Source organism: Geothrix rubra (genome assembly GCF_030268065.1).
In the GTDB taxonomy this organism is placed as follows: Bacteria; Acidobacteriota; Holophagae; order Holophagales; family Holophagaceae; genus Geothrix; species Geothrix rubra.
This window is the reverse complement of record NZ_BSDD01000005.1, coordinates 223,278-280,948: the sequence shown is the minus strand read 5'-3', so window position 1 is coordinate 280,948 and position 57,671 is coordinate 223,278. Positions and strand designations below refer to the sequence as shown.

Annotated in this window: 43 protein-coding genes (2 of these 43 cut by a window edge); 29 read left to right on the top strand and 14 right to left on the bottom strand. The window is 72.0% G+C overall.

All coding sequences use genetic code 11. The features are described 5' to 3' along the window. The 5 genes from QSJ33_RS13590 to QSJ33_RS13570 form a co-directional block, all read right to left on the bottom strand. Positions 1-335, bottom strand: partial view of an alpha/beta fold hydrolase gene (locus QSJ33_RS13590; protein ID WP_285727081.1) — the 5' end (the start) only. Its footprint begins 520 nt before the window's first position; 335 of the gene's 855 nt are visible here — the first part of the coding sequence; the start codon lies at positions 333-335; its stop codon lies beyond the left edge, outside the window. 215 nt (positions 336-550) lie between these two features. After that, positions 551-1,648 carry an aldo/keto reductase gene (locus QSJ33_RS13585; protein ID WP_285727079.1) on the bottom strand — a complete coding sequence of 366 codons (1,098 nt, stop codon included), beginning with the start codon at positions 1,646-1,648 and terminating at the stop codon, positions 551-553. A 31-nt stretch (positions 1,649-1,679) separates the two neighbouring features. Next, entirely contained in the window at positions 1,680-2,096 is a 417-nt protein-coding gene (locus QSJ33_RS13580; RefSeq protein WP_285727077.1) for a nucleoside 2-deoxyribosyltransferase, read from the bottom strand. A 2-nt stretch (positions 2,097-2,098) separates the two neighbouring features. Continuing rightward, positions 2,099-4,174 carry a S46 family peptidase gene (locus QSJ33_RS13575; RefSeq protein ID WP_285727075.1) on the bottom strand — a complete coding sequence of 692 codons (2,076 nt, stop codon included), beginning with the start codon at positions 4,172-4,174 and terminating at the stop codon, positions 2,099-2,101. A gap of 126 nt (positions 4,175-4,300) precedes the next feature. Next, positions 4,301-6,388 (bottom strand): S46 family peptidase, encoded by a 2,088-nt coding sequence (locus QSJ33_RS13570; RefSeq protein WP_285727072.1) that lies wholly within the window; start codon positions 6,386-6,388, stop codon positions 4,301-4,303. A 161-nt stretch (positions 6,389-6,549) separates the two neighbouring features. Between QSJ33_RS13570 and QSJ33_RS13565 the strand changes: the two genes are divergently transcribed. From QSJ33_RS13565 to QSJ33_RS13545, 5 genes are all read left to right on the top strand, one after another. Continuing rightward, positions 6,550-6,909 carry a hypothetical protein gene (locus QSJ33_RS13565; RefSeq protein ID WP_285727069.1) on the top strand — a complete coding sequence of 120 codons (360 nt, stop codon included), beginning with the start codon at positions 6,550-6,552 and terminating at the stop codon, positions 6,907-6,909. Positions 6,910-6,977: 68 nt separating this feature from the next. Next, entirely contained in the window at positions 6,978-8,159 is a 1,182-nt protein-coding gene (locus QSJ33_RS13560; RefSeq protein ID WP_285727067.1) for a TolC family protein, read from the top strand. After that, positions 8,156-9,268, top strand: a complete 1,113-nt coding sequence (locus QSJ33_RS13555) for an efflux RND transporter periplasmic adaptor subunit (protein WP_285727065.1) — start codon at positions 8,156-8,158, stop codon at positions 9,266-9,268. Before QSJ33_RS13560 ends, QSJ33_RS13555 begins: the two co-directional genes overlap by 4 nt. Further along, positions 9,261-12,338 (top strand): efflux RND transporter permease subunit, encoded by a 3,078-nt coding sequence (locus QSJ33_RS13550; protein WP_285727063.1) that lies wholly within the window; start codon positions 9,261-9,263, stop codon positions 12,336-12,338. The genes QSJ33_RS13555 and QSJ33_RS13550 overlap by 8 nt, the downstream gene beginning before the upstream one ends. 103 nt (positions 12,339-12,441) lie before the next feature. Next, a complete protein-coding gene (locus QSJ33_RS13545) occupies positions 12,442-13,269 on the top strand; it encodes a transporter (protein WP_285727060.1) in 828 nt (275 codons plus the stop codon). A gap of 6 nt (positions 13,270-13,275) precedes the next feature. Here the strand turns inward: QSJ33_RS13545 and QSJ33_RS13540 are convergent, their stop codons facing one another. Then, positions 13,276-15,684 (bottom strand): TonB-dependent receptor, encoded by a 2,409-nt coding sequence (locus tag QSJ33_RS13540; protein ID WP_285727058.1) that lies wholly within the window; start codon positions 15,682-15,684, stop codon positions 13,276-13,278. 149 nt (positions 15,685-15,833) lie between these two features. Between QSJ33_RS13540 and QSJ33_RS13535 the strand changes: the two genes are divergently transcribed. The 4 genes from QSJ33_RS13535 (at position 15,834) to QSJ33_RS13520 (ending at position 20,579) form a co-directional block, all read left to right on the top strand. After that, a complete protein-coding gene (locus QSJ33_RS13535) occupies positions 15,834-17,060 on the top strand; it encodes an efflux RND transporter periplasmic adaptor subunit (RefSeq protein ID WP_285727056.1) in 1,227 nt (408 codons plus the stop codon). A 2-nt stretch (positions 17,061-17,062) separates the two neighbouring features. Continuing rightward, positions 17,063-18,289: an ABC transporter permease gene (locus tag QSJ33_RS13530; protein WP_285727054.1), complete on the top strand. Its 1,227-nt coding sequence runs from the start codon at positions 17,063-17,065 to the stop codon at positions 18,287-18,289. 3 nt (positions 18,290-18,292) lie between these two features. Then, positions 18,293-19,585, top strand: a complete 1,293-nt coding sequence (locus tag QSJ33_RS13525; protein ID WP_285727052.1) for an ABC transporter permease — start codon at positions 18,293-18,295, stop codon at positions 19,583-19,585. A gap of 253 nt (positions 19,586-19,838) precedes the next feature. Then, positions 19,839-20,579: a hypothetical protein gene (locus QSJ33_RS13520; protein WP_285727049.1), complete on the top strand. Its 741-nt coding sequence runs from the start codon at positions 19,839-19,841 to the stop codon at positions 20,577-20,579. 7 nt (positions 20,580-20,586) lie between these two features. Here the strand turns inward: QSJ33_RS13520 and QSJ33_RS13515 are convergent, their stop codons facing one another. Continuing rightward, on the bottom strand, positions 20,587-20,985 hold the full coding sequence (locus QSJ33_RS13515) for an OsmC family protein (RefSeq protein WP_285727047.1): 399 nt from the start codon (positions 20,983-20,985) through the stop codon (positions 20,587-20,589). 156 nt (positions 20,986-21,141) lie between these two features. Between QSJ33_RS13515 and QSJ33_RS13510 the strand changes: the two genes are divergently transcribed. After that, positions 21,142-21,900, top strand: coding sequence for a carbonic anhydrase (locus QSJ33_RS13510; RefSeq protein ID WP_285727045.1), 759 nt, complete (start codon positions 21,142-21,144; stop codon positions 21,898-21,900). 34 nt (positions 21,901-21,934) lie between these two features. Further along, positions 21,935-23,344 carry a pyridoxal phosphate-dependent decarboxylase family protein gene (locus QSJ33_RS13505; RefSeq protein WP_285727043.1) on the top strand — a complete coding sequence of 470 codons (1,410 nt, stop codon included), beginning with the start codon at positions 21,935-21,937 and terminating at the stop codon, positions 23,342-23,344. 283 nt (positions 23,345-23,627) lie between these two features. Here the strand turns inward: QSJ33_RS13505 and QSJ33_RS13500 are convergent, their stop codons facing one another. Further along, positions 23,628-25,043 carry a M20 family metallopeptidase gene (locus QSJ33_RS13500; RefSeq protein ID WP_285727041.1) on the bottom strand — a complete coding sequence of 472 codons (1,416 nt, stop codon included), beginning with the start codon at positions 25,041-25,043 and terminating at the stop codon, positions 23,628-23,630. Positions 25,044-25,606: 563 nt separating this feature from the next. On the opposite strand from QSJ33_RS13500, the gene proC reads away from it, so the two are divergent. The 4 genes from proC (at position 25,607) to QSJ33_RS13480 (ending at position 31,394) form a co-directional block, all read left to right on the top strand. Beyond that, entirely contained in the window at positions 25,607-26,428 is an 822-nt protein-coding gene (proC, locus tag QSJ33_RS13495) for a pyrroline-5-carboxylate reductase (protein WP_285727039.1), read from the top strand. Between the two features lie 327 nt (positions 26,429-26,755). Next, entirely contained in the window at positions 26,756-28,069 is a 1,314-nt protein-coding gene (locus QSJ33_RS13490) for an aminotransferase class I/II-fold pyridoxal phosphate-dependent enzyme (protein WP_285727037.1), read from the top strand. A 125-nt stretch (positions 28,070-28,194) separates the two neighbouring features. Beyond that, complete coding sequence (locus tag QSJ33_RS13485; RefSeq protein ID WP_285727035.1) at positions 28,195-31,002, top strand: M20/M25/M40 family metallo-hydrolase; 2,808 nt, start codon at positions 28,195-28,197, stop codon at positions 31,000-31,002. 128 nt (positions 31,003-31,130) lie between these two features. Beyond that, positions 31,131-31,394 carry a hypothetical protein gene (locus QSJ33_RS13480; protein WP_285727033.1) on the top strand — a complete coding sequence of 88 codons (264 nt, stop codon included), beginning with the start codon at positions 31,131-31,133 and terminating at the stop codon, positions 31,392-31,394. Positions 31,395-31,671: 277 nt separating this feature from the next. Here the strand turns inward: QSJ33_RS13480 and QSJ33_RS13475 are convergent, their stop codons facing one another. Further along, a complete protein-coding gene (locus QSJ33_RS13475; protein ID WP_285727031.1) occupies positions 31,672-33,546 on the bottom strand; it encodes an aldolase/citrate lyase/malate synthase family protein in 1,875 nt (624 codons plus the stop codon). Between the two features lie 195 nt (positions 33,547-33,741). Between QSJ33_RS13475 and QSJ33_RS13470 the strand changes: the two genes are divergently transcribed. Next, positions 33,742-35,286: a methyl-accepting chemotaxis protein gene (locus tag QSJ33_RS13470; RefSeq protein ID WP_285727029.1), complete on the top strand. Its 1,545-nt coding sequence runs from the start codon at positions 33,742-33,744 to the stop codon at positions 35,284-35,286. Positions 35,287-35,293: 7 nt separating this feature from the next. Here QSJ33_RS13470 and QSJ33_RS13465 read toward each other — a convergent pair whose 3' ends face one another. From QSJ33_RS13465 to QSJ33_RS13455, 3 genes are read right to left on the bottom strand one after another with little or no spacing between them, the layout of a single operon-like run. Next, positions 35,294-36,442, bottom strand: a complete 1,149-nt coding sequence (locus tag QSJ33_RS13465) for a glycerate kinase (RefSeq protein WP_285727027.1) — start codon at positions 36,440-36,442, stop codon at positions 35,294-35,296. A 24-nt stretch (positions 36,443-36,466) separates the two neighbouring features. Next, positions 36,467-37,234 (bottom strand): hypothetical protein, encoded by a 768-nt coding sequence (locus tag QSJ33_RS13460; protein ID WP_285727025.1) that lies wholly within the window; start codon positions 37,232-37,234, stop codon positions 36,467-36,469. Between the two features lie 48 nt (positions 37,235-37,282). After that, complete coding sequence (locus QSJ33_RS13455) at positions 37,283-37,732, bottom strand: DUF1003 domain-containing protein (protein ID WP_285727023.1); 450 nt, start codon at positions 37,730-37,732, stop codon at positions 37,283-37,285. 78 nt (positions 37,733-37,810) lie between these two features. On the opposite strand from QSJ33_RS13455, the gene QSJ33_RS13450 reads away from it, so the two are divergent. After that, a complete protein-coding gene (locus QSJ33_RS13450) occupies positions 37,811-38,599 on the top strand; it encodes a hypothetical protein (protein ID WP_285727021.1) in 789 nt (262 codons plus the stop codon). A gap of 6 nt (positions 38,600-38,605) precedes the next feature. Here QSJ33_RS13450 and QSJ33_RS13445 read toward each other — a convergent pair whose 3' ends face one another. Together QSJ33_RS13445 and QSJ33_RS13440 are read right to left on the bottom strand one after the other, a co-directional pair. Then, a complete protein-coding gene (locus tag QSJ33_RS13445; RefSeq protein WP_285727019.1) occupies positions 38,606-39,178 on the bottom strand; it encodes a DUF4097 family beta strand repeat-containing protein in 573 nt (190 codons plus the stop codon). Positions 39,179-39,221: 43 nt separating this feature from the next. After that, complete coding sequence (locus QSJ33_RS13440) at positions 39,222-40,508, bottom strand: 4Fe-4S dicluster domain-containing protein (RefSeq protein ID WP_285727017.1); 1,287 nt, start codon at positions 40,506-40,508, stop codon at positions 39,222-39,224. A gap of 65 nt (positions 40,509-40,573) precedes the next feature. Here QSJ33_RS13440 and xseA point away from each other — a divergent pair, with 65 nt between their 5' ends. From xseA to QSJ33_RS13380, 12 genes are all read left to right on the top strand, one after another. Beyond that, positions 40,574-41,899 carry an exodeoxyribonuclease VII large subunit gene (gene xseA, locus QSJ33_RS13435; RefSeq protein ID WP_285727015.1) on the top strand — a complete coding sequence of 442 codons (1,326 nt, stop codon included), beginning with the start codon at positions 40,574-40,576 and terminating at the stop codon, positions 41,897-41,899. Between the two features lie 122 nt (positions 41,900-42,021). Next, entirely contained in the window at positions 42,022-44,619 is a 2,598-nt protein-coding gene (locus tag QSJ33_RS13430; RefSeq protein ID WP_285727013.1) for a response regulator, read from the top strand. 41 nt (positions 44,620-44,660) lie between these two features. After that, a complete protein-coding gene (locus QSJ33_RS13425; RefSeq protein WP_285727012.1) occupies positions 44,661-47,435 on the top strand; it encodes a serine/threonine-protein kinase in 2,775 nt (924 codons plus the stop codon). A 19-nt stretch (positions 47,436-47,454) separates the two neighbouring features. After that, complete coding sequence (locus tag QSJ33_RS13420; protein WP_285727009.1) at positions 47,455-48,126, top strand: winged helix-turn-helix domain-containing protein; 672 nt, start codon at positions 47,455-47,457, stop codon at positions 48,124-48,126. Next, positions 48,119-49,462 carry a heavy metal sensor histidine kinase gene (locus QSJ33_RS13415; RefSeq protein WP_285727007.1) on the top strand — a complete coding sequence of 448 codons (1,344 nt, stop codon included), beginning with the start codon at positions 48,119-48,121 and terminating at the stop codon, positions 49,460-49,462. The genes QSJ33_RS13420 and QSJ33_RS13415 overlap by 8 nt, the downstream gene beginning before the upstream one ends. A 56-nt stretch (positions 49,463-49,518) precedes the next feature. Next, on the top strand, positions 49,519-50,850 hold the full coding sequence (locus QSJ33_RS13410) for a TolC family protein (protein WP_285727004.1): 1,332 nt from the start codon (positions 49,519-49,521) through the stop codon (positions 50,848-50,850). After that, complete coding sequence (locus QSJ33_RS13405; RefSeq protein ID WP_285727002.1) at positions 50,847-51,887, top strand: efflux RND transporter periplasmic adaptor subunit; 1,041 nt, start codon at positions 50,847-50,849, stop codon at positions 51,885-51,887. Before QSJ33_RS13410 ends, QSJ33_RS13405 begins: the two co-directional genes overlap by 4 nt. Next, a complete protein-coding gene (locus QSJ33_RS13400) occupies positions 51,887-55,000 on the top strand; it encodes an efflux RND transporter permease subunit (protein WP_285727000.1) in 3,114 nt (1,037 codons plus the stop codon). The genes QSJ33_RS13405 and QSJ33_RS13400 overlap by 1 nt, the downstream gene beginning before the upstream one ends. Before the next feature lie 112 nt (positions 55,001-55,112). Beyond that, a complete protein-coding gene (locus QSJ33_RS13395) occupies positions 55,113-55,607 on the top strand; it encodes a hypothetical protein (protein ID WP_285726998.1) in 495 nt (164 codons plus the stop codon). Beyond that, positions 55,604-56,962, top strand: coding sequence for a GAF domain-containing protein (locus QSJ33_RS13390; protein WP_285726996.1), 1,359 nt, complete (start codon positions 55,604-55,606; stop codon positions 56,960-56,962). Before QSJ33_RS13395 ends, QSJ33_RS13390 begins: the two co-directional genes overlap by 4 nt. A gap of 145 nt (positions 56,963-57,107) precedes the next feature. After that, positions 57,108-57,650: a hypothetical protein gene (locus QSJ33_RS13385; protein ID WP_285726994.1), complete on the top strand. Its 543-nt coding sequence runs from the start codon at positions 57,108-57,110 to the stop codon at positions 57,648-57,650. Positions 57,651-57,664: 14 nt separating this feature from the next. Further along, positions 57,665-57,671: the 5' end (the start) of a hypothetical protein gene (locus QSJ33_RS13380; protein ID WP_285726992.1), read on the top strand. 1,028 nt of this gene lie beyond the right edge of the window; the window shows 7 of its 1,035 coding nt (coding positions 1-7); it begins with the start codon at positions 57,665-57,667; its stop codon lies off the right edge, out of view.

Here is a 57,671-nt window from a genome sequence, read left to right as displayed (position 1 = left end):
TCCGCGCGTGGGATTTTCAGGTAATCGAGCAGCGCCGCCACATCGTCGGCGAGGTTCTCGTAGGTGATGTCGCGTGGGATGTCCGCCGTGCGCCCATGGCCCTGCATTTCAACAGCAATCACTTTCCGGGTTTTGGAGAGCTCATCGATCCACCCGGTCCAGTTATTGGTGATCGTCATGAACGCGCCGTGGAGCAGGACCACAGGATCGCCGCTCCCGTGGACCTCGTAGTACATCTTGAGTCCGTTCACCGGGGCGTAGCCCGTCGTGGGTTGAGGCTGCGCCACCAAGGCAGCTGGCAGAAGCATCGTCAGGAGAAAAGCCATCGTCTTCATGTTGGACCCTTTCGTTCGATGGGGTTGAACACGCCTCGCAGCCTAACTTCAAATGAGACGAACCACTGTGATGTGAAATCACCCATCGGCTCATCAAAGGTTGTCGGCAAGCATCTTCAACCCGACCCGCTAGCCTGTCCACCGATTCGCCTTAATCGGTGTTCATCAGCCTTTATCGGTGTTCCTCGGTGTTCCGATTTTTGGCGTTGGCCCCCTCAGGCCCTGGGATTCGCCGGGGCATCCCGCTTGAACCACGAGGCCTGGCCGTACACGGGCTTTGCCTTCTGTTCCAGCGCTTCGAGCTGTGAAGCGTTCAGCGGCAAAAACGCCTTCGCGATGCGGACGTTCTCTTCGAGCTGGGCGATGTTGTCCACGCCGAGGATGACGGTGCTCACGGGGTGGGACAGGGTGTAGGCCAGGGCTTCCTGGATGGTGAGGGTGCCGGGGCGGGTGTAGGTGGCGCTGCGCGGGCCGGGGGGCGGGGGCTGGACGCCGGCGAGGAGGCGGCCCCGGGCGGGGATCTTCATGCCGATGATGCCCATCCCCTTCTCCACGGCCAGGGGCAGCAGCGTCTTCTGGAAGGGCAGGTGCCAGGGGTCCGCGGCGTTGAAGGCCATGAGCACCGTGTCGAAGGGGAAGCGGCGGATGGCCTCGGCCAGGACGTCGGGATCCGTGTGGCCGCTGAGGCCCAGGAAGCGCACCAGCTTCTGGTCCCGGGCCTTCTGGAAGGCCTCCAGGGCGCCGCCCTTGGCGAACACCCGATGGACGTCGTCCATGGTGCTCATGGCGTGGAGCTGCCAGAGGTCCACGTGGTCGGTCCTCAGCAGCGCCAGGGAGCGGTCCAGCAGGCGCAGGGAGCCGTCCGCCGTGCGGTCGTGGGTCTTGGTGGCGAGGAAGGCCTCCTGGCGACGGCGCTGCATCACCGCCCCGAAGTACTGCTCGCTCCAGCGGGCCTCGCCGCCGTAGCGGGCGGAGGTGTCGCAGTAGTTCACGCCGAGGTCGAGGCCCCGCTCGATGATCGGGATGGCCACCTTCTCGTTGTGCGGCTGCTCGAGGGCCGCCTGCCCGCCCAGGCTGAAGAGCCCCACGCGGTGGCCCGTGCGGCCCAGGTTGCGCGTGGGCATGGCGCCGGCCGTGGCGGGGTTCCAGGGGGCGACCGGGGGCGGCGCGGGCAGCGCCCCGGGGTCGGCCTCCGCGGCGCCGAGGCGCTGGGCCACGAGGCCCGCCGCGGCGGCGGCGCCGAGCTTCAGGAGGTGGCGGCGGTCCAGGGTTCCCCCCTGGGCCTCGAGCGGGTTGGGGTCCTGCGGGGCCATGGCAGCCTCCCGATGAGGATGGATCGATCCATTATCGCGCCGACAGGAAGGCGTCCACCTGGGGCAGGAGGTCGGCCGCGTCCCGGTAGGCGGCGAGGGTGGCCAGGGGCGAGGGATTGCCCGTGAGCATCCGGCTGACGCGGACCTCCGCCTGGTGGCAGCAGAGCACGGGCTTGCCCCGCTCCAGGGCGTAGGCGACCTCGAAGCCCACGCCGTGGGAGGGGGTGCTGACCTCGGCCACCACGGCCTCGCAGGCCCGGAGCCACTCGGTGTCCCGTTCGAACACCGCCACCGGGCTGAGTCCGGCGTCCTGGGCCATGGCCTCGGGGTGGGCGAGGTGGGCCGTGAGGACGCGGTGGCCCCGGGCCTCCAGGTGCGCCACCAGGGCCGCCACGAGGGGCTGGTCCTGGCGGCCGCCGGTGAGGGAGCAGGAGACGTAGACCTCCATCGCTACTTCCCGGTGAGCTCGTCCGCCAGGCGGCCGGCGTCCATGACCTTCCGCAGGGCCTCCAGGATGGCCCGGGCATCGGTGGCCACGGCGCGCTTGGTGTCGGCGTCGTAGACGTAGTAGCCGCCCTGGCCCTCGTACACGCTGTCGAAGTTGATGCCCACGAACTCGCCCTTCACGTTCACCACGGGGCTGCCGCTGTTGCCGCCCACGGTGTCGCAGGCGTAGATGAAGTTGAAGGGGGTGGCCAGGTCCAGCTTCGCCTCCCGGTCCAGCCAGCGCTGGGGCAGCGTCCAGGCGCCGCCCTCGGCCGCCAGGGCGTTGCCGCCCCAACCCAGGTACCGGTCGAACATTCCCATGAAGGTGGTGAAGGGCTGGGCCAGGGTGCCGCTGCCGTTGGCGTAGGTGGCCACGGGACCGTAGCCCAGGCGCAGGGTGAAGGTGGCGTCGGGGTAGAGGCTCTTGCCGAAGACCTTGAACCGGGCCTCCGCAATGCGCCCGCCCTGCTCGTTGAACACGCCGGTGACCTCGTCCTCCATGCGCTTCCGGATCGCGCGGTTGAAGGGATCGAGGGCCTTTGCCAGCCGGAGCATGGGATCGGCGCTGCCTTCGATAGCCGCCTTGCCGCCCTCGGCCAGCTGCTTCCGGACGGCGGGATCGTCCAACGTGGTGCCCGCCACCGCGGCCTTCGCCACGGCCTCGGGCGACTGGCCGCCCAGCATGGCCTTCACGAAGGGGTGGTCGGCGCCCAGCTCGTCCTGCGCGGCCTGCAGGTCAGCGGCCAGGAGGACGGCGTCGACGGGCTTCTCCACGGGGCGGGGCGACAGCAACCGCGCCTGGGTGGCCTTGAGGTTGCCGTCGCTGAACTCGCTGAGCCGCAGGGCCGAGGGCTTCGCGGACTCGTCGGCCAGGCGCACGAGGGTGAGGGCGTGGTTCAGGAGGGCCACCCGGCCGGGCGTGACGAGGGAGGCCTCCTTCAGCAGGGCCTGCTGCCGGTCCACGGCCCGGGCGATGCGGTCCCAGCTCTCCCCCGCCCGGGCGCGCAGGGCCGGATCCTTCGCCACGGCAGCCTTCAGCGCCGCCTCGGCGGCCGCCTGCTTTTCGAGGTTGGCGGGCTTGGCGAGGCCCAGGAGCTGCCCCGTGAGCCGCTTGGTGCCGTTCCCGATGCCGTAGATGGGTCCGGCGGCCAGCCGGGCGGCCTCCGGCGAGGTGGCGGCGTAGGCCTCCAGGGCCGCCCGCTGCCGCGCCAGCAGGTGCAGCTGGAAGGGGATGCCGGTGTCCCGGGCGAACACCATCTGGGCGTGGGTGAGCTGGCGGTAGGTGATGCCCGGATGGCCGGAGATGAAGGTCAGGTCCCCGATGGCCACGCCCTTGGGGCTGAAGGGCAGGAAGGCCTCGGGGTGGTAGGGCTTGCCGTCCACGTAGACGCGGAAGAGGGAGAAGTCCAGGTTGTGGCGGGGCCAGGTGTAGTTGTCCGGGTCACCGCCGAAGGCCGCCACCTGCAGCTCCGGCGCGGCCACGAGGCGCACGTCGTCGAACTTCCGGTAGCGGTAGAGCCAGTACTCGCCGCCCTGGTAGAGGGTCACGGGCTCGCACACGAGGCCGGTGCGGGCCTCCTCGGCCTTGCGGAGCTCGCCGAGGGCGTTGCGTCGGGCCACCAGCGCCTGCGCGTCCGTCATGCCCGCCTTTACCGCCGCCTCCACCCGGGCCGTCACGTCCTCGCTGGACACCAGTTCCATGAGCTCCAGCCCGGGGGCCTTCAGCTCGTGGTCCCGGTCCGCGGCGGCGAAGCCGTCCTTCACGTAGTCGGCCTTGGCGCTGGAGAGCTGGGCGATGACCCCCCGGCCCACGTGGTGGTTGGTGATGACGAGGCCGTCGGCGCTCACGAAGGCGCCAGTCCCGCCCGGGAAGCGCACCGTGGCCAGCTGCAGCCGGTGGAGCCAGGCCGCGTCCGGCGCGAAGCCGTACTTGGCCTGGATCTGCTTCACGGGGACGTTGTCGAAGGTCCACATGCCCTCGTCGGCGCGGAGGGCCGGCAGGGCGGACACGAGCAGGAGGGCGAGGGCGGAGAGGCGCATGGGGACTCCGGGGCGGATGTCAGCGATCGTCGTATGCCAAGGAAATAAAGAACCACCACGAAGACGGGAACACCACGAAGGGGCGATGGCTTCTTCGTGGTCTTCGCGTCTTCGTGGTGGAGGTTCCTACTTGCCGGTCAGCTCGTCGGCGAGGACGCCGGCGCCGTAGACCTTGCGCAGGGCCTCGGTGATGGCCAGGGCGTCCACGGAGACGCCGCGGTTCACCTTCTCGTCGTAGAAGTAGTTGCCGGGCAGGCTCTCGATGTTGCCGTCGAAGATGAGGCCCACCAGGTCGCCCGTCTTGTCCACCACCGGCGAGCCGGAGTTGCCGCCGATGATGTCCACGGCATGGACGAAGTCGAAGGGCGTGGAGAGGTCCAGGTCCTTGCGGTGGTCGATCCAGCGCTGGGGCAGTTCCCAGGCGCCGCCGTGGGCCTTCGCGGCGTTGCCTCCCCAGCCGTCGTAGCGGTCGAAGAGCCCGCCGAAGGTGGTGAAGGGCTGGATCATCGTGCCGTTGCCGGGGTAGCCCTCCACAGGCCCGTAGGTGAGGCGCAGGGTGAAGGTGGCGTCGGGGTAGGCGGAGGTTCCGTAGACGGCGAAGCGGGCCTTGGCGATGCGGGAGGCCTGCTCGGTGATCACGGAGGTCACCTGGTCGTCCATCTGCTTGCGGAGCTTCCGGGCGAGGGGGTCCAGCTTCTTCGCCAGGAGGATCATCGGATCCGTGCTGGCGTCCACGGCCTTCTTCCCGCCCTCGATCAGGGCCTTCCGCGCGGCGGGATCGCCCAGCTTCGAGCCCTCGACGGCGGTCTTGGCCACGGCCTCGGGGGACTGGCCGCCCAGCATGGCCTTCACGTAGGGATGCTGGGGGCCCAGGGCCTTCTGGGCCTCGGCGAGGCCCCGGGCGAACATGAATGCCTCCTGCTCGGGGTAGTAGGGCGCCGGGACCGCCAGGCGCATCTTCGTGACCTTCAGGTTCGCGTCGCTGAACTCGGGCAGCCGCTTCTCGCTGGGCTTGCCCTCCTCCTCCGTCAGCCGCACCAGGGTGAGGGCGAAGCCGAGCAGGGTGGAGTGGGCGGTGCTCACGTACATCGCCTCCTTGACCAGGGGCTTCTCGACGGCCAGGACCTTCTCGATGCGGCCCCAGCTCGGCCCGGCCTCGGCGGCCAGCTTGGGATCCTTCGCCACCTTCCCGCGGAACTCCTTCTCGGCCGCGGCGATGCGGGCCATGGCGGCCTTGTCCTCCAGGCCGGACTTGTAGCCGCGGATGGCCTTGAGGCTGTTCTCGATGCCGAAGATCTGGGTGTTCACCTGGCGGGCGGCCTCGGGGGAACGGCCGGCGTAGGCCATCAGCTCGGTGCGGTAGTCCTCCAGGAACTTCAGGCGGAGGGGGATGGCGACCTCGCCGGCGAACTTCATCTGGGCCAGGGTGTCCTGGCGGCTGGTGCGGCCCGGGTGGCCGGTGACGAAGGTGAGGTCGCCGGCCTTCACGCCGGTCTTCGTCCAGTGGAGGAAGTCCTTCGGCTGGTAGGGCTTGCCGTCCTCGTAGACGCGGAAGATGGAGAAGTCCAGGTTGTGGCGGGGGTAGGTGAAGTTGTCGTAGTCGCCGCCGAAGAACGCGATCTGCTGCTCGGGGGCGAACACCAGGCGCACGTCCGTGTGCTTCTTGTAGCTGTAGATCCAGTGCTGGCCGCCCTGGTAGAGGCTCACGTGCTCGCAGGTGAGGCCCGACTTCTTCTGCATCTCGTCCCTGATCTTCTCGATCTCCGTCTCGCGGAGCTTCAGGGCCTCCTTCTCGGAGGTGCCGGGCTTGACGGCCTTGTTCACCCGGTCCGTCACGTTGTCCATGGCCATGAGGGTGAGCACCTCCAGGCCGGGCACCTTGATCTCCTGGGCCTGGGTGGGGGCGTAGAACCCGTTCTTCACGTAGTCGTGGTCCTTGTCGCTCACGCGCTGGATCCAGCCGCGGCCCACATGGTGGTTAGTGAGCACCAGGCCGTCGGCGCTCACGAAGGAGCCGGAGCCGCCGGGGAAGCGCAGGGCCGACAGGCGGACGTGGTCCAGCCAGGCCTGGTCGGGGGCCCAGCCGTACTTGGCCTTGATCTGCTTCGTGGGCAGGTTGTCGAAGGTCCACATGCCCTCCTCGGCGCGGAGGGAGGCACCGGCCAGGGCGAGGGCCAGGGCGGGGAGGACGAGGGTTCGGAAGGGGGATCGCATGGCGGCTCCGGGTTGGGATGGAAGCAACCATCGTATCACTACGTATTACGGATTCAGATGACCTTCTGGGCAGGTTTGATTTAATGTAAACCTTCCGTAAACCAGATGGATCCATTGTCCGGCTAGCCTTTTTCCGACTATCCTGGACATCGATCGAGGCCATGACGACCCCCTTCCGAAGGTTCCTGAAGCGCACCGCCGCCGGCCTGATGCTGGGGCTGGCGCTCGTGTACCTCCTGCACTCGGCCTCCCATGCCGGGATCGGGGAGATCGCCCCGCCCCCCGCCGGGCAGGCCGTGGCTGTGACCTTCGACCCCTTCGTCTTCGCCGAATCCCAGACCGGGGATGGCGTCGCCGGCTGCCACTTCTTCTGCAACCACGGCTGCCCCGTCCCGCCCCTTCCGGAGGCCCCGGACCTTCCCGCCGCCCTTCCCGGCCGGGCCTTCCTGCCGCGCCTGCAGGCCTTCCCGCGCGGCCGCACCGCCCGTCCGGAAACCGCCCCGCCCCGGGCCCTCGCCTGATCGAGTCGACGCTTCGCCTGCCCTGGTGATCCCGGGGAGGTTCCGAATGTCCCTTTCACGAGGAAACCATGTTCCGATCCCTCTGCCTGGGGGCGGCGGCCTGTGCCCTGTCGGCCCAGGCCCCGGCCCTGCCCCTGACCTACGACGCCCTCCTCGCCCGGGCGAAGCCTGACCCCGCCCTCCTGCGGATCGAGGCCGACCTCGCCGCGCGCCAGCGTCAGCTGGCCGCCACCGGGGGCCTCCTCCGGGAGGGCCCCACGGTCCTCGCCGAGGCCGGCCGCCGGGCGGGCCCCGTCACCACCACCACCGACCGGTTCGCCCAGGTGGACGCCCCCCTGCTGCTGGCCCCCGGCACCCGGGGCGAGGCCCGGCGGACGCTGGAGGCCACGCAGCACACCGCCCTGGCCCTGGGGAAGGCCGAGGCCCGCGCCCGCCTGCGCCACGCCTACCTGGACGCCTGGCTGGCCCAGGCCCAGCTCCGCCTGCGGACGGACCAGCTGGCGACGATGGAGGACTGGCTGCGGGTGGCCCGCGCCCGGGTCGAATCCGGATCGGATCCTGCCTACCAGGAGGACCTTGTCCGCGGGGATGCCGTGCGCCAGCGGACGGAACTGGGCGAGGCCCAGCGCCGCGCCGCCGAGGCCTGGGCCGCCCTCCGCGCCCTGGCCGAGCTGCCCCCGGACCCGCAGCCCCTGGCCGATCCCGGCCCCGCGGCCCTGCCCGATCCCGGGCCCCTGCCCGCCGCCTTCGAGGCGAGCCTGGCCCGCCGGTCCCTGGCGGACCGCCTCGCCGCCGAGCGCGCGGCGTTCGACCTGCAGCAGGCCCTCCGCGGCGCCCGCTGGAGCCTGAAGGGCAGCTACGCCTCGGAAGGGGAGGAGCGCATCACCCGCCTGGGCGTGGCCTACCGCTTCCCCCGCGCCGGAGAACTGGGCGCCCAGCGCCGGGAGGAGGCCACCGGCCGGACCGCCCTCCAACGGGAGGGGGAATCCGCCTCGCTCCAGCTCGCCTCCCGGTTCCAGACCGCCCTGGCCCGCCTCCGGACCTTCGGGGCGCCTCCCGAATCCCGCGGCTTCACCGCCGCCCTGCAGGCCGTGGACCTGCGCCTGAAGGAGGGCAAGGAGCGCCCCTCCGAGGCCCTCTTCCTCCGCCGCCAGCTGCTGGAGGCCGAAGCCGCCACCCTCCAGCGCCTGCGCGATGCCCACGCCCTGATCGCCGAACTCGACCTGCTCACCCTTGGAGATGCCCGATGACCCCCCGCACCCTGCCCACCCTCACCCTCGCCGCCGCGCTGCTGGGTCTCGGGGGCTGCAAGACCGCCCCGCCCGCCGAGGCGGGACCCGCCGGCCCGGCCACCGCCCCCGCCGCCGACCGGGTGCCCCTCAAGGCCATCCAGGACTTCCACACCCTCGCCGCGCCCGCCCCCGCCGAGCTCGCGGTCTGGTTCCCGGCCGAGGCCTCCGGCGACGAATCCGCCCGCGCCCTGCTCACGGCCCCCGTGAGCGGGCTGGTGGCCTCCGCGCCCGCCGCCCCCGGCCGTCCCGTGGCCCGGGGCGCCGCGCTCCTCACCCTGCGGAGCCCCGAGCTGGCCGATCTGAAGTCGCGCTGGCTCACGGCCCAGGCCCGCCTGCGGCGCGCCCAGACCGAGCTGGCCCGCGAGCAGCGCCTGGCCGCCGCCCAGGCCGGCGCCCGGCGCGACCTGGAGGCCGCCGAGGCCGAGCAGGCCTCCGCCGCCGCCGAGGCGGAATCCGCCCGCATCGCCCTCCAGGCCCGGGGCGTGACCCCCGAACAGGCCGACGGCACCTACGTCCTGCGGGCCCCCGCCGCGGGCACCGTGGCCGAGTGGAAGGTGCGGCTCGGCCAGGGCGTGGCCATGAACGAGCAGCTGGGCGCCTTCCAGGCGGCCTCCGCCGCCCTGGCCGTGCTGGAGCTCCCGCCGCCCGCCCCCGCCGCCTGGAAGCTCGGCAGCCGCACCACGGTGCGGAACGACGAGCGGACCTGGCAGGCCGAAGTGGTGGGCCTGCCCGCCAGCATGGGCGAGATGACCCACCGGATGACCTACCGCCTGCGCCTCTCCGGCGCGCCCCTGCCCCTGCCCGGCTCGCCGGTGGAGGTGCAGGTCCCCGCGGGCCGGGGCGTGCTCCTGCCCACCGCCGCCCTGCAGCAGATCGAGAACGTCTGGGGCGTCTTCCTCCAGGAAGGCGACCAGGGGCGCTTCCAGCCCGTGAAGCGCGGCCCGGACGTGGCCCGCAACACCCTGGTGCTGGAAGGCGTCCCCGCCGGCGCGAAGGTGGTGACGGACGGCGCCTACCTCCTCAAGTCCAAGCTGATGCGCATGAAGTTCGGGGGCGGCGATGAGTGAGACCCACAAGCTGCTCACCCGCTGGTTCACCTGGCTGCTGCCGAAGCGCGGCCTCGTCTACGGCGCCACCCTGCTGCTCGCCTTCCTGGGCGTGCTCACCTTCTTCAGCCTGAAGCGCGACCTCATCCCCGACCTGTCCCTGCCCTCGCTCCAGCTGCTCATCCAGAGCCCCGGGCGGGCCGCCTCCGAGCTGGAGCTCACCGTGGCCCAGCCCGTGGAGCAGGCCGTGGGCGGGCTCCCGGGCGTGAAGCGCGTGGTGAGCACCGTGCAGGCCGGCCTCGTGCAGGTGGTCATCGCCTTCGAGGGCGGCACCGACCCCTGGCGCTCCCGCCAGCTGGTGGGCGAGCGCCTCGCCGCCATCATGGGCGGCTTCCCGCCGGGCACCCTCTCGCCCCTGGTCACCAGCGCCGCGGGCCGCCTCCAGGAGATCCAGGAGCTGGTGCTGGTGGGTCCGGGCGTCGGTCCCGTCGCCCTGCGCGACCAGGCCGTGAAGGTCATCGTGCCCCGCCTCCAGGCCGTGCCCGGCGTGGCCCGGGTGGAGGCCCTGGGCGGCGAGGCCCGCCAGATCCAGGTGCTCCTCCGCCCCGACCGCATGCGGCTCATGGGCGTGCCCCTGGGCCGGGCCATGGAGGCCCTGGAGGGCAGCGACCAGGACGCCGGCGCCGGCATCCTGGAGCTCCAGGACAAGGGCTGGTTCGTCACCCTCGGCAGCGCCGCCCCCAACCCGGACGAGATCCGCAAGCTGCCCATCCAGACCCAGCGCGGCACCGTGTACCTGGGCGAGGTGGCGGACGTGCAGGAGGGCGCCGGCTTCCGCCGGGGCATGGCCGTCTACCGGGGCGCCGAGGCCATCTCCCTGCGGGTGGTCAAGCAGCCCACCGCCGAGGCCCTGAGCACCGCCCAGGCCGTGGTGGACACCCTGCCGGAACTCCGGAAGGGCCTGCCCGACGGCATGCAGCTCCAGATGTTCTACGACCAGGGCCAGTTCGTCCGCCACGCCCTCAGCGGCGTCACCCTCGCCCTCATGCTGGGCGGCGGCTTCGTGGGCCTGGTGCTCGTGGTGCTCCTGGGCAACCTGCGGGGGGCCCTGGTGGTCATCGTCCTGCTGCCCCTGGCCACCCTGGGGGCCGCCATCCCCCTCACGCTGCTCGGCCTCGGCCTCAACGCCCTCACCCTGGGCGGCCTGGCCATCGCCGTGGGCCTCCTGGTGGACGCCGGCGTCATCATGGTGGAGAACCTCACCCACCGCCTGCACGAGATCCACAGCGACGATCCCGTCATCCGGCGGCGGACGCTCATCGACGCGGCCTCCGAGGTGGGCATCCCCATCCTCATCGCCGTGCTGGTGATCCTCGCCGTGTTCATCCCCCTGCTCGCCATCGGCGGCGTGGCGGGCCGCCTCTACGCCCCCCTGGCCGTGGCGGTGGGCTCGGCCATGACCCTCAGCCTCATCCTGAGCTTCACCCTCGTGCCCACCCTGGTGGAGCGGTTCCTCCCGCCGGGGACCGTGCTGGAGGAGCCCGGCTTCGTCACGAGGCTGAAGGAGATCTACCGCCCGGCCCTCACCTGGGCGCTGGGCCACGGCGTGCAGCTCCTGGCCGCCGCGGGCACCGTGACGGCCCTGAGCATCGTGCTGGCCCTGGGCCTCGGCAGCAACTTCCTGCCCACCCTGGACGAGGGCGCCTACATCCTCACGCCCAACTTCCCGGCGGAGACCAGCCTGGAGGCCGTGGACCAGGGCAACCGCATGCTCGGCCAGGGCATCCGCCAGGTGCCCGGCGTGAAGGACTTCTACCGGCGCACGGGCCGCGGGGATGTCACCGAGGACCCCATGCCGCACTACTCCAGCGACATCCTCGTGCTCCTGGATCCCAAGGCCGATCCCCGGAAGGTGGAGGCGGGCCTGGCCGCCCTGGCGGAGCGGATGCCCTACCCCGTGGAGCTCACCACGCCCATGAACATGAAGATCTCCGAAGGCCTCGGCGGCACCCCCGCCGACCTCCAGGTCAAGCTGTTCAACCCCGACCTGGCGGCCGTGGAGGCCATGCTCCCGGACCTCCGCACCAAGCTGGCGGGCCTCTCCTCCGTCCGCTCCGTGGCGCCCGACACCGGCGGCCCCCTGCCCAAGTGGCAGGTGGTCATCGACGACCGGGACCTCCGCCACCTGGGCGTGCCCCGGCCCCTCCTGCTCCAGACCCTGCAGGCGGCGCTCCAGGGCATCGAGACGGCCCCCCGCTTCGACGGCCCCCAGCGCATCGGCCGGGTGGTCAAGTTCCAGATCGCCGGCGAGGTCACGCCCGAACGGCTCCAGCGCCTGCCCCTGGTGCTCGACGATGGCCGCGTGCTGGAGCTGGGCCAGGTGGTGCGCTTCGAGGAGACCACCACGCCGAGCATGATCCGACGCGAATCCGCCCAGCGCCGCCTGGCCCTGAACCTGCGCTCCGAGGGCGACCTCGGCGGCACGGCCAAGCAGGTGGACCAGCTGCTGGCCTCCTATCCCCTGCCCAAGGGGACGGTCGTGAAACTCGGCGGCCGCATCGAGGAGGCCCGGGAGACCCAGCAGCGCCTGCTCATCGCCATCGCCGTGGCCCTGGGCATCGTCGTGGGCCTGCTCTACGTGGCCCTCGGCCGCTGGTGGGAGGTCAGCGTGGTCCTCGCCACGCTGCCCAATGCCTTCGCCGGCGGCCTCTTCGGCCTCTGGCTGGCGGGCGAGACCTGGAACGTCAGCTCCATCGTCGGCATGATCGGCCTCTTCGGCGTGGCCGTGCAGAACAGCCTGGTGCTCATCACCCAGGTGAAGGATCTGTACGCCTCCGGCCTCTCCCTCCGGGACGCCGTGCTGGAGGCCAGCCTGGGCCGCGTGCGGCCCAAGCTCATGACCGCCGGCGCCGCCATCCTGGGCCTGCTGCCCATGCTCCTGGGCTTCGGCGGCAGCGAGCTGGAGCGCCCCCTGGCCATCGTCATGGTGGGCGGCCTCGTGACCTCCACCCTGTTCACCCTGCTGGTGCTCCCCAGCTTCTACGAGTGGGTGGGCAAGCGCCGGGGCCTGGGCGAACCCGCCGAAGCCTGATCGGCCCTTGAACGGAACCTGACCCGCGCCGCCCCCGGTGACGCGGGTCACGTCCGTTCCGGGAGGGCTTGATTCAGAATTTATTGAGACTCAGTATCGTCTCATGCGATTCACGACCTCCGCCTCCCCCATGCTCGCCCTCCTGCTCGCGGCGCCCGGCCTGCCGGCCCAGCAGCCGCCGAAGGAGGCCCCCATCCAGGACAACTCCTTCCTGCTGGAGGAGGCCTACAACCAGGAGCCGGGGGTCATCCAGCACATCTCGACGTACACCCGGCTCCAGCAGAGCGGGGACTGGATCTACACCTTCACCGAGGAGTGGCCCGTGGGCGGCCTGGCCCACCAGCTGAGCCTCACGGTGCCGGTGCAGCGCCTGGCCTCCTCGCCGGACGGCGGCCGCCGGGGGTTTGGCGACGTGGCGCTGAACTACCGGTACCAGGCCCTCGGCGACGGGGACTCGGCCGTGGCCTTCGCGCCCCGCCTCTCCCTGCTCCTGCCGACGGGGAACCATCGCCAGGGCCGCGGCAACGGGCACCTGGGCGTCCAGGCGAACCTGCCCCTGAGCGTCGCCCTGGGCGAACGCCTCGTCTCCCACGTGAACCTGGGGTTCACCCACACACCCCATGCCCAGGACCTGCTGGGGAACGAGGCCGACATCTCCACCTGGAACATGGGCCAGAGCTTCATCTGGCTCGCCCGCCGGGACCTGAACCTGATGCTGGAGTTCGCCTACACCAGCGGCGACGTGGTGGCCGGCCCGGGCGTGCGCCAGCCGACGCAGAGCGCCTACGTGGCGCCGGGCCTGCGCTGGGCCTGGAACCTCCCGAAGGGGCTGCAGGTGGTGCCGGGCCTCGCGGCCATGGTGGGCGTGGGGCCCAGCCGGGGCGAGACGGGGATCTTCCTCTACCTCAGCTTCGAGCACCCTCTGAAGTAGCGCGGCTCAGAAGGCCAGCTTCAGGTGGACCGCCAGGGTGCGGGGGGGGATCACGTGGGTGCCGCCGAAGGTGCTGAGGAAGTTGTAGAGGCCCTTCTCGTCGGTGGCGTTGAGCAGGTCCAGCCCGGCGGTCAGGCGCCGCTCCCCCGTCAGCTTCCAGGTCTGCCCCACGTTCAGGTCCAGGACCGTCCGGGCCTTGATGCGGTAGACCGGACCCACGAGGCTGTCGTGCTCCAGGCGGACGTAGGGGATGCCGAAGGCGTAGTCGGGATTGCCGGCCACGGTGGTGGGATCCCCGGCCACCAGGCCCGAGTCGTAGCGCCCCACGGCCTGGGCGAAGAACCCGCCCTGCTCGTAGCGCAGGCCGAGCTGGGCCGTGAGCTTCTGGTCGTGGTCGATGAGGTAGGGCGTGCCGTCGGGTCCGTTCACCGTGGGGTCGGCCGAGTCCAGCCCGCCCACCGTGGGGCTGTAGAACAGCGTCCGCACGGTGCCTGCGCTGAGGTAGGCCGACCAGCCGCGCAGCGGCACCGTGTCGATGCGGAGGTCCATGCCGTGGAAGCGCCCCTTCCAGGCGGAGATGGGGAAGAGGATGCCCGTGTTCAGGAACTGGCTGTTGTCGGCGGGATTGCGGCTGTCCTTCCACCAGTAGTCGAGGCTCACCCGGGCCACCTGCCCCAGCTGCTGTTCCAGGCCGAGGAGGTAGCTGTCCTGGGTCTCCCCGCGGAGCTGGGGAACGGGCGTGGCCGACTGGGTGACCAGGGACCACACCGCCTGGGAGGTGGAGAAGGCCAGGTTCTCGTTCTCCGGGGTGATGAGCAGCCGATCGTAGACCGCCCGCAGCAGGGTGCCGGTGACGGGCAGGGTGTAGGTGAGGCCGAGGCGCGGCTGCAGCTCGTTCTGGGTGAAGTTCCGCCCCTTGTAGCTGTCGAAGCGCAGGCCCGCGGCGAAGGTCCAGCGGCCGGTCTTCAGGTCGTCCTGGAGGTAGGCCGAAGCCAGGGAGGGCGTGAAGCCCTCGGCGAAGCGGAGGAGGTTCCCCCCGCCGGCGGCCGTGTAGGGATACAGCGGATCGCCGGGGCCCGACACCTGGCCCGGGCCGGTGATGGCCATGTCGAAGCGCTCGTGCAGGGGGTAGCGCACGACCTGGAGGCCCGCCTTCAGCGTGTTGCCCCCGTTCCGCTGGGTGTAGCCCAGCTGGGCACCCTGGTTGTCCAGTCGCCGGTCGGAGCGGACCCAGAAGGGGGAATCCGGCCCGCCGGAGGTGAAGCCGGGCTGGAGGTCCCGGGTGGGATCCAGGCGGGAGCTGGCGCCCCGGTAGTAGAGCGAGGCGTCCAGGCTGCGGTTCGCGTCCAGCAGGTGGGTCCAGCCCAGGCTGAGGTTCGCATCCGAGTCGTGCTGGCGCTGGTCCTGGCCTGCGGCCTGCTGGGACGCCAGGTTCACCACGTCTCGGTCCGTGCGCCCGCCGCTGACGGAGACGCGCAGCATGTCGCTGGCCCCCAGCAGCCAGTCGAAGCGGCTGGACAGCCGGCCCGTGGTGCCGTGGTTGTGCAGGTTCTCGAAGTTCACGGGATCCAGGAAGCGGTCGCTCTCGGAGGCCGCCCCGGTGACGAAGTAGCCGAAGGCGGCGGTGCCGCCCCGCGCGTCGAAGCCCACTTCCCGGGTGCTGAACCGCGAGGCGCCCAGGGACACCGAGCCCTGGAAGGGCCGGGAGCAGCCCAGGCCGGACTTGCTGGTGATGTTCACCACCGCCGCCGGCTTCCCGCCGTACTCGGCGCTCACGCCGCCGGTGATGACCTCCATGCTCTCCACCTGGGAGGGATCCATGGCGTTGGAGAAGGTGGCCTGCATCTGGTCCGTGACGGGCACGCCATCCACCACGTAGGTCACCTGCCCGTGGCTGCCCCGGAAGTGGAACCGGCCGTTCTCGTCCTGGATGAAGCCCGGCGTGGTGAGCAGCACGCTCTCCATGGCCCGGCTCGACACCGCGGTGGGGATCCTCTCGATGGCGGACTGGTCGATGTCCAGGTGGGCCGACGGGTGGGCCTCCACCAGGGAGACGTGGTCCTCCACCACGACCGTGGCGGAGGCGGACTTCATCCTGAGATCGAGCCGGAGGGGGAGGGCCGAGCGCACCGAGACGGTCCGGTGGACCCCCTCCATGCCCGGGGCTTCCACCTCCAGGTGGTAGTCGCTGAAGGGGAGGTTGTAGACCGAGTAGGCCCCCGAAGCATCCGTGGTGGCGGTCTGGAGGAAGCCGGAGACGCGGTTCTCGATCCGGATCTGGGCCTTGGCCACGGGGCGGCCCTGGTCGTCCAGCACCTTCCCCCCCAGGCTCCCGCTGGAGGCCGCCGCGGCCACCAGGGCCGGCGCGGAGGCCAGGACGAACAGGAGGGTGGACCCGGGGAAGCGCGTCAGCATGCGGTTGCTCCTACTTAGAATCATTTTCCAAGTAGCGACCCCCTCGATCAATAGAAATCTTTTCCATTAACGACCCGGGGTTCCACTAAACCACTGGACCCGCTGACCCGAAGCCTGGGCATCATACGCCCGCACGGGAGGCCTTTGACATGAAGCGCAAGCAGCTGTTGTTCCTCGGCGGAGGCCTCGTCGTCCTCCTCGTCCTCGGGCTGAGCCTCGCCGGCATGCGGGACAAGGGCATGGCCGTGCAGGTGGCCACCGTGGGGCGGGAGAACCTCCAGGCCAAGGTGAGCGCCAACGGCAAGGTCCAGGCCGTCACCAAGGCGGACATCTCCGCGAACGTGATCGGCCAGGTCACCCGCCTCGCCGTGAAGGAGGGGGACGTGGTCAAGAAGGGCCAGTTCCTCATGGAGATCGATCCCCGGAACGCCCGGGCCAACGCGGACGCCATGCAGGCCAACCTCAAGGCCCTGGGTTCCCAGTTGGATTCGGCCACTGCCGCCCTGGCCCAGGCCAAGGCGGACTTCGAGCGGGCCAAGGCCAACCGCGACGCCGGCATCATCTCCGCCGCCGATTTCGAGCGGGCCCGCACCACCCTGGAGACCGCCCAGGCCGACCGCAGGACGGCCCAGGAGCGCATGTCCCAGGCCAAGGCCAACGTGAACCAGTCCCACGTGAGCCTGGGCTACTCCACCATCACCGCCCCCATGGACGGCGTGGTGACCGCCCGCCGCATCGAGCTGGGGGAGACCGCCGTCCCAGGCATCCAGAACCAGGCCGGCACGGTGCTGCTCACCATCTCCGACATGAGCAAGGTCGAGGCCGAGATGGAGGTCGACGAGGCCTCGATCCCCACGGTGAAGCTGGGCCAGGAGGCCCAGATCCACATCGACGCCTACCCGAACCAGGTCTTCCAGGGCCAGGTCACCGAGGTGGGCGGCAGCCCCATCCTCAAGACCAGCGTGAACGACGCCACCAAGTTCAAGGTGAAGATCTGGATCAAGAATCCGCCGGCCACCATCAAGCCCGGCCTCTCGGTGCAAGCGGACATCTTCACGGGCCACCGGGACCAGGCCCTGGCCATCCCCTTCCAGGCCCTCGTCATGCGGGACATCAAGCCCAAGCCCGGCGAGCCCCTCAAGCCCGGCGCGCCCCGCGAGGAGGAGGGTGTGTTCCTCATGGATGCCGGCAAGGCGAAATTCGTCCCGGTGAAGACCGGCCTCATGGGTGACCTCTCGGTGGAAGTGGTCTCCGGCCTCAAGGGCGGCGAGACCCTCATCACCGGGCCCAACCGGGCCCTCCGGGAGCTGAAGGGCGGCGAAGCCGTGCGGGTGGACAAGACCCGCAAGAAGGACGACGCCAAGCAGGGCAGCTGACCATGAACCCCCAGGAACTCCTCCGGGTGGCCCTCCGGGCCATCCGGGCCCACACCCTCCGCAGCTTCCTCACGCTGCTGGGCGTCATCATCGGCGTGGCCACCATCGTCGCCGTGGTGGGCGTGATCTCCGGCCTGAACACCTACGTGAAGGAGAAGATCATCGTCCTGGCGCCGGACGTGTACCTCGTCGAGAAGTTCGGGATCATCCGCAGCCGCAAGGAGTTCCTCGACGCCCTCAAGCGCCCGCCCATCACCTACCAGGAGTACGAGCGGCTCTCCAGCGGCATCCTCCAGGAGTCCTCCCAGGTCTCCGCCGCCGCCGGGAACGGCATGCCGGTGAGCTACGAGAACAAGCACCTCGACAGCATCGCCGTCATCGGGACCACCCCCAACTTCGCGGACCTCTTCAACCTCGATTTCGAATCCGGGCGCTACTTCTCCGAAAACGAGGACCAGGCGGCCCAGAACGTGGCCGTCATCGGCTCCGATACGCGGGAGGAGCTGTTCCCCCACCTGGATCCCATCGGGCGCACCATGCTCATCCGGGGGCTCCCCTTCCGCGTCATCGGCCTCATGCCGAAACAGGGCCGCAGCATCGGCTTCAACCAGGACGGCCGCATCTACATCCCCCTCCAGGTCTACCGGAAGAACTTCATGGCCGCCAACGAGAGCCTGGAGCTGCAGATCAAGGCCCGGCACGGCGTGGAGGGCCTCGACGCCTCCATGGACGAGGTGCGGGCCCTGTTCCGGGCCATGCGGCACACCAGCTTCCGCAGCCCCGATCCCTTCGGCCTCATCACCCAGGAGAGCCTCCAGCTGCTCTGGAAGACCATCAGCAGCGCCGCCTTCGTGCTGCTGATGCTGATCTCCAGCGTGAGCCTCGGGGTGGGCGGCATCGTGATCATGAACATCATGCTGGTGAGCGTCGTGGAGCGCACCCAGGAGATCGGCGTCCGCATGGCCCTGGGGGCCCGCAAGCGCGACATCCGGCGGCAGTTCCTGCTGGAGGCGGCTCTCCTCTCCGCGGCAGGCGGCGTCATCGGCGTGCTCATCGGTGCCATCGGGGCCTGGACCGTGCGGGCCATGGCAGGATTTCCCGCCCAGATCACGCTCCCCATCGTGCTCACGGGCATCGGCCTGAGCACCCTCGTGGGCCTGGCGGCGGGCTTCCTGCCTGCCTTCCGGGCCTCCAACCTCGTCGTCATCGACGCCATCCGGGCGGAGTAGGCCATGGCGGATCGCGTCAAGCGGATCGGATTCCGGGGCATCGGTCGGGAGAACATCCGGTTCGCCCTCCGGGCCATGGTGGCCCAGAAGCTGCGGAGCTTCCTCACCCTGCTGGGCATCGTCGCCGGCGTGGCCACGGTCATCGCCATGGTGAGCTTCGTCTCGGGCTTCAACGCCGCCGTGACCGACAGCTTCTCCAGCTTCGGCACCACCTTGGTGCAGTTCCAGAAGTACGAGCCCCGGTTCGGGGGGGACGGCCGCCTGCCCGAGGACCAGAAGCGGCGGCGGGACCTCACCATCGCCGATGCCGAGGCCCTCAAGCTCACCGCCACCCTGGCCGCCTCGGTGTCCCAGGAGCGCTACCTCCGGGGGCCGGACGCGGCGAACCTCAGCATCAAGACCCCCGAAGGCCAGGAGGCCAACGGCCCCACCTTCGTGGGCACCAATCCCGACTACGCCCCCTCCAACAACGCCTTCGTCCAGGACGGCCGGTTCTTCGTGGATGCGGACGTGACGCACGCCTCGCGCACCTGCGTCATCGGCCCCCAGACCGCCGAGGCCCTCTTCGGGAAGCGGGATCCCATCGGGCGCCCGGTGCTCGTCAACGGGAACAGCTTCACCGTCATCGGCCTCCTGGAGAAGAAGGGCAGCTTCCTGGGCGGGGACGCGGACAACATCCTGCTCATCCCCATCAGCACCTTCGACGAGATGTTCCCGCAGGTGAAGAATGGCGGCGGGGACACCATCCACATCGCCACCGTGCCCAAGGACCCCAAGCGGATGTACGACATGATGGACCAGGAGGTGGCCATCCTCCGCGCCCGCCGGGGCTTGCGGGCGAACCAGCCCAACGACTTCGCCATCTTCACCAGCGAGGCCCAGCTGAAGACCTTCCAGCAGATCACCGGCGGCATCGCCGGGGCCATGATCCTCATCGCCGCCATCGCCCTGCTGGTGGGCGGGGTGGGCGTCATGAACATCATGCTGGTCAGCGTCACCGAGCGCACCCGGGAGATCGGCGTGCGGAAGGCGCTGGGCGCCACCCGCAAGGACATCGCCATGCAGTTCCTCGTGGAGGCCATCAGCCTCACGGGCGTGGGCGGCGCCGTGGGCATCGCCCTGGGCCTCGGCATCGCCATGCTCGTGCGCCTCGTCTTCGACTTCCCCGCCGCGGCGCCGCTGTGGAGCGTGGCCCTCGGCTTCGGCGTCAGCACCGCCATCGGGCTGGTGTTCGGGCTGTGGCCCGCCCTGAAAGCCGCCAGCCAGGACCCCATCGAGGCCCTCCGCTACGAGTAGCCCGCACCCGCCCCTGTGGGCCAGCGCCTGGGCGCTCGCCCTGCTCGCGCACGGCGCCTGCTCCCCCGCGAACGGAGGCGCCCCCGGCGCCTCCTCCCGCTCGCCCCTGGCTCGCGGAGCGGGTCCCGCGGCCCGCCCTGAAAGCCGCCAGCCAGGACCCCATCGAGGCCCTCCGCTACGAGTAGCGTCCTCCTTTCGGGAACCCCGTTCCGGGACGCGGCATTCCCTGGCTGTCCCCCTTCCCGAGGCCCCCATGACGCTCCGCCTGCTCTCCCTGCTCCTGCTCGGGACCCTGCTCCGTGCGGACGCCCTCGGTGACCTCAGGGATGCCCTCGCCCGCCTGGACAGCCAGTCCCCGGTGAAGGCGAGCGTCGAGTACCAGTTCTGGAGCCGCCAGGGCGACGACAAGCAGCCCATCGTCACGGAAGGGCGGGCAGCAGCCACCGTGGAGGACGGCCCCCAGGGGCTCCGGATGTCCTGGGCCCCCGATCTGCTGAAGGCCGCGGCGCGCGAGGCCCAGGCCCAGGCCACGGACCCGGAGGCCAAGGCCGCCACGCGGCAGGCCCTGGAGGGACTCAGGGCCCTGACGGTCCGCGATGCCCTCCACGGGTCCGAGGCGCTGCTCCGCACCCTCGATCAGGCCCAGCTCGTCGAGGCCCGGGAGGACACCTGGCAGGGTAGGCCAGCCCGTCTTCTCCGCCTGAAGATCAGCCCCAGGTTGTCCAGGCAGGACCGGAAGTACGTCAAGGAGATGGAGGCGTCCGCCCAGGTCTGGCTGGGCGCCGACGGCCTTCCCCTGGCCGCCGAGACGCAGGTCCACCTCAAGGGCCGCGCCTTCCTGGTCATCTCCTTCGAGCAGCAGGAGCGGGAAGCCTTCCAGTTCGCCCGCTCGGGCGGCCGCCTGGTGGTCGTCCAGCACACGAAGGAGAGTTCCGGCTCCGGCGGCGGGGAGCGTGGCCAGCGGAAGTCGGTGGTGACCCTCCACCTCGCCTGAGCCGCGGCTACGCCTTGACCACCGTCCGGACGTCGAAGGCGGGGGGGTGCTCGAGGTGCTTCTTCACCGCGCACTGGCTGGCCGCCCGCACCAGGGCCTCGTGGTACTTCTCCGGGAAGCCGGGCGGCACCTCGATGTCCAGTTCGATGCGTCCCACCATGCCTGTGCCTGGCTCGGGGACGGTGCGCTGCGTCAGCCGGATCCCCTCCGTGGGCAGGCCCCGCTGACGGCAGAAGCCCAGCACATAGATGCCTGCGCAGGTGCCCAGGGAGGCCTGGAACAGCGCGAAGGGCGTGGGGGCCGAGCCCTCGCCCCCACCCTGGGGCGGCTGGTCCGTCATCACCGTGTAGGGGCCGAAGTGCGCGTCGACCCGGGCGCCGCCGGGGAAGTCGATGACCATTTCCATGAAGCCGCTCCTAGAACCGGACCCCCATTGTCGCCGCCTGGGCCCCGCCCACACCAGCCTGCAGGCCACTGGAAGGCGCCGTCTTACCCAACCTCGATGGGATTTAAACCCCAGGCGCCTTCGATCGCTCGGTACGGGGGCATCCACGGAGCCCCCATGCGCAGCCTGTCCCTCCTCCTTGTCGTGGCCGCCCTACCGCTGACGGCCCAGGCCCCTCCCTCCACCAGTCCCCCGGTTCCCGCCATCCGCCTCGTCACCGCCCCTCCTGCCGGGGTGCCCGACACCCCCCGCGCGGCCCTGGAGGAACTCCTCGCCGGCAACGGACGCTTTGCCGCCGGAAAGCGGGTGCGGACCGTGGACACGGGCCGCGATGCCGCCCTTCGCGCCGCGCTGGTGAAGGGCCAGCAGCCCTTCGCCGTGGTCATCACCTGCTCGGACAGCCGGGTGCCTGACGCCTTCGTCTTCGACCAGGAGCCCGGTCGCCTCTTCACCATCCGCGAGGCGGGCAACGCCCCTGACCTCCAGGGCCTCGCCTCCGCCGAGTACGCCGTGGAGCACCTGGGCTCGAAGGTGATCGTGGTGATGGGCCACACGGGCTGCGGGGCGGTGAAGGCTGTGCGGGAGGCCCGGGGCAGGCCGCTGCCCGGCAACCTGTGGGCCCTCCAGGCCGGCATGGCGGGCCTCCTGGAGAGCACCCCGGAAGCCCCCGACGAGGACGCGGCGGCCTACGGCACCCGCCTCGAGGCGAGCAATGCCCAACGCCAGGCCCAGGCGCTCCTGGACCGGTCGAACCTCCTCCGGGAGCGGACGGCCGAGGGCAGGCTCAGGATCCTGCCCGCCCTCTACCACCTCGACACCGGGAAGGTCCAGCTCCTGCAGCCCCTCACTTCCGCCGCGGAGGTCGAACATCCCTGAAGCCGCACCGCAGGAATGGCGGCACACTGGAGCGATGGACGCCCAAGAATTCCGCCGCCTCGGATACCAGCTCGTGGACTGGATCGCGGATTACCGCGAGAACCTTGAGCGCCTCCCGGTGATGAGCCAGGCGAGACCCGGCGAGATCCGGGCCGCCTTCCCCGACCATCCACCCCTCCACGGCGGGCGCATGGCCCAGGCCCTGGCGGCCCTGGAGCGGGACGTGCTGCCGGGCATCACCCACTGGAACCATCCCTCCTTCTTCGCCTACTTCCCCAGCAACACCAGCTACGCCTCGATCCTCGGCGACCTGGCGGCCTCGGGCCTGGGGGCCCAGGGCATGAGCTGGCAGACCAGCCCGGCCGCCACGGAGGTCGAAGAGGTCGTCATGGACTGGCTGCGCCAGATGGTGGGCCTGAGCCCTGCCTTCACGGGCGTCATCCACGACACCGCCAGCACCGCCACCTTCACCGCCCTGCTCTGCGCCCGGGAGAAGGTGTCGGGCTACGCGCAGAACACGGAAGGACTCCAGAGTGGCGAGGCACCCCTCGTGGTCTATGCCTCGGACCAGGGCCACAGCTCCATCGAGAAGGCCGCGCTGCTGGCGGGCTTCGGCCGCAGCTTCCTGCGCCTCATCCCCACGGACGAGAACCACGCGCTCCGCCTGGACCGGCTGCAGGCGGCCATCGACAAGGACGTGGAGATCGGCCTGCGCCCCTGCGCCCTCGTGGCGGCCGTGGGCACCACGGGCACCACGGCGCTGGATCCCGTGGCGGCCATGGCCGACCTCGCGGAAAAGCACGGGATGTGGCTCCACGTGGACGCGGCCCTGGCGGGCACGGCCATGGTGCTGCCGGAGTGCCGCTGGATGTGGGAGGGCGTCGAGCGTGCCGACAGCCTCGTCTTCAACCCCCACAAGTGGATGGGCGTGGGCTTCGACCTCAGCGCCTACTACGTGCGCGATCCCCAGCACCTCATCCGCGTGATGAGCACCAACCCCAGCTACCTGCGCACCGCCCAGGACGGCCAGGTGAGCAACTTCCGCGATTGGCACATCCAGCTGGGCCGCCGCTTCCGGGCGCTCAAGCTGTGGTTCTACCTCGTGGACGTGGGCGTGGCGGGCCTGCAGGCCCGCCTGCGCCGCGACCTGGAGAACGCCCAGTGGCTGAAGGCCCAGGTGGACGCCGCCCCGGACTGGGAGCGCCTGGCGCCCGTGCCCCTGCAGACCGTGTGCCTCCGCCACGTGAAGCCCGGCCTGGACGAGGCGGCGCTCGCCGCCCACAACCTGGAACTCGCCCGCCGCGTGAACGAGGGCGGGAAGGCCTACCTGACCCCCTCCGTCCTCAAGGGCACCCAGATGCTCCGCGTGAGCATCGGCGCCGAGACCACCGAGCGGCGGCATGTGGAGGCGCTGTGGGAGGCGCTCCGCCTGGCCGTGCGCTAACGCCAGGTCCCCCCTCCCCCGCGCGGGGGAGGCGCGGGGACGCATCCCGGGCTTTCCTGTCCTTTGGATAGGGGAAGGGCCGCGGCCCCTCCCACGAGGCCCCTCCTTCCCAGGATTGGCCTTGGCCCAGCAGGCTCGGGAACGCGCGGTGCCGGACCTGGCTGAAGGGCTGGGCTTCCTGGTGGAGGCCTTGCCCCCAGGAGGCCCCTGACGGAACCACGCCTGGGCCCATCGCTGGATCTGTCCAGCCCGGGTGGTTATCGTGAATGGCTGCCGGTCGGGATCAGCCCTTCCTTTCAGCGTGGTAGCGTTCCAGCACGTAGGCCACGCAGCCGGTCAGGTGCTTCGCCGTCTGGATGTGCAGGAATTCGTTGGGCCCATGGGCATTGCTCTGGGGCCCGAGCACGCCCGTGATCAGGAATTGCGCCTCGGGGAAGCGTTCGCCCAGCATGCCCATGAAGGGGATGGATCCGCCCTCGCCCATGTAGCAGGCCTCCCGCCCGAAGAAGGCCCGGGAGGCCTCGTCGACCGTCGCCCTCAGCCAGGGAGCCAGTTCCGGCGCATCCCAGCCAGAGGCGCCATCCACGCCATCGAAGGTCACCCTGGCGCCGTAGGGGGGATTCTCCTCCAGCAGCGCCTTGAGGCGAGGCACCACGTCCTCGGCAATCAGCGTCGGGGGAAGGCGGACGGACAGCTTCAGGGACGTCCGGGGCCGCAGCACATTGCCCGCATGCTCCACATCGGGCATCCCGGCCTGGCCGGTCACCGAGAGGGTGGACCGCCAGGTCCGGTTGAGCATCAATTCCGTCAGGTCCGAGGTGACCGGGCGCATGCCGGGTACGAAGGGGAAGGAGGTGTGGATGGTGTCTCCCAGGATCTGCGCCGTCCTGCGGGCCTCTTCGACGCGGTAGCTCGGAATCTCGACCTTGAGCCATTCAGGGAGCAACTCGCCGGTGTCCGGATCCTCCAGGCGGTTCAGCAGCTGCCGGGCGATCCGGAAGCTCGACGGCACAATGCCGCTGGCATCCCCGGAATGGACACCCTCCGTCAACACTTGGACCGTGAGGTTGCCCATGACCACCCCCCGGAGGGAAGCGGTACTCCAGAGCTGCTCATAGTTGCCGCAGCCGGAATCCAGGCAGATGACCAGACCGGGTGTCCCGATCCTCGGCGCCAGGAGATCCACGTAGTATTCCAGGTCGCCTGAACCGCTCTCCTCGCAGCACTCGATCAGCGTCACGAGCCGCGAATGCTTGACGCCCTGGGCCTGGAGGGCCTGGATGGCCGACACGGTCGCGAACAGGGCATATCCGTCGTCCGCCCCTCCGCGCCCGTAGAGCTTGCCGTCCCGGATCACCGGCTGGTAGGCGCCCAGGCCCTCCTCCCACCCTTCCGTGGGCGGCTGCTTGTCCAGATGCCCGTAGAGCAGCACCGTGTCCTCGCCGTCACCCTCCACCTCGAGCAGGAGCATGGGCGTGCGTCCCTCGGCGGTCAGCACCTCGAGACGGCTTCCGGGCAGGTGCTGCTTCTCCACCCACGCCCGGGCCAGTTCGACCGCCTGCTGCAACAACCCGTTCGTCCGCCATTCCGGATCGTAGTCCGGAGACTGGTTGGGGATCTCGATGTAACGCTCCAGGGTCGGGATGATATCGGTATCCCACTGCTGGTCGATCTGCCTGCGTGCTGCGTCCGTATTCATGCGTGCCTCCGGAGGTACGAACCAGGTGAATCCGTCGGGTGCCATGCCCCTGCCTGGGCAGCCCCTTTAACAAGGCCGAGGATGAACGGGAACCCAGTTCCCAGGCTCTGGCTCGGCGGAGAAGCCGGCATGGGAGCGGAAAGGGGCATATTCATTATTCATGCAAACGAGTCTCAAGGGCAGTGTGCCAGCCCGGCTCAAAATGGCAACCGCCCTTCCCAACTTGCGCCTCCGAGGTCCTGGCGACAGATGAACTTCCCCCGTGGGGTTGGGGGTCGCATGCCTCCGCCTCGTGCCACTCCAGACGGTGTGCCTCCGCCAGGTGAAGCCGGGCCGCGACGAGGCGGCGCTGCAAGCGGCAGCCCACTGATTCCGTTGCGCCGCAACCCGCCCTCCGCCACACTGTCCCCCACGATGTCCGCCCTCCGCCTCCAGACCCCGCGCCCTAGCCAGCCGCCCTGCGGTGCGCCGGCAGGAGAGGGACTGAGCTAGACGCAGGTCGAGCCCCCACCTCACCCCCGATCGCACCCGCGGTCGGGGGTTTTTCTTTCTTCGGAGTTTCCATGTCGCACGCCGTCCGCCTCCCCGTCACCGCCCTCCTGGGCTTCGGCACCATGGGCCGCGCCCTCGCCACGGGCCTCCTGGCCCAGGGCCTCGCCACGCCGAGGTCTCTGCGCGTGGGCGCCCGCCGACCGGATGCAGCCCAGGCCCATGCCGAGGCCCTGGGGCTGGTCGCGCGGCATCCCGAGGAGGCCGCCCGAGGCGCGGAGATCCTCGTCCTGGCCGTGAAGCCCCGGGACGTGGACGGCCTGCTTTGCCGACTGGAGGAGTCCGATGCCCTGGACCATCATCCCCTGGTGATCTCCATCGCCGCGGGGGTGCGGACGGCCTCCCTGGCCGAGCGGGCTCCCGGTTGCGCCGTCGTGCGGGCCATGCCCAACACGCCCTGCGCCATCGGCAAGGGCGTGACCGTGGTCTGCGCCGGCCCCGGCGCGGAAGCGCGCCACCTCGAACTGGCCCAGCGGATCTTCGGCTGCATGGGCGCGGTACTGCAGCTCGACGAGAAACACATGGACACCGTCACGGGGCTGGGCGGCAGCGGCCCGGCCTTCATCTACCTCGTGCTGGAAGCCATGGCCGAGGGGGCCGTCATGCGCGGCATGCCCCGGGCCGTGGCCCTGGAACTGGCCGCCCGCGTGGCCCTGGGCGCCTCCGAGATGCTGCTGGCCACGGGCCGGCATCCGGCCTCCCTCCGGGATGACGTCACCACGCCCGCCGGCTGCACCATCGCGGGCCTGTTGGCCCTGGAGGACGGCCGCATCCGCTCCGTGCTGGCCCGGGGCGTGGAAACGGCCGGGCGGGTGGCCGGAGAGCTGGCGTCCTAGCCCCGACAGGAAATAGCCATTGAAGAGGTCGTGGTCCATTCGAAAACCGGACACATCGACAAGAACGGCTACTCCATTCGGTTTCGACTTGATCCAGCTTCGGACCGCTCTCTTCCTGGATACCAGCGCTTCTTGGTCTGGTGATCGATGGATCCGCTTTATGTCACTCCGCTAAAAGGCGCGTCTTTCAAATTGCCTTCGGCCATTTTCACGGAGTGGGTGGGTGGTACGACTGGTATTCTGCTGTCCAGGCTCGTCGTTCCTGCGGTTCCGCGGGAACGACCTTTTCGTATCGGTCCACTGCGCCCCATCCGCCCTGGAGGTTCCGTGTCCACTCCGTTGCTGTCTTCCGAGACGCCTGCCTTCGCTGTACCTGAGGCGAACCTCGTCCCGGCGAGCGACCACCTGGGCCGACTCGCACCCATCCCGCCCTCCCGGATGTTCCTCATCAACAAGTCGCTGAAGGTGTTCCAGCAGAAGCAGCCCGGCGTGCCGGTCTTCGACGCCAGCCAGGGCGACGGGGGCGCCTCCCTGCCCGGCGTGCCCGAGGCGCTGCTTGACCGCGCCTTCGAGCTGCAGAAGCAGCACGGCACCGCCTACGACATGCCCTTCGGCACCGAGGCCTACCGCAAGGCCGTGGCCGAGGCCTACTGGAAGCTGGATCCCGCCACGGGCTGGGGGCCCGGCAACGTCATCGGCACCCAGGGCGGGCGCGACGGCCTGCAGAAGGCCTACCAGGCCATGCTGGCCCTGGGCCACGGCCGCCAGGGCGACGTCGTCGTCGTCAGCCGCGTGCCCTGGATCAGCTACAACTGGGGCCCCTACGGCGTGGGCGCCAACGTGATGTGGGCGCCCGGCCGCCCCGAGGAGGGCTGGGCCTACAGCGAGGACGGGATCCGCGCCTGCGTCGCCGAGGCCGCCCGCCACGGCCGCAAGGTGGCGGGCCTCGTCATCACCAGCCCCGACAACCCCACGGGCCAGACGCTCACCCTGCAGCGCCAGATCGAGCTCGCCAAGGCCGCCCTGGAGGCGGGCGTGGCCTTCGTCCTCTTCGACTGGATGTACCACGTCGTCAGCGACCACGAGCCCTACGACGTGAACGCCCTGCTGAAGGCCTTCGAGCCCGCCCAGCGGGAGCGCCTGATGGTGCTGGACGGCATCACGAAGAGCCTGGGCGGCTCGAACATCCGCAACTGCCACCTGCTGGCCGCGGAGTCCGTGGTGAAGGTGATCGTGGCCCAGGCCTCCCACACCGTGATCCCCTCCTTCTTCAGCCTGGCCGTGGCCATGGCCGCCTACGAGCAGGGCATCCAGAAGGCCGCCGCACCCATCGTGGGACCCACCAACGCCAGCCGGGCCTGGCTGCGCGGCTTCCTCAAGGAACAGGGCCTCCGCCACATCCTGGGCCAGGGCTACTACGCCTTCCTCCACGTGGGCGACGCCCTCAACGCCAAGGGCTGGGCCGACTCCGAGCCCCTGGGCCAGCACCTCGCCGAGGAAGTGGGCGTGGCCGTGGTGCCCGGCGCCTTCTTCAGCCCCTACGGCGCCGAGTGGATCCGCTTCTCCTACGCCACCCCCCCCGAGCGCACCCAGGGCGCCGCAGAGCGCCTCGTGACGGCCCTCAAGACGCTCCACGCATGAAAAGATTCACCGCCAAGACGCCAAGGCACCAAGAACTTCAAAAGGAATGGCTTTTCTCCTTCTTGGCGTCCTTGGCGCCTTGGCGGTGATCAGTTCGTCTTGTCTCTGATAAATCCGGAGCACCCGTGTTTGATCTGAATGCCTTCGTCGAGAAGTTCCGGCTGGCGCGCCAGACGGCGCTGGAGACCCGCCCCTCGGGCGGGCTCTGCGGGCTGGAGCTGGAGTGGAACCTCATGGATTCCCGGTTCCGGCCGCTGCTCACCGTGGGCACGGGACCGGACCACATGTCCTTCGTGGACCACCTGCGCTCGAAGGTCTTGGCACCCTGGACCGAGCCCTACCACCAGCTGGAGGTCTTCCACTGGATGATCGAGTGGGTGACCCGGCCCTACCACACGCCGAAGGGCACGGTGTACGAAGGACGCCTGCTGGAGGCCGAGCTCATCAACGCCCTGGCCAGGGACGGCCGGGCCTTCGGCGAGCCCCTCTACCACTGGCACGGCAACCTGCTCGTCCTGCCGGAGATCGGCCCGGACTGTGTGCCCGAGTCCTGGCACCTGGCCAAGCGGCGCTACCTCCAGCGCTGCGTCGAGCTGTACGGCACCGAGCTGGCCACGGCCGGCACGCACTCCAACCTGAGCCTGCCCGAGCCCATGCTGGCCTGGGACTTCATGCACCTGCCCGCGGCTGAGCGCGGGGACCGCCACCTGGACGACTACAAGAACCAGGTCTACATCACCGGCACGCGGCTCATGCGCGCCTTCGCCGCCCTCTTCATCGCCACCAGCGCCAGCACGCCCATGCAGGCCGACCAGGAGGACGGGAAGCCCGTCGTGCGGCTCACACCCTACGAGTCGGTCCGGAACCTCACCTTCCCGAACCCGCCGGCCCTCGACGTGCCCGACCTCAACCGCAGCCACCCGGACTACCTGCGCCTGTCCTACGACCTGGTGCGCCGCGGCGTGCGCTTCGGCAACAACAACTGGATCCCCGTGCGCGCCCGCTCCCAGGCGGAACCCGTGGAGCGCCTCATCCAGGTCACCAGCGACCAGCTGCACGACATCTACGCCCGGGGCCTCTTCGCCGCCGGCGAGACGCGCAATGTCGAGGACATGGCCGCCCAGATCGAGCGCCAGAACCTCTTCGCCCGCATCGACCTGCCCATGGCCCGCGTGGAGGTGCGCACGGACGATCCTGGCCACGAGCTGGCCCTGGACGTGGCCAACCTCACCCTGAAGCACCTCCTGCTGCTGCGTTTCTACGGGGACCCGGACTTCGCCCGCGCCTTCCGCTACGACGCCGAGGACATCGCCCGCGCCCGCCGCAACGAGGACCTGGCCGCCCGGGAGGGCCTGCGCGCCGTCATCGAGGATCCCCTCACGGCCAAGCCCGTGGCCATGCGCGCCTTCCTCTCGTGGACGCTGGACCAGCTCCGGCCCCTGGCCGAGGCCCTGGACTTCTGGGAGGACCTCGCGCCCCTCGTGGAGATGGCCGCCGGCGCCCCCAGCACCGCCGAGCGCATGCGCGATCGGCTGAAGGCCGACCTCAAGGGCTCCGACCTCGTCCCGCCCGAGCTGCTGGCCCGCCTGGCGGAGGAGCGCCAGGCCCGCGTGGCCGCCGAAGTCGAGGCCCTCACCGGGAACCTCGCGGCCCTGGGCGCCGAGGAGGACAAGCTGCAGGACTTCCTGGAGCGGGCGCGGGACGAGGTCTCCCTGGATGCCCGCGCCCCCATCCGCTTCCAGCCCCGGCCCGAGGCCCTGGTGGAGGCGGAGTACGCCGACAAGACCGCCGAGATCCTGGCCCTGTCCCAGCGCCTGATCCGCATCCCCTCCGTCACCGCCTGCCCCGAAGAGCGCATCGCCGAGGTCCACCGGGCCGGCACCTTCATCCACGACTACCTGCGCAACCACGGCGTGCCCGTCCGCACCTTCGACGGGGCCACCTTCCCCGCCCTGCTGGCCCACTTCCCGGGCCAGGAGCAAGCGCCCGCCATGCTCTGCGGCCACTTCGACGTGGTGGCCCCCGAGCCCGACGACAGCCAGTTCGAACCCAAGGTCGAGGGCGACTACCTCTGGGGCCGGGGCGCCGCGGACATGAAGACCGTCCTGGCCACCTACCTGGTGTGGATGAAGGACACGATGAAGAAGGGTGCCCCCTATCCGCCCGTGAACCTGCTGATGGTGGGCAACGAGGAGAACGGCGAGCTGGAGCCCATGGGCACACCCCACGTCCTGGCGCGGCTGAAGGATGAATCGGGCTACGAACCTCGGTTCTTCGTGGCCGGGGAGCGCACGGGCGAGAAGGGCACGGAGCTCTGGGGCGAGGTCTGCACCCAGAACCGGGGCGTGCTGCGCTTCGAGCTGGTGGCCACGGGCACCCGCGGCCACAGCGGGCTGGCGAGTGGCCCCGACCTCACCGAGCGCCTCCTGGGCGCCCGGGAGGCCCTGCGCGAGCTGTTCCCGAAGCACCTCACGTTGAAGGGCGAGAACGGCTGGCAGTCCCTGGCCCGCTTCGCCTACATCCAGGTGGGCACGCCCGGCGTCTACAACATCACGCCGGACCGCGGCAGCCTGGGCGTGGAGATCCGCCCCATCCCCCAGGACGACGTCTCGAAGCTGCGGGCCGAGATCGAGGCCCTGGCCGCGGAGCGGGGCCTGGAGCTGGTGCCCTCCGCCTGGGAGCCCGGCGTGGCCTGCGACCCGGAGAACCCCTACCTGAAGGCCCTCCTGGCGGGCATCGTCGCCGCCGGAGGCGAGGCTCCCATCGGTCGCAAGGGGGCCGGCACCTCGGCCCGCTTCGCCCCCGGCGGCCAGGCTGTCGTGTGGGGCCAGAGCGGCATCGGTCCCCACGCCAAGGGCGAGCGCCACTACATCCCCAGCATCGAGCCCTACTACCGGGCCCTGGAGGCTTTCGCCCTCAAGCTGCAGGCCTGACCCCGGGCGGTGCCCGGAATGTGCCGCCCATCACTGTCAAAACAGGTTTATGGGTCCATCCTGGTTGACAGGGATCCAGCAAGGGACGCCGTCCCCTGGAACCCGGGAGATTTGGAATGGACGGTCGGATGACCCGTGCCGCGGCGCGGACGAACCAGGACGAGCGGATCGGCAGCCTCGCCGAGCGGCGGTGCGCGGAACGCCTCGTGGCCCTCCGCGCCCGCGGCGGGCTCCTGCCGGTCTGCAGCTGGTGCCGCCGGTTCCGCGACGAGTCCGGCCGCTGGGTCCAGGCCGACTGCGGCAACCCGGAGGCGGCCGGCGTGCCCGTCACCCATGGGGTGTGCCCCGACTGCGCCCGGAAGCTCCGGGGCCGGCCGGGCGAGGCCGCCTAAGAGTGCCTAACAAAACCCCGACGTGGCCGCGAGAAAGCCAGGTGGGATGCACCGCAAGGAAGGGCCCGCAGGGCGATGCGGGACATCGTTCAAGGGCCGTGACGCCGCGGGGCGCCCACCTGGCTTTCTCCCTCCGGGCGATGGCCGGCGGGCGTCGCGATGCCGCGTCACGCTCGTCGCGCGTAGTACCCGCTACGCGTCTCCTCGCGTTCCTCGCCTCGCTCGCCCGGCGGCCCTCGCGTGGCCCCGTGGGGGTTTTGTTAGGCACTCTAAGGGTTCAGAAGTCCAGGTTCGCCGTGATCCGCGTGCCGTCCTCGCGGAACGTCTCGAGGAACCGGGTGATGCGCCGGTCGGCCTCGGCCAGGTCCGTCACCCCGAGGTTGAGGTTCAGCAGGTCCACGTACCACGGCGCCTTCACGGGGCTCGTCACGTAGGCCAGGACGATGGCCCGGGCCACGGGGAGGGTGGTGTCCTTGGAATCGTCGTGGACGTCGCGGTTGCCGGCCTGGCGCAGCTTGGCGTATTCCTCCTCCAGCAGGCGCGTGAAGAGGGCGGCGGTGAAGGGATCGCCCGCAGCCATGCCCGTGGCGGGGTCGGACGCCGAGAAGGTGGCGCCCTTGTGCAGCCACTCCCACAGGATCGAGAGCCGGATCTCGCCCGTGGCCATGTCCTCCATGAGGTAGAGGACATCGTCGTTGCCGAAGTGGTCCGCGGGCTTCAGGGCCGCGGCCTGGAAGCCCCGGAGGAAGGCGTTGCCGTACTGCAGCGCCACGGAGAGCAGGTCCCGGGCGCCGGCGATGGTGCGGGGGGCGGGCTCCAGCCGCAGGAGGCCCGCGGCGTCCTCCGGACCATAGGTGAGCGGCGGGAAGGTCCGGCCCATCTGGTTGGCCTGGCCCGCCTTCTCCCACACAGGACGGACGATGTGGACCATCTTCCAGTGGGCCACCCACTTCCCCGAGGCGCCCTCGCGCTGCTCGCGCTCGGCCCCGGCCACGGCTCGCGCCATGCTGGCCGCCACGCCGGCCTCGGAGCCCACGGGGATGTTCGGTTCCATGCCCCCCTGCCAGAGGGCGAAGCGGCCGTTCCGGTCCGGCGTGTTCACGGCCCGCCGCACGCGGTCCTCGTAGGTCCGCATGTAGCCGTAGGTCATCACGATGGAACTGATGTCCGGGTTCACGAAGGCCGGATCCCAGGCCAGGGCGTCGGAGACGCTGTTGATGTAGTCCCATCGGCCCGTGTTGAAGCCCACGAAGTGCGGCGCCAGGGCGGCGCGGATCTCCATGAGCTGGAAGCACTGCTCCAGCTGCTCCACCAGCACGTAGACCTTGATCGTCCCGACCGGCAGCCCGAGGTGGGCTTCCAGGGCGAGGAGCAGGGCATTCCAGTGGGCGGCCTCCTCCGCCGTCTGGATCTTGGGCAGGTACAGGGCGAGGCTCCGGCCCGCCGCCTGCAGGGCCGCGGCGTTGTTCACGACGAAGAGCACCAGGTCGGCGATGGAGGCCGAAAAGCCCTGGCCGTCCAGCCGGAGGTGCCGGTCGTCCAGGTGCAGGCCCCGGGCCCGGTAGAGCACCGTGGTGAAGTCGAGCTGCCTGCGCCAGTCGTCGAGGATGGGGTGGCCGAAGAAGCCCCGGGCCCACTGGTTCATCTCCCCGGCCACCTCCTCGGCCACCTCGAGGAAGAGGGGGTCCCGCGCGATGGCCAGCTTGAGGTTCCGGTGGTTGTCCAGGGACATGGTGTCCACCTGGCCCAGGGCGTCCTCGCCGTCGAACATCCAGCCGTCCGCACCGGACAGCAGGGCGTAGGCCACGTTGCGGATGCCCGAGCGCAGGTCGGCGCGCGGCTTGGTGGCAGGCCCCGTGCCCTGGATCCACTGGCAGGTGAGGTCCGGCGGGATGACCGCGCCGTCGAAATTTCCGGACCGGGCGTCGGCCACGCGGAGCTGGGTGCCCGGGATCAGCGACGCGGGATCCAGGAATCCGATGCGCGCCCCGGCCTCCGCGCGCTGCTTCCGGCGGACGAGGCGGGCGGCCATCAGCTCCCGGCGGCGCGTCTCCAGGGGCGCCAGGGCCTCCAGGGCGTGGCGCACCTCAGGGGTGAGGACATCCCGGTAGGCCTCCAGGATCCCGGACTGGAACTCAAGCTTCGAGGTCATCGCGTTCCTCCGCGCCGGGCCCCGACGGGCGGGCCCTGGCATTCTCCTGGATATCCCGGGATGGCGACAGCTCCCCGTCCCCGGTTCGTGTGATGGCCATTGTCCAGATTTTCGATGGCTTTTATTGCCGTTCCAAATTAAAAATTCCGGCCCCTTCTGTCGATTCGCTTGTCTGAACAGATGTAGAGGAAGTCTTTGAGAACAAACCTGCCCGTCACCCAACGCGAACATGTCCTGCCCGAGGAAGCCCTCCTCATCAGCGAAACGGACCTCAGGGGCGTCATCCGCTGGGGAAACCCCGACTTCGTGGAATCCAGCGGGTTCGCCCTCGACGACCTGCTGGATGCCCCGCAGAACATCATCCGTCACCCGGACGTGCCCCCGGCCATCTTCAAGGACCTCTGGGACACCCTGAAGGCGGGTCGCCCCTGGACCAACATCGTGAAGAACCGCCGGAAGAACGGCGACCACTACTGGGTGCAGGCGGACGTGAGCCCCCTGCGGAAGCACGGCGCGATCTCCGGCTACGTCTCCATCCGCGGCAAGGCCACGCCGGAGCAGATCCGGGAGGCGGAGAAGCTCTATGCCCAGGTCAAGGATCAGAAGGAACTGAAGCGGACCCTGCGCCAGCGGATGCAGTCCGTCCCCCTGGGGACCCGCCTCCGGCTCGCCCTCGGCCTGCCCTTCCTCACGGCGGGCCTGGCCCTCCTCTCCGCCGCGTTCGCCCCCGCCTCCCCGGCCTTCAGGGGCCTGAGCGGGGCCTTCCTCCTGTCCGGCCTCTGGGGCTGGACCGCGATCTCGGGTGTGGACCGGCCCCTGAAGACGCTCTTCCAGGCCATCGACCGGGCCGACCTCACCCACCAGGTTCCCGTCGCGGGCACCGGAGACGTGGCCCGGGCAACGTCCTCCTTCAATGTCCTCACCCTCCGTTTCCGCCGGATCATCCGGGAACTGGGCCGCGTGGCGAAGCAAATGGACGGCGTGGCGAAGGAACTGCAGGTGTCCTCGGAGGAGGCCTCGGCGGCAACCCAGCAGATCGCGCGGTCCGCGGAAGGGCAGCAGGAGACCACGGCGCGCATGGCCACCTCGGTCACGGAATTCTCGGCCTCGGCCGCCCAGGTGGCCCAGAACGCCAAGGAATCCCTCCGCCTCGCCGACGTGTCGGTCCGGACGGCCAGCGAGGGCACCCGGGCCGGCCAGGACGCCACCCAGGCCATGACGGAGATCCGGCAGAGCACGAGCGCCATGGCGAAGGCCGCGCAGGTGATCCAGGAGATCGCCCGGCAGACGAACCTGCTCTCCCTGAACGCGGCCATCGAGGCCGCCAAGGCGGGGCATCAGGGCAAGGGGTTCGCGGTGGTGGCCGAGGAGGTCCGCAAGCTGGCCGAACGCTCGGCCACGGCGGCGAAGGAGATCCAGCAGCTCATCTCCCAGACGGACGCCGCCGTGGGCGAAGGGGATCGCAAGCTGGGGGCCCTGGTGGCTCATCTGCACGAGATCCAGCAGAGCATCGAGGGCGTCTCCCGGATGGCGCAGGAGATCGGCACCGCCTCGGAGGAGCAGGCCCTCACCAGCGAGGAGGTGGCCCGGCAGGTGGAATCCACCGCCCGGGAAGCCTCCCAGGTGGCCAGTGCCTCCACGCAGCTCGCGGCCAGTGCGGAGGAGCTGTCCAGCCGCGCCGAACGCGTGCGGACGGTGGTGGCGAACCTGGCCCGCACGGTGGAGGTGTTCCAGGTCTGAGCGCGGCTCAGGGCCCCCCGACCCCCATCCCCAGCCGGATCAGGCGGCAGGCCCTCGCCGCGGCGGCCTCCAGGAGCGGAGCCCCGCCGGCCAGGCAGGCCTCCAGGCTCATGGGCCCCGGCGGGATCGCCGCCAGCGCATCGATGCCCCGGTCCAGCACCCGCTCGGCACCGTCACCCAGCCCCCCGGAGAGGCAGACCACGGGCACCCCCTGCCGCCTCGCCGCGGCGGCCACGCCCACCGGGGCCTTGCCCATGGCCGTCTGGGCGTCCGTCCGGCCCTCGCCGGTGAAGACGAACGCCGCTCCCCGCACCTGGGCCTCGAAACCCACGGCCTCCAGCACGATCTCCACCCCGGGCCGGAGCCGGGCCGGCGTGAAGAAGAGCAGGCCGGCGCCGAGCCCGCCGGCCGCTCCCGCCCCTGCGACCTCTGCCACGTCCCGCCCCGTGGCGCGGGTGGCCTTCCGGGCGAATACGTTCAGGGCCGCGTCAAGCTCCCGCACCACCTCGGGCGTGGCGCCCTTCTGGGGGCCGTACACCGCCGAGGCGCCGCGGGGCCCGCAGAGCGGGTTGTCCACGTCGCAGGCGACGAGGAGCTCCGTCTCCGCCAGGCGGGGGTCCAGGCCCGCGAGTTCCACCCGTGCCAGCCGCGTCAGGGCGGCGCCGCCCTCGGGCAGGTCGCGTCCGGCCTCATCCAGGAACCGCACGCCCAGGGCCCGGGCGCACCCCGCGCCGCCGTCGTTGGTGGCGCTGCCGCCGATGCCCAGGACGAGGCGCCGGTAGCCTCCATCGAGGGCCGCCTTCACCAGCTCCCCGGACCCGAAGGTGCTTGCCAGGCGGGGATCCCGGCGCCCTTCCGGCACCAGGGTCAGTCCCGAGGCGGCGGCCATCTCGATCGCGGCGGTGCGGCCATCCCCCAGCACGCCCCAGGCCGCGCGCACGGGATCGCCCAGGGGGCCGCGCACCTCCGCCAGCCGCAGGGCGCCGCCCGTGGCCGCGACCAAGGCCTCCACCGTCCCCTCCCCGCCGTCGGCGATGGGCAGTTCGACGACCTCCGCCTCCGGGAACACCGCCCGGATGCCCCGGCCCATGGCGCGCGCGGCCGCCACGGCGGAGAGGCTGCCCTTGAAGGAATCCGGGGCCACGATGATGCGCATGTCTGCTCCCGGGCCGAGCCGGCCTCAGTGGACCGTGATCCGGAACACCTGGCGGCTGCGCTCCTCCTCGGCGCCGTCGTCCACGGAATGGAAGGTCCGGGTCTCGCGGGAAGCGACCAGGATCCGGTCCCCCACGAGCTGGTAGCGGGTCTGCACCGTGGAGCTGCCGAGGTAGCGGCCGAACATGCGACTGGTCTTCCCGTCGTACGTGACGGTGGATTCGGTGGCCACAGGCAGCCCCGCCGCGTCCAGCCAGAGCCTCAGGCGCGCCTCGCGGTGCTGGAGGTGGTACTCCTCCGACCAGGACAGGCGCGGGGTGAACCGGTAGACCTGGAGCCGAACCGCGTGGCCATCCAGGGTGTCCGGCTTCTCCTCCAGGAGGGTGGCCTCCCGGACCAGTCCCCGCAGGGTCCCCGCCTGGTCGAGCAGGTGCCGGACCCGGCCCGGGTCCAGCTCCTTCACCGCCTCCCGGGCCGGGGTGGGCCGTCCATGGTCGCGATCATGGGCCTGGGCCTCCGCGTCCAGATCCCGGAACAGGTGGTCGGGCCAGGCGATGCGCAGGCCCGCCGGGTCCTCCTCCGCCTCCACGGCCACCTCGGCCTGCCCCGTCACGGTCTGGTTCTTGAGGGTGTGCTGGGACCAGGAGGCCAGGTCCACGGTGGCCCGGAGGGGCATCTTCGCCGGAAGGGCGGCCAGGGCCTCGACGGGGCCGGGGGCGGGGGACTGGGCCGCCGCCGGGGCCAGGATCGCCGCCAGACCGAGGACGATGCGGATGGAGCGTGTCGGTGCCAAAGCCTCTCCAGCGGGAACTAGGATGATAGCCCGCCGCCCCGGACCGCTCTACTCCCGGGAACCCTCCGCCTTCGGCCTTCCCGTCAGGAGCGCCTCCAGGTGCGCCAGCCGCTCCAGGACGAGCTCAGTCTCCTCCGCGTCGCGCATCATGGCCCGGTGCTCCTGCTCGGCCCGGAGCTTGGAGCGGTGGGACTCCAGGTTCTGCCCGATGAGCACCAGGGGCAGGAAGCAGAGCTGGGTGACCTTGGTGATGCCATTGAGGAGCGGGAAGTTCGGCAGCGGGTCGAAGTGCAGCGAGGCCGGCCCGAACACATTCCACAGCACCCAGCCCGAGGTGGCGAAGGCCAGTGCCCCGAAGAAGCGGGGTTCGCCCGTGTGCCGCGCCAGCCACACGGCCACCCGGTCGAGCCGGCTGAGGCGCCGGTGGTGCAGCGCCTCGGCGGATTCGAGGGGGTACTTGTCGCGGATCCGCTTCAGGTGCTCCTGGTGGCTGGTCATGGGGACTCCGGTGTGGGCTCCCGCCATCATAGGGCCCCCTTCCGCCGGGACGCGGGCCCCCTTAGGCTGGATGGGCCCATGCGGATCCGCCTCCTGACGTGCCTGTGCCTCGCCTGTACCCTGCAGGCCGGCGACCCGCCCATCGAGGTGAACCCCAACCGCCCCACCTTCGCCAATCCGGCCCTCACCACCCAGAGCGGCGTGGCCGAGCTGGAGTGGGGCGGCCAGCAGAGCGAGCTGCGGGACGGCAGCTCCACCTTCGGGACGCCCACCCTGCTGAAGCTGGGCCTGGTGAAGGACCTGGAGCTGCGGCTGGCCACGCCCGGCTACCTGCGCCTGGCCGCCCCTGGCACAGAAACGGTCTCCGGCCCCGGCGACACGAACCTGGGGGTGCAGTGGTGCTACCGGCACGACGGCCCCCTCGGCCTGGACCTGGCCGTGCAGGTGAACCACACCTTCCCCACCGCCAGCGCCACCAAGGGCCTGGGGAGCGGGGCCTCCAGCGACGGGCTGATCCTCCTCTTCAGCCGGGACATGGGCCCCTGCCACCTGGACGTGAACCTGCTGGAGACCTGGATGGGCCGCCCGCCGGACAGCGGGGGCGGGCGTGTCCGCCAGCCGGCCGCCACCGCCTCCCTCAGCCGGACCCTGTCCGAGACCTGGTCCCTGACCGGGGAGGTCTACGCCATCGGCGGCACGGAGCTGAACCCCCGCATCGTCTCCAACCTCTGGGCCCTGGGCTACAAGGTGTCGTCGCGGCTGGTGCTGGATGCGGGTGTGGACATCGGTCTCACCCAGGGTGCCCAGAAGCTGTCCTTCTTCGCCGGACTCACCGTGGGGCTGGCGCGGTTCCGCCCGGCACCCTGAACCCTGCTACGGGGCCAGGGTGATGTCGCCGGCCCAGGTGGCGACGCGCAGGGTGTAGGCGCCCTTCCCCTGCCACTCGAAACGCCGGAAGAGACCGCCCCGCTCCCCGCCGAAGGCCCGGGCGTGGATGTCCCCGGCCCACACGGAGGCCCGCACCCGCCCATAGGACCCCGGGTGGGGAACGGCCACCTTGAGGTCGCCGGCCCGGGTGAACAGGTCCTTGTTCCCCTCGATGGGGCCCACCTTCAGGTCGCCGGCGGTGAGTTGCAGCTGCAGGTCGCACCGGGAGGGGACCTCCACCCGGACGTGGAAGTTCTGGCGGGGGGTGCGCGTGACCGAGAGCCGGGCCTGGGTGCCGGCGCCCTCGAGGCGGACCTTCGGCTGGCCGGATCCATCCGTGGTCCAGGTGACGACGATCCCATCCCCCGTGCCGGGCACCAGGTCGTAGTCACCCGCCTCCAGGTCCAGCGTGAGCTGGCCCCCGGGGGCGAAGGCGAGCTGGGCCCGCGGACCTGGCGTCTGGCCGAGGAGGGCCAGTCCCGAGAGGACGAACGCGGCGGTTCGGAGGACAGCGGTCATGGTGGACTCCCTGGCATCCTCTACGGACTGCCGGAGGCGGCGTTTATCTGCCCGCGCGCGCCAGCATCCTTCCCAGGAACCGGCTCTTCACCTGTTCGGAGGCGAGCGCCTGCTTGAGCGGCGGCAGCCGGAACACCGCCCCGAGGAGGGCCGCCACGGCCCGGTGGCCGTACCCGGACTGGCCGTCCACCAGCAGCTCCGAGAAGGTCCCCCGCTCGATGGCCATCATCACGGCGCGATGGGCGGTGTTGACGGGCGTGAGCAGCCGCCGCCCCCGCCGGCGGAGGCGGATGGCCTGCCGGGTGCAGGCCCGCGCGCACACGCCGCAGCCCAGGCACCGGTCCGGGTCGAGCCGGGCCCGCCGGGCGGCGGGACGCTTCGGATCGTGGGCCGACACCAGCCCCAGGGCGTCCACCGGGCAGGCGCGGACGCACGTGCCGCAGCCGTCGCAGCCCTCCGCCGCCAGCTCGGGCAGGTAGGCGGACGTGTGGACGGGTTTCAGGAAGGCGTAGCGCCGGGCGGCGACCAGGGCCTCGCAGCAGCAGCCGCAGCAGTTGCAGATGAAGCCCACGTCCTCGCGAACGTTCTCGCCGAACTGCACCAGCCCCCGCGCCCGGGCCTGCTCGAGCAGGTCCAGGCACTCGGCCGCCGCCACGCGCCGGGCCGTCCCGTGGCGCGTGAGGGAGTCGGCGGCGGTGCCGAAAGTCATGCAGATCTCCATGGGCGCGTCGCAGGCCCGTCCCAGGTGGGCCATCTTGCGGCGGCAGTAGCAGTCCGAGACGCCGATCACCCGGGCCCCCCGCACCACCTCGGTGGCCCGCTCGAAATCCAGCACCTCCAGCGCCTCCCGGGGAAGGCCCGCCTCGTCCACGAAGACCCGCCCCAGCTGCGTCTCCCCCTGGAGCACCAGGGCGCGCAGGAAGTCCTCCTCGACGTTCAGGTACTGGTGGAACAGCTCGGCGAGCGCCTTCTGGTCGAGGTCCCCCCGCACGCGCATGAGGGAGAACTCGAAAAAGCCGGCCATGGGCGGGGGCAGGGCGTAGCGGGTCTCGCCGTCCGTCACCAGGTCCAGGAGCATGGCCCGGTCCGCCAGGCCGTCGAGGACCTTCCGAGCGTCCGCCTCGGGCAGGTTCCAGAGGGCCGCGGCCCGACGGGCCGTGAAGGGCCGGATGGGCACCTGGGCCAGGAGGCCCGCCTCCCGCTCGCTCACCAGCAGCCGCAGGATCTGGAACAGCCGCTCCGTGGGCGGCGCCCCCTGGGGGAAGCGGTTGAGGCGCGCCGCAAACCGGCCGTAGGCGCCGTCGCCCGGCTTCACGATCCACGGGGCCATGGCAGCCTCCCGCAACAGGATACGCCGGGGCGCGCGGCGAGCGCCGGTGTGCGATGATGCCCGGCATGGACGCCCCCCTCTCCGTCAAGCGCCTGCTGGAGCAGATCAAGGCCCGCCTCGAGCCGCCCTTCGCCGCCGTGTGCGTGGTGGGGGAGGTGTCGAACTTCAAGGGCTCGGGCCGGCACTGGTACTTCACCCTCAAGGAGGAGGGCGCGGCCCTGCAGTGCGCGGTGTGGGCGGGCCAGCAGCGCTTCCTGGCCCACACCCCGGCCAACGGCCAGCGCGTGGTGCTGAAGGGCAGCCTGAACCTCTACGTGGCAGGCGGCAGCCTCACCCTGGCCGTCACCCATTGCGAGCCGGCGGGCCAGGGCGATCTCCAGGCCCGGCTGCGCCAGCTGGAGGCCGAGCTTCGGGCCGAGGGCCTCTTCGACCGCCCGAAGCGGCCCCTGCCCCGGTTCCCGAGGAAGCTCGGGGTGGTCGCGGCCCTCGGCGGGGCGGCCCTCCGGGACGTGCTGGAGGTGACGGCCCGCCGGGCGCCGGGCATCGACCTGCTCATCGCCCCCGCCGCGGCCCAGGGCGAGCGTTGCGTGCCGGAGACGCTGCTGGCCCTGCAGGAGGTCCAGGATCCCTTCTGGGGCTGCGAGGCGGTGCTGCTGGTGCGGGGCGGCGGCAGCCTGGAGGACCTGTGGGCCTTCAACGACCCGGCCCTGGTCCGCGCCGTGGCGGCCTGCCGGCTGCCCGTCGTCACCGGCGTGGGCCACGAGATCGACACCACCCTGGTGGACCTGGCCGCCGACCGGCGGGCCGCCACCCCCAGCCAGGCGGCGGAGCTGACCACGCCGGACCGGTCGGCCCTGGCGGCAGACCTGCAGCGGCGCGGCGAAGCGCTCGCAGCGAAGCTCGCCTGGCGCCTGCGGGGCTTCGAGACCACCCTCAACCTGCTCACGGACCGCGGACTCACCCGCGCCGAGCCAGCCGGACCGGCCCGGGACCAGCTGGCCGCCCTCACCCACCGCCTGGAGCTGGCCCACCCCCGCCGTCGCCTGGACCAGACCGGCGCGCGCCTGGCCCTCCTCCGCCAGCGGCTGGCCCATGCGGCCGCCGCCGCGGCCGGGGAGGCCGACCTGCCGCGGGTGCGGGAGGCCCAGCGGCGCCTCGCGCCGGCGATCCAGCGCGCCTGCCAGGGCCGGGACCAGCGCCTGGCCGTGGGGCTGGAACGGCTGAAGGGACTCGATCCCACCGGCCCCCTCGGCCGGGGGTTCGTCCTGGTCCGCGACGCCGAGGGCCGCCCCGTCACGTCCGCCGACCGGGTCGTGGCGGGCCACCCCCTCCGCCTCACTTGGAGGGACGGCGAGTGGACCGCCCGTCCAGAGGCCCCGCGGGAAGGCTGATCCGGTCCGGCAGAGATGACCGTTGTCACAGGCGTCCAGGGAACCTGGGGGTAGATTGCTCGGGAAGGCAGGTCGCACCCTCCCGGTCCAGTCCCTCCACCGCCAGGCCCCAGGACGTCCGCATGCCCGTCCACGCCCCCGCCCGGTCCGCCCTGATCCGCTGCCTCCTGGCCGGAGCCCTGCTCCTCCTGGCCCTGGGACGGCTGGAGGCGGCCCCGGCCCGCCGGGTGCGCGTGGGCATCTTTCCCAATCCCCCGGCCACCTTCATGGACAGAAACGGCCAGGCCCAGGGCTTCCTGGTGGACCTCCTGCGGGAGGAGGCCGCCCGGGAGCACTGGGAGCTGGAATTCGTCCCCGGCACCTGGTTCGAGTGCCTGGACCGCACCCGCGCCGGGGACCTCGACCTGCTCCCGAGCGTGGCCCACACCCCCGAACGGGATGCCTACCTGGATTTCGGCCAGGTGCCCTCCTTCACCATGTGGAGCATTCTCTACGCCCACCCCGGCGCCCGCATCCACAGCATCCTCGACGTCCGCGGGCGGAAGGTCGGCATCATGCTCGGGGATGTCAACGGGGAGCACTTCAAGCAGCTGTGCGCGAAGTTCAACATCCCGTGCGAGTTCGAGGAATTCGGCAACCAGTCCGACGTGCTGGCGGCCGTGGCCGCGGGCGGGGTGGATGCGGGGGTGACCGCCAACACCTTCGGCTACGCCCACGAATCCGAGTACCGCGTGGAGCGCACCTCCGTGGTGTTCAACCCCTTCGACATCTTTTACGGCACGGCGAAGGGCCGGAACGACGACCTGCTGGCGGCCCTGGACCGCTCCCTGGCGGCGGGCCGCAAGGATCCCGACTCCAGCTACCACCACATCCTGAACCGGTGGCTCAATCCGGACCGGGGACGGTCCATGCCGCCCTGGGTCTACCGGACCGGCGTCGCCACCCTCGCCCTGCTCCTGGTCGCTGTCGGCACCGTGCTGGTCTTCCGGCGGCGGGTCCTGGCGGCCACGGAGGAGGTGCGGAGCCTGGCCGCGGGCCTGGAGCGCGAGCTGGCCAGCCGCCGCCTGCTGGAGGAGCGGATCTTCCGGGTGGCCGAGGGGGTCGGCGTCTCCACGGGCGGTTCGTTCCTCCAGGACCTGGTGCGCCACCTGGCCCTGGCCTCCGAGGCGGACATCGCCTTCGTGGGCGAGCGGATCGGCCGCGAGGCGGGCGATACCATCCGCGCCCTGGCCACCTTCCAGGACGGAAGGGACGCGGAGAACCTGGAGTGGCCCCTCCCCGGCAGCGTCAGCGAGCAGGTGCTGAAGGAGGGCATCTGCGTCTTCCCTTCCGGGGTCCAGGAGGCGTTCCCGGAGGACCCGGGCCTGCGCCAGACCGGCCTCCAGAGCTATGTGGGAGCGGCCCTGCGCGATTCCGGCGGGCGGGTGCTGGGGCTCATCGGGGTCTGCAATCGCCACCCGCTGTCCAATCCGACCCTCGTGGCCTCGCTGCTGCGGATCTTCTCGGCCCGGGCCTCGGCGGAGCTGGAGCGCCAGAACGCCGAGCAGGAACGCCTCGAGCTGGAGCGCCAGGTCCAGCACGCCCAGAAACTGGAGAGCCTCGGCGTGCTGGCCGGCGGGATCGCCCACGACTTCAACAACCTCCTCACGGCCATGCTGGGCCACATGAACGTGGCCCAGCTCAAGCTCGCCCCGGAGTCCCCGGCCCTCCCCCACCTGGAGAGCCTCGAGCGCATCATTCACCGCGCCTCGGATCTCACCCGGCAGATGCTCGCCTATTCGGGCAAGGGCCGCTTCGTGGTGCGGCCCTACGACCTGAACCAGGTGGTGCGGGAGATGACGCACCTGCTGGAGGTCTCCATCTCGAAGAAGATCGCCCTCCGCTTCCACCTCGCGGAGGCCCTCCCCCTGGTGCAGGCGGACGCGGCCCAGATCCAGCAGGTGATCATGAACCTGGTGACCAACGCCTCGGACGCCATCGGGGACCGCGAGGGCACCATCCGCCTGGCCACCAGCCTCGCGGAGCTGGACCGGCGCTACCTGGACCAGCTCTACCAGGGCCAGGATCTCGCCCCGGGAAGCTATGTGGCGCTCGAGGTGTCCGACACGGGCTGCGGCATGAGCCAGGAGGTGCAGGGCCGCATCTTCGAGCCCTTCTTCACGACCAAGGTGACGGGGCGGGGCCTCGGGCTCTCCGCCACCCTGGGCATCCTGAAGGGGCACCACGCCGGCATCCGGATCTACAGCGAGGCGGGCCGCGGGACCACCTTCCGCCTGCTCTTCCCGGCCTGCCCGGCCCCCTCCGGGGAGGATGCCCCGCGCGAGCCGGCCAGGCCCCCCAGGCAGATCGGCACCGTGCTCCTGGTGGACGATGAGCAGATGATCCGCGAGGCTGCGGGCGCGGCCCTGGAATCCCTCGGCCTCCAGGTGGTGACGGCGGTGGACGGGCTCGACGCCGTGGAGGTCTTCACGCGCCAGAAGGACACCATCGACCTGGTGCTCATGGACCTCACCATGCCCCACATGGACGGCCGGGAGGCCTTCCAGCACCTCCGGAGGATCCGGCCGGACATCCCGGTGATCCTGAGCAGCGGCTACAACGAGCAGGAATCCATCCAGCAGTTCCTCGGCCGGGGCCTGGCGGGCTTCCTCCAGAAGCCCTACACCCTCCAGGCCCTCGAGCGGACGGTGCAGGAGGCGCTGGCCCGCCGGGGCGACTGAGTTCCCGGTGGATGGTAAGGTCAGATACCTTCCGGTGCCCCATGCCCCAGCCCCCGAACGACCCCGCGGCGTCCCAGGTCCCGGCCGATCCCAAGCTCCTCGAGCCGGGGACGCTGGTGGGCCGGTTCCGGGTGGAGGAGGCCCTGGGCGAGGGCGGCATGGGCACGGTGTACCGCGCCTGGGATGCCACCCTCGAGCGCAGCGTCGCGCTCAAGGCCCTCCGTCCCGGGGGTGAGCGGGAGGCCGGCGCCATGGACCGCTTCCGGCGGGAGGCCTTGGCCCTGGCCCAGCTCAACCACCCCCACGTCTGCCAGGTGCACGACTGGGTGGAGGATCCCTCGGGCACCTACATCGCCATGGAGCTGGTGCCGGGGCAGACGCTGGACAAGGCGGCGCCGGAGCTGCGCGGGCGGGACCGCCTCCGGGTGATCCGGGCCGTGGCCCGGGCCCTGGAGTCCGCCCACGCCAAGGGACTGGTCCACCGCGACCTCAAGCCCGCCAACATCATGGTGGCCCGCACCGGGCACGAGCCCCAGGTGAAGGTGCTGGATTTCGGCCTCGCCCGGCTGATGGATCCCTCGGTGCCCGCGGAGCCGGCCCTCACGCCGCCGGCGGTGCCCAGCCTGGCGCACCTGGAGGCCGCAGGCACGGTCCACGAGTCCTCGGGCGGGGGCGAGGCGACGGTCCGTCCCTCCGGCGGGGCCGCAGGCCGGATCGGCAGCGGGGCCTCCTGGGATCGCCTCACCCAGGCCGGCACCTTCATGGGCAGCCCCAGCTACGCCTCGCCCGAGCAGATCCAGGGCCAGGCGGCGGGCCCCGCCAGCGATGTCTTCTCCCTGGGCATCGTGGCCTGGGAACTGCTGTCCGGCGAGCATCCCTTCCCGGGCGAAGGGCGGGCGCGGATGCAGGCCATCGTGAAGGGGGAACGCCGGACCCTGCGGGGGAAGGGGATCCCGCGCCCGGTGGCCGAGCTGCTCCGCGGGATGCTCGATCCGCACCCCTTCCGTCGCCCGACGGCAAGCCAGGTGGCCCGCACCCTCGACGGCCTCCTGCGCCCGCGGAACGCCATGGCGTGGGCCATCCTTTCCGCCGCGGGCATGCTGCTCGCCGCGGGCGCGGGCACCTGGCTCTACGCCCGGGGCGCCGTGGCGGACCTCGTGCGGCACCATCCGGCCCGCCTCGTGGTGCTGCCCTTCGGCAACGCCACGGGGCAGCCCCAGTACACCTCCCTGGCCGAGCGCGCCCTGCCCATGGACACGGGCGTCGCCCTCGCGGCGTTCCCCCAGCTCCAGGTGGTGGAGCAGGAGACCCTCGCCAAGGCCGCCACCGCCCTGGGCCTCGACCTGGGCCGCGGCCTTCCCCCGGCCGACCGCAGGCGCCTAGCCGGCTACCTCGGCGCGGCCCTGGTGCTCCACGGGGAGCTGCGGCTGGCCCCGGCCGCGGACCTGGCCTATGTCCTGGAGGACGCGTCCGGCCGGACGCGGACCCAGGGTGACGTCCGGCCCGCCGGCCCCGTGGCGGCGGCCCTCCAGGCCATCCCCGACGACCTGATGGCGCGGATCGGCCACGCCATCCAGCCCCTCTCCCATCCCGATCCCTCCCCCCAGGCGCGCCTGGACGGTCCCGCCCTGCTGGCCTACGCCCAGGGCCTGGACCTCATGGCGAAGGGCAGCTACAAGGAGGCCCTGGCCCCCCTGCGGACGGCGGCCTTCCAGGCGCCCTACGCTCCCGGGCCCGTGGTGATGTACGCCACCTGCCTCTTCCGCACCGGCGATCCCGCGACGGACGCGGCCCTGCGCTGGGGCCTCGCCACCTCGCGGCTGGCGAAGGACCGCTACCGCGAGGTCATCGCCCTCAAGGCCCTCGCCCTGCGGGAGCGGGAACAGGGCCACCTGGACGCCGCGGCGGCGGCCGGGCGCGAAGGCATCGCCCTGGCGGAACAGGGGGGCTACGAGGCCCAGCGGGTGGCCATCCTCAACAACCTGGGGCTGGTGCTCCAGGACCAGGGCCACCCGGAGGAGGCCCAGGACTGCTTCACCCGCGCCGCGGACGTGCAGCGGAAGCTGCCGGACCCCCAGGGCCTGGCCAACTCCCTCAACAACCTCGCCGTGGCGGCCCGGGCCCGCGGCGACTTCGCCGGGGCGCGGAGCCGCTACCAGGAGGCCCTCACGCTCCAGCGGGCCCAGGGCAACCGGTACGGCCAGGCCCTGGCCCTCACCAACCTGGGCGACCTGGCCCTCAGCCAGCGGCAGTACGCGGAGGCCCGCGACGTGCTCACCCAGGCCGACCGCCTCTACGAGGCCGTGGGCAACCGCACGGAGCGGGCGGTCTGCCAGCTCAACCTGGGAATCCTGGAACAGTGCCAGGGGGCTCCCGAGCCGGCCGAGGCCGCCTTCCGCCAGGCCCTCCAGCTCGCCGAGGGGGCGCAGGCCGCCCCCACGGCCGCCCTGGCCTCCTTCTACCTCGCCAACCTCTCCCGCGAGCGAGGGAAGGCCTTCCTGGCCTCCCAGGGCTACCTCGCCGCCGCCCAGCGGTTCCAGGCCCTCGGCAGCGGCCCCGAGTGGGGCGAGTGCATGGCCGGCCTCGCGGAGTGCGCCCTGACGACCCGCCCGCCCCGCTTCGACGAGGCCGACCGGCTCCTGCGCCTGGCGGCCGGCAAGGCCCCGGCCACGGATGTCTTCCTGCTCCGGGCCCGCTGGCGCCGCGCCCGCGCCGGGGGCCAGGACGCGACCCAGCTCCTGGCCCAGGTCCGCGAGGCCGCCCGGCGCAGCGAGCCGGAGATCCTCCACGAGCTGGAGGCCCTCGGCCCCCGTTGAGGCGGGCTATGCTGGCGCCATGAGGCTCCTCCTCGTCGAAGACGACCCCCGCGCGGCCCGGGCCCTGGAGCGGGGCCTGCGGGAGGAGGGCTTCGCCGTGGAAGTCGCCCTCGACGGCGAGGAGGGCCTCTTCCGGGCGCGGGAGGGCGGCTTCGACTGCCTCATCCTCGACGTGATGCTGCCGAAGCTGGACGGATTCACCCTGCTCGCGGAGGCCCGCGCCGCGGGCGTGACGGCGCCCGCGATGTTCCTCACCGCCCGCGACGCCCTCCCGGACCGGTTGCGGGGCCTGGAAGCCGGGGGCGACTACCTGGTGAAGCCCTTCGCCTTCTCCGAGCTGGTGCTGCGGCTGCACAACCTCCTCCAGCGGAACCCTCCCCAGGGCCCGGAGCGGACCGTGGGCGACCTCCACCTGGATCCCGTCCGGCGGCGGGTCCACCGCCAGGGGCAGCGCCTGGACCTCACCGCCCAGGAGTACGCGCTGCTGGAACTGCTCAGCCGCAACGCGGGGCACGTGGTCACCCGCACGCGCATCGCCGAGGAGCTCTGGGAGATGGCCTTCGACGGCGATCCGAACCTGGTGGATGCCGCCGTGCGACGCCTGCGGCGGAAGGTGGACGACCCCTTCCCGGACAAGCTCATCCAGACCCGCCGCGGCGTGGGCTACCTCCTGGAGGCGCCCCGTGGCTGAGCGCCGGCCGGCCTCGCTGACCCTCCGCCTCGCGGCCTCCTACGCCCTGGTGGCCCTGGTGCTCATGGGCGGCAGCTCCGTCCTCCTCTACCGCGCCCTGGCCCAGGCCGGCTGGCGGGACGATGCGGAGGACGTCCGCCACGCCGCGCGCATGGTGGCCCGGCGCATGGCGGAGAGCGGCCGGGTGGAGCCCCGGGACCTGGAGGGCGACGCCGGGGTCCGCGTGCGCGTGCTGGACAGCCGGGGCCGCCTCCTGCTGGAGGGGCCCGGCATGGCCCGCATGGCGCCGGAGTCCCTCCTGCCCGGGGCCGCCTCCGGCCTGCAGCGCCTCGAGGGGCCCGGCGACACCGACCTGCTGGTGGAGGTCCTCCCCTGCCCGGGTGGCCTGGTCCAGGCCGCCAAGGATCTCCACCACCGCGAGCGGCTCCTGGGGCGGTACCGCGAGTTCCTCGCCCTCAACGCGGCCCTGGTGGCGGTCCTGTCGGCCCTGGCGGGCTGGCTCATCGCGCGGCGGGGCCTGGCGCCCCTGGAGCGCCTCAGCCGGGCCGTGTCGGGCATCCGTCCGGAGACGCTCACCGCGCGGCTCTCCGCCGCCGAGGCCCCGCTGGAGCTGCAGGACCTCACCGCCTCGCTGAACGGCGTGCTCGAGCGCCTGGAGGCCGCCTTCACCCGCCTGGGGACCCTCAATGCCGACATGGCCCACGAGCTGCGCACGCCCATCCACGCCCTGCGCCTGGAGGTGGAGGGGCTCCTGGCCCGTCCCCAGGCCGCGGCCGAGGAGCGCCTGGCGAGCATGATGGAGACCCTGGTCCACCTGGGCGACATGATCGAGCAGATGCTCTTCCTCGCCCGGACCGAGGACCCCGCCACCCACCTGAAGCTCGAGCGCCTGGAGGCGGCGCACCTGCTGGAGAAGGCACGGGGGCCCTTCGGCCCCCTGGCCGAGGAGCGCGACGTGACCCTGGCCGTGGCGGCGCCACCGGACCTGGCCGTGACCGGCGACCCCACCCTGCTGCGGCGGGCCCTGCACAACCTGCTGGCCAACGCCCTCCGCCACGCCCCCGCGGGCAGCGCCGTGAGGCTTGCCGCCCGGGAGGTCGCGGACGGCGTGGCCCTGGAGGTGTCGGACCAGGGCGAGGGCATTCCGCCGGAGGCCCTCGCGCGACTCGGCCAGCGCTTCCTGCGCCCGGACCCCTCGCGCAGCCGGGGCTCCGGCGGCGCGGGCCTGGGCCTGGCCATCGTGCAGGGCATCGCCCGGATGCACGGCGGTCGCCTGGAGGTGGTGCGGCTCGAGCCGGCCGGCACCCTGGCGCGGCTCGTGGTCCCCCGCGCCTGACGAAACGGTCAGGTCGGGATCAGGAAGGGGTCAGGGGCCGCGACCATCCTGGGTCCATGCGGAGCCGCGCCCTGTTCCCCCCCCTCGCCCTGGCGCTCCTCGCGGGCGGCTGCGGGCGGCCTCCCCGGGCCGAGCTGGATCCCGCGCGCACCCTCGCCGAGCTCCGGCGGCCGGAGGCCATCCCCGCCGGCGACCTCGCCACCGCGCTCACCACCCTCGCCTGGCGGGACCACCCGGACCTCGACCTGGCCCGGGCCGAGCTGAGCGCCGCCCAGGCCGGCATCCGGACGGCGAAGGCGATCCCCAACCCGACCTTCGGCTTCGGCGCCACCCGGGCCGAGGGCGTGCCGCAGCCCTGGACCCTCACCTACGGGCTCTCGCTCCCCGTGGAGCTGGGCGGCAAGCGGCGCCTGCGCCTCCGGCAGGCGGCGCTGCAGGTGCAGGCCGCCCAGCTGGCGGTGGCCGACACCGCCTGGCGGCTCCGCATGGGCGTGCGCACCGCGCTGGTCGACTGGCGCCAGGCCCGCGAGGCCGCCGCCGTCGCGGACCGGAGCGCCGCGATCTGGACGGACCTGCGGAACCTCCAGGACCGCCGCTTCGCCGTGGGCGAGATCGGGGCCCCCGAGCGCGCCGCGGTCGCCCAGGAGGCCCAGCGGGCCGAGGCCGGCCGCCTCTCCGCGCAGAGCGCGCTCCGGCGGGCGGAGTCCACCCTGGCCCTGGCGGCGGGCCTGCCGCCCGCCACCTTCGCGCCGCGGCTGGACCAGGAGCCGCCACCGGACCTGGCCCCGGGTTCGGCGCCGCCCCCGGGGAGGACCGAAGCCCTCATCCACCGGCTCGATGTGCGGCGCATCCTCCTGGCCTGGGACCAGAACGAGACGGCGCTGGAGCAGGAACTCGCCCAGCGGGTGCCCAACCTCCAGCTCGGCCCCGGCTACAGCTTCGACCAGGGGGTGAAGAAGTGGACCCTGGGCTTCACCGTGGACCTGCCCCTCTTCGACCGGCGCCAGGGTCCCATCGCCGAGGCCGTGGCGCGGCGCGCGGTCCTCGAGGCCCGGCTCCGCCAGGCGGAGGCCCAGGCCCTTGCGGGCGCGGGGCTGGCGGAGGGTCGCCTGGCCGCGGCCCAGGCCGCCCTGAAGGCCCAGGACGCGGCCCTGGCCGGCGCCCAGGCCCGCCTCGAGGCGGCGCGACGCGCCCTGGCCCTGGGGAGCCTCGACCGGGGCGCCCTCCTCGCCGCGGAGCTGGAGGCCCTGCAGGCCCGCGGCCTGGCCGTGGAGGCCTGGGCGGAAGAGGCCCGTGCCCGCCTGGCGGTGGAGGACGCCTTCCAGAAGCCCCTGGACCCGGCGGAACGCCCCTATCCCTTCGAACCCCCGACCGGAGCCCGGCCATGAGCGAAGCCCATCCCCTCTCCCGGCGCGCCCGCCTGCTCCTCGGCGGCCTCGCCCTCCTGCTGGCGGGCGGCATCACGGCCCGGCTCCTGGCGGGCGGGCCGGGCGGGGACGCGGACGATGCGCCCCCGGCGCCGCCGGAGGCCACCCTGGCCAAGGGGCCCGACGGCCGGCCCGCCCTGCAGCTCGCCCGGGGCCAGGCGGAGGCCCTCGACCTGCAGGTGGCGCCGGCCCGGGAGGCCCCGGCCGCCGATCGCCTGATCCTTCACGGCGTGGTCCTGGATCCCCTGCCCCTCCTCGAGCTCGAGGCCCGGCATCGCTCGGCGGAGGCGGCCCTCCGGGCTGCGCGGTCCGGCGAGGCGGCCGCCCTGGCCGAGCTGGCCCGGGTCCGCTCCCTCCACGCCGCCGACCGCGGCGCCTCCGACCGGGCCCTGCAGGAGGCCGAAGGTGCCGCGGCCGCCGCCTCGGCCCAGCGCCAGGGCGCCGAGGGCGAGGCCCGGAAGGCCCAGGCCGCCTGGACCCAGTACGGCCTCCGCGACACCCTCGGCCTGGCGGATTTCCGCCGGGTGGTGGTGCGCCTGGACCTGCCCCTGGGCCAGCCCGCCCCCTCGCCCCTGCCCCGCTCCCTGAGCGCCACCGCGCCGGGACTCGCGGGCCCCCTGGCGCTGGCGGTGGTGGGCCTCGCCCCCGGCGGATCCCCCCTCACGGGTGGCCTCGCCCTCCTGGCCCTGGCCCCCGGCGCGGGGCTCCGGCCCGGCCTGCCCGTGGACGCCACCCTCGCCGCACAGCCCGCCACCCATGTGCTGGTGCCCCGGACCTCGCTCCTCTGGTCTGACGGCCAGGCGCGGGTCTTCGTGGAGGTGGGTCCCGGCCGCTTCGAACCCCGGGCCGTGGCGGTGGCCTTCTCCCTGGACGAGTCCGTGGCGCTGGCGGGCGGCCTGAAGAAGGATGAGCCCGTGGTCCTGCGCGGAGCCCTGGCCCTGCAGGGCGAGTACGCGCGGCTGGCCGAGGGCACCGCCATCGGCGCGGGGGGCGTCTGATGCTGAACGCCATCGTCCGGAGCGCCCTCCGGCTGCGGGGCCTGGTCATGGTCGCGGCCGCCCTGCTGGTGGCCTACGGCCTCTACAGCTCGTACCACGCGCAGCTGGGGGTCTTCCCCGAGTTCGCCCCGCCCATGGTCACGGTGCAGACCCAGGCGCCGGGCTTCTCGCCGGAGGAGGTGGAGCAGCTCGTGACGCTGCCCCTGGAGCGCGCCCTCAACGGCGTGCCGGGCCTGGAGCACCTCCGCTCCCAGAGCATCCAGGGCATCTCTGCCATCGACACCACCTTCGCCGAAGGCACGGACATCTACCGGGCCCGGCAGCAGGTGGCCGAGCGCGTGGCCGAGGCCGCGGGCCACCTGCCCGCGGGCGCCGGCACGCCGGCCCTGGCCCCCCTGGCCTCCAGCACCGGCTACGCCTACGCCTTCGGCCTCACCAGCGACCGCCTGTCCCCCATGGACCTCCGCACCTACCTGGACTGGGCCCTGCGGCCCCGGCTGCTGGGCATCCCCGGCATCGCCAACGTGTCGGACTACGGGGGCGAGGTGCGCCAGCTCCAGATCCAGCTCATCCCCGGCCGCCTCCAGGCCCACGGCCTCACCCTGGACCAGGTGCGCGCCGCGGCCGCGGCCGCCACGGGCATCCGCGGCGCGGGCTTCGTGGACACGCCGGAGCAGCGGATCGTGCTGCGGAGCGAGGGCCAGAGCCTCACCCCCGAGGCCCTCGGCCAGGTGGCCGTGGCCGCGAAGGACGGCGCGGTGCTCCGCATCGCGGACCTGGCCCGGGTGGCCTGGGGCCCGGCCCCGTCCACCAGCGCGGCCATGGTGGGCGGCCGGACGGGCCTCACCTGCGAGCTGTTCGTGCAGCCGGGGGCCGACGTCATCCAAGTGACGAAGGCCATCGAGGCCGAGCTGAAGGCCCAGGGCCCGGACCTGGCGCGACGCGGCATCGCGCTCCACGCCCCCACCTTCCGCGTGGCCTCCTTCATCGAGACGGCCGTGGGCAACGCCCGCAACGCCCTCCTGCTGGGCGGCCTGCTGGTGGTCCTCGTGCTGCTGGCCTTCCTGCGGGATCCCCGCACCGCCTTCATCTCCCTCACGGCCATCCCGCTGTCCCTGCTGGCGGCGGTGATCGTGCTGGTGCACCTGGGCTTCACCCTCAACACCCTCACCCTGGGCGGCCTCACCATCGCCCTGGGCGAGGTGGTGGACGACGCCATCATCGACGTGGAGAACATCCTCCGGCGCATGCGGCTGGCCCGGGAGGCGGCTGACCCGCGTTCCGCCGCCCGGATCGTCCTGGAGGCCTCCATGGAGGTCCGCGGCTCCGTGGTCTTCGCCACGGGCGTGGTGGCCCTGGTCATGTTCCCGGTGCTGGCCTTCAGCGGCGTGCAGGGCAGGATCTTCGCGCCCCTGGGCTGGGCCTACCTCTCCGCCGTGCTGGCCTCGCTGCTGGTGGCCCTCACGGTGACGCCGGCCATGACGCTGCTGATCTTCGGGAAGGGCCGCCTGCCCCACGAGGAACCGGCCTGGGTGGCCCGGCTCAAGGCCCGCTACCACGGGCTGGTGGGCGACCTCATGGCCCGCCCCAAGGCCCTGCTCCTGGGCGCGGGCCTCCTGGTGGCGGGCGCCCTGGTGGCCCTGCCCTTCCTCTCCGGCGGTTTCCTGCCCGACTTCCAGGAGGGGCACCTCATCCTCCAGGTGAACCTGCCCACGGGGGCCTCGCTCCAGGAGAGCCTGCGCCTGGGGCAGCGGGTGGCCGCCGTGCTGGCCAAGGTGCCCGCCATGGGCCGCATCTCCCAGCGGGCCGGCCGCACCGAGGGCGGCGACGACACCGTGGGCCCCCAGTTCAGCGAGTTCGACCTGGAGCTGGCCCCCGGCGCGCCTGCGGACACCCCCGACCGGGTGCGGGAGGCCCTGCGGGCCCTGCCCGGCGCCACCTTCGAGGTGAAGACCTACCTGGCGGACCGCGTGGACGACTACATCTCCGGCAGCAACGCCCCCGTGGTGGTGCAGCTCAGCGGCCAGGACCTGGATCAGCTGGACGCCGCGGCGGCCCGGGTCAAGGCGGTGCTGGCGGGCGTCCCCGGAGCCCAGGAGGTGGCCGTGGACAGCCCGCCGGGGCAACCCGAGTGGACCCTCCGCCTGGATCCCGAGGCCGTCGCCCGCCAGGGGCTGCGCCCCGTGGAGGTGCTGGAGGCCATCCAGACGGCCTACCAGGGCCAGGTGGTCGGGCAGGTCTTCCAGGGGCCGGTGGTGACGGATGTGGCCCTCACCCTGCTGCCGGAGACCCGCCGGGACCCCCAGCGCGTGCTGGACCTGGCCCTCCACACCCCGGACGGCCGCAGCGTGCCCCTGTCCCAGGTGGCGCGTCTCCAGCGGGGCACCGGCCGCTACGCCGTGCTCCACGACGACGCCCAGCGGCGCACGGTCGTGACCTGCAGCGTGCAGGGCCGCAGCCTCGCGGCCTTCGTGGCCGACGCGCGGAGGGCCGTCCAGGGCGCAGGCCTGCCGCCCGGGATCACGGCCCGGTTCGGGGGGGTGCTGGAGGTCCAGGACGCCGCCCACCGGGAGCTGGCCTTCCACCTGCTCATCGCCTTCGCGGGCATCCTGGCCCTCCTGAGCCTGGTCTTCCGTTCTCCCCGCAACCTCGCGCTGGTGCTGGCCAACCTGCCCTTCGCCCTCATGGGCGGCGTGCTCGGCGCCCTCCTCACGGGCGGGACGCTGAACCTGGGCGCCCTCGTGGGCTTCGTCACCCTCTTCGGCATCACCACCCGCAACAGCATCATGCTCATCTCCCACGCGGAGCACCTGGTGTTCCAGGAGGGCTGCTCCTGGGACCAGGCCACGGCTCGGCGGGCGGCAGAGGAGCGGCTGGTGCCCATCCTCATGACCGCCACCGTCACGGCCCTGGCCCTCCTGCCCCTGGCCCTCGGTTCTCGCCAGCCGGGCCGCGAGATCGAGGGCCCCATGGCCGTCGTCATCCTCGGCGGGCTGACCACCTCCACCCTCCTCAACCTGCTGCTCCTGCCGATCCTGCTCTGGAAGTTCGGCCGCTTCGACGCCCCCGCGGCCGAAGGGGTGGCCGCGCAGCCCCTCCCCGACGAGGCCTGACGGGCGTTTCCGCTTCCGTACCTCCCTGATCCAGGCTCCCTCTGCGACGCGCCGGGGAGTCCCGCCATCTGGTGATCCGTGGTTTCATGGAAGCCTCGATCCCGACGGTCCCATGAACCCGCCCGCGCCCCTTCTCGACCCGGAGCTCGCGGCCTTCCTCGAAGGCGGCGTGTCCATCAACGTGGGGGCCCGGGACAGCCACCGGATCCCCACCCTCGCGCGGGCCCTGGGCTGCCGGGTGTCCACCGACCGGACCCGGGTGACAGTCTTCCTGTCCCGCCGGCAGGCCTCGCCCCTCCTCGAGGCCATCGCGGACAACGGCGCGGTGGCGATCGTCTTCACCGAACCCCACAGCCACCGAGCCATCCAGATCAAGGCCGCGGACGCCCGGGAGGTCCCGCTCGATCCCGGGGATGCCCATCGGGTGGAGGCCTACCGGCAGGCCTTCGTGACGGAGGTGGGCCGGCTGGGATTCCCCGAGCCACTCATCCGGGCCCTGCTCGCGGCGCCCTTGGAGGATCTCACCGCCGTGGCCTTCACCCCGGACTCGGCCCACCTGCAGACCCCCGGTCCCCAGGCCGGCGCGCCCCTGGCTGGGGCCCGATGAAGCTGCGGGCCGACGCTCTCCGCGACTGCATGGACGGAGCCGTTCCTGGCGTGCTCTGCACCTGCTCTGCGGACGGGATCCCCAACGTGGCCCAGCTCTCCCAGGTGCAGTACGTGGATCCCGATCATGTGGCCCTGTCCTACCAGTTCTTCAACCACACCCGGCGCAATGTCCTCGCGAACCCCCGGGTGGCCATGATCCTCGTCCATCCATGGACCGCCCGGCAGTACCGGTTCTCCATGGAATACCTCCGGACGGAGACCTCGGGTCCGCTCTTCGAATGCATGAGGGCCAAGCTCGCCGGCATCGCCTCCCACACGGGCATGTCGGGCGTGTTCAGGCTGCTGGGATCCGACGTCTACCGCGTGCTCGAGATCGAGGCCCTGCCCGGGGAGTCGCTGCCCGCGCCGGCCCGGGACCTGTGCCTCCTGGCCGCCCTGCGGGCCTGCTCGGAGGCCTTCTCCGCCTGCGGGGACCTGGCCGCCCTCCTGGAGGCGGCACTGGACGGCCTGGCGCGCCACTTCGACCTCCACCACGCCATGGTGCTCCTGCTCGACGCGGCCGGCGACCGCCTCTATACCGTGGCCAGCCGGGGCTACGAGGCCTCCGGCGTGGGCGCGGAGATCCCCGTGGGGCAGGGGATCATCGGCGTCGCGGCACGGGAGGGCGTCCCCATCCGCATCGGACACATGACCTCCGAATACACCTACGGCCGGGCCATCCGGGAGACCGTCGGGCAGGGCGTCCTGGCGGACCGGCTGGAGACCGAGATCCCCCTGCCCGGGCTGGCCGCCCCGGGAAGCCAGCTGGCCGTGCCCATCCAAGGGCCCGCGGGCCCCCTGGGGGTGCTCTTCATGGAGAGCCCGGCCGAGCTGCGTTTCACCTACGACGACGAGGACGCCGCGGTGGTCTTCGCCAGCCACCTGGGCACCGCCATCCGCCTCCTGCAGGCGGATGCGGAGGTTCCCGACGAGCTCCTCCCTTCCGCGGAACCCTCCGTCGCCGGCGGCCGTCCCGTGGTGGTGCGGCACTACACGGAGAACGACAGCGTGTTCCTGGACGGGGAGTACCTCATCAAGGGCGTGGCCGGCAGCATCCTCTGGGCCCTGCTCCGGGACCACCTGGCCCTGGGCCGGACCGACTTCACGAACCGGGAGCTGCGCCTGGACCCCCGGGTGAGGCTGCCGGACGTCAGCGACAACCTCGAGGCCCGGCTGGTGCTCCTGGGCCGCCGGCTCGAGGAGCGGGGGGCCTGCATCCGCCTCCAGAAGACGGGCCGGGGCCGGTTCCGCCTGCAGGTGGGGTGCCCCCTCGAGCTCGCGGACGGGCCGGGGAAGGTCGCGACCCCAGGCTGACCCCGGCCCCGATCTCGCATTTCTTAAAAGCTTCTTAAAGAGGCGCTAATTCTTCCTTAAGGGTGGAAAAAACCATAAACCAGACTCGCCCCTCTCGCTAAACCACCCATCGGGACCGATCCCGACCTTCCTGATGAGGTGATCCATGTTTCCCTGCACCTTCCGCGCCGCCCTCCTGGCCGGACTCTCCTGCGGACTCGCATCGGCGGCGGCCCCGGATGCCCAGCTCCGAAGGGGCGCCTACCTGGTCCGCATCATGGGCTGCGCGGACTGCCACATGCCCCGGAAGATGGGCCCCAAGGGACCGGAGATGGATGTCGCCCGCGGCCTGTCCGGCCACCCCGAGGCCCTGGTGATGCCCGCCGCTCCAGAGCTCAAGGCGCCCTGGGCGTGGGCCGGCGCCGGCACCAACACGGCCTTCGCCGGTCCCTGGGGCGTGACCTTCGCCGCGAACCTCACCCCCGATGCCGAGACGGGCCTGGGGCACTGGACCGAGGCCCAGTTCCTCCAGGCCGTCCGGTCCGGGCGCCACCTCGGCAAGGGGCGGCCCATCCTCCCCCCCATGCCCATCCAGATCCTCCAGGCCGCCAGCGACGCGGACCTGAAGGCCCTCTTCGCCTACCTGAAGGCCCAGCCTCCGGTGCGCAACCGCGTGCCCGAGGCCCTGGAACCCGTCGCGTCCCATTGAGGCCGGAACCCGCCATGCGTC

Coding starts and splice junctions, on each gene's coding strand:
- QSJ33_RS13465 (WP_285727027.1), bottom strand. CDS start 36,442: ATGCGCATCATCGTGGCCCCGGATTCCTTCAAGGGCAGCCTCTCCGCC.
- QSJ33_RS13385 (WP_285726994.1), top strand. CDS start 57,108: ATGTTTCCCTGCACCTTCCGCGCCGCCCTCCTGGCCGGACTCTCCTGC.
- QSJ33_RS13560 (WP_285727067.1), top strand. CDS start 6,978: ATGTTCCGATCCCTCTGCCTGGGGGCGGCGGCCTGTGCCCTGTCGGCC.
- QSJ33_RS13500 (WP_285727041.1), bottom strand. CDS start 25,043: ATGAATACGGACGCAGCACGCAGGCAGATCGACCAGCAGTGGGATACC.
- QSJ33_RS13585 (WP_285727079.1), bottom strand. CDS start 1,648: ATGGCCCCGCAGGACCCCAACCCGCTCGAGGCCCAGGGGGGAACCCTG.
- QSJ33_RS13400 (WP_285727000.1), top strand. CDS start 51,887: ATGCTGAACGCCATCGTCCGGAGCGCCCTCCGGCTGCGGGGCCTGGTC.
- QSJ33_RS13555 (WP_285727065.1), top strand. CDS start 8,156: ATGACCCCCCGCACCCTGCCCACCCTCACCCTCGCCGCCGCGCTGCTG.
- QSJ33_RS13425 (WP_285727012.1), top strand. CDS start 44,661: ATGCCCCAGCCCCCGAACGACCCCGCGGCGTCCCAGGTCCCGGCCGAT.
- QSJ33_RS13520 (WP_285727049.1), top strand. CDS start 19,839: ATGACGCTCCGCCTGCTCTCCCTGCTCCTGCTCGGGACCCTGCTCCGT.
- QSJ33_RS13390 (WP_285726996.1), top strand. CDS start 55,604: ATGAAGCTGCGGGCCGACGCTCTCCGCGACTGCATGGACGGAGCCGTT.
- QSJ33_RS13550 (WP_285727063.1), top strand. CDS start 9,261: ATGAGTGAGACCCACAAGCTGCTCACCCGCTGGTTCACCTGGCTGCTG.
- QSJ33_RS13570 (WP_285727072.1), bottom strand. CDS start 6,388: ATGCGATCCCCCTTCCGAACCCTCGTCCTCCCCGCCCTGGCCCTCGCC.
- QSJ33_RS13405 (WP_285727002.1), top strand. CDS start 50,847: ATGAGCGAAGCCCATCCCCTCTCCCGGCGCGCCCGCCTGCTCCTCGGC.
- QSJ33_RS13530 (WP_285727054.1), top strand. CDS start 17,063: ATGAACCCCCAGGAACTCCTCCGGGTGGCCCTCCGGGCCATCCGGGCC.
- QSJ33_RS13505 (WP_285727043.1), top strand. CDS start 21,935: ATGGACGCCCAAGAATTCCGCCGCCTCGGATACCAGCTCGTGGACTGG.
- QSJ33_RS13395 (WP_285726998.1), top strand. CDS start 55,113: ATGAACCCGCCCGCGCCCCTTCTCGACCCGGAGCTCGCGGCCTTCCTC.
- QSJ33_RS13455 (WP_285727023.1), bottom strand. CDS start 37,732: ATGACCAGCCACCAGGAGCACCTGAAGCGGATCCGCGACAAGTACCCC.
- QSJ33_RS13580 (WP_285727077.1), bottom strand. CDS start 2,096: ATGGAGGTCTACGTCTCCTGCTCCCTCACCGGCGGCCGCCAGGACCAG.
- QSJ33_RS13445 (WP_285727019.1), bottom strand. CDS start 39,178: ATGACCGCTGTCCTCCGAACCGCCGCGTTCGTCCTCTCGGGACTGGCC.
- QSJ33_RS13535 (WP_285727056.1), top strand. CDS start 15,834: ATGAAGCGCAAGCAGCTGTTGTTCCTCGGCGGAGGCCTCGTCGTCCTC.
- QSJ33_RS13410 (WP_285727004.1), top strand. CDS start 49,519: ATGCGGAGCCGCGCCCTGTTCCCCCCCCTCGCCCTGGCGCTCCTCGCG.
- xseA (WP_285727015.1), top strand. CDS start 40,574: ATGGACGCCCCCCTCTCCGTCAAGCGCCTGCTGGAGCAGATCAAGGCC.
- QSJ33_RS13440 (WP_285727017.1), bottom strand. CDS start 40,508: ATGGCCCCGTGGATCGTGAAGCCGGGCGACGGCGCCTACGGCCGGTTT.
- QSJ33_RS13515 (WP_285727047.1), bottom strand. CDS start 20,985: ATGGAAATGGTCATCGACTTCCCCGGCGGCGCCCGGGTCGACGCGCAC.
- QSJ33_RS13430 (WP_285727013.1), top strand. CDS start 42,022: ATGCCCGTCCACGCCCCCGCCCGGTCCGCCCTGATCCGCTGCCTCCTG.
- QSJ33_RS13510 (WP_285727045.1), top strand. CDS start 21,142: ATGCGCAGCCTGTCCCTCCTCCTTGTCGTGGCCGCCCTACCGCTGACG.
- QSJ33_RS13450 (WP_285727021.1), top strand. CDS start 37,811: ATGCGGATCCGCCTCCTGACGTGCCTGTGCCTCGCCTGTACCCTGCAG.
- QSJ33_RS13565 (WP_285727069.1), top strand. CDS start 6,550: ATGACGACCCCCTTCCGAAGGTTCCTGAAGCGCACCGCCGCCGGCCTG.
- QSJ33_RS13575 (WP_285727075.1), bottom strand. CDS start 4,174: ATGCGCCTCTCCGCCCTCGCCCTCCTGCTCGTGTCCGCCCTGCCGGCC.
- QSJ33_RS13475 (WP_285727031.1), bottom strand. CDS start 33,546: ATGACCTCGAAGCTTGAGTTCCAGTCCGGGATCCTGGAGGCCTACCGG.
- QSJ33_RS13525 (WP_285727052.1), top strand. CDS start 18,293: ATGGCGGATCGCGTCAAGCGGATCGGATTCCGGGGCATCGGTCGGGAG.
- QSJ33_RS13545 (WP_285727060.1), top strand. CDS start 12,442: ATGCGATTCACGACCTCCGCCTCCCCCATGCTCGCCCTCCTGCTCGCG.
- QSJ33_RS13540 (WP_285727058.1), bottom strand. CDS start 15,684: ATGCTGACGCGCTTCCCCGGGTCCACCCTCCTGTTCGTCCTGGCCTCC.
- proC (WP_285727039.1), top strand. CDS start 25,607: ATGTCGCACGCCGTCCGCCTCCCCGTCACCGCCCTCCTGGGCTTCGGC.
- QSJ33_RS13480 (WP_285727033.1), top strand. CDS start 31,131: ATGACCCGTGCCGCGGCGCGGACGAACCAGGACGAGCGGATCGGCAGC.
- QSJ33_RS13420 (WP_285727009.1), top strand. CDS start 47,455: ATGAGGCTCCTCCTCGTCGAAGACGACCCCCGCGCGGCCCGGGCCCTG.